Here is a 54,310-nt window from a genome sequence, read left to right as displayed (position 1 = left end):
TGCGGACGGACTCCAACGAATGCTCAACGAGTGGTACGCCAATACAGGCCAGCTGATCCAGGAGTTCCGAGATTCATATGGGGAGAGTCGACCACCGGAAATAGAATCGTAGCTTCCCCTTTTCAGGGTGCTCATAGATTATCGCTCCCGTCGACGGGCGTTGAATACCGTATCGTGAATGGTGACCTCGTTTCCGTCAGGATCTGTAGCGGAGCGTTCAAGCTTCCCTTCGATGATAATGCCCCAATCCTCAGAATCGAGTGATTCAGCCACATCAGATGCTGTGAAGTACATTTCCTTATTCGAGTTGCGCGGAATTGTGGTCTGGATGTCTGACTGATGGTGACTGACGATTAAGAGCGTGCCTCCGGGTGCGACGGCGTCAGCAAGCCGACGAAACATCGACTGACGTGACTCAACAGGGAACGGAGTGAACTGAGACGAAACGAGATCGTAGGATTGGGGTTCTGGCCCTTCCCATGTACGGAGGTCCTCGTGAATCCAATCGATTCGATTCGCTACGTCAGCACCGATTTCTGAAGCGCGTGATGCGCCACGTTCAAGCGCGACTGTGGAGATATCAACCGCTGTAACGTCCCAGCCCTGCTTAGCCAGCCAAATGGCATCCGCACCCTCACCACACCCGACATCGAGTGCTGTTCCAGGTTCGACCTTTTTAGCCTGGCTGACAAGTCTGGGGTTGGGATTGCCACTGAAAAGTTGGTCCTGAGCGCGGTATCGTTCATCCCAGAATTCTTCATCGGAATCGTCAGTCATGATTACCACCCTTCTCGAATACTCCACTGGAGAGTCCTGCACTAGCACCAGTTTCTGCTGGTCCACTATCGGCGATGAGTACATTGGATACCAGATCGCTACTGCCATCAATTGTTTGCACATTTATTGCAATGAGGATTGTATTTATAAGGCTATTGCTCTCGGAGAGGAATACCTCTATGGTGCTTTGAGACCAAAAAATAGGCTCAGAGCCGTATTTTCCTTTTGTAATGGATATTGCAGCCACACAAACGTATGCATCTAACATGCAATCATTATCAAACAGTAGTACTAAATACCGATAACAGTGCCAGACACCGTACATAAGCAACTCCGAGATGAGCGGGAGTGGAGGGTCTCCTTGACTGTATGCTTGGACTGAACAGCCTCGATAGAGGTGTACTTAGACTGTTAGCAGGAGACCCTGAGCCGCTTCCCGTAGATCAGATTGCGAAGTTCAGTGATCGGGAGCGGACGACCGCATTCCGTTCAGTCAGATGGCTCCAAGAAGCTGAGTTGCTTGCAAGAACAGGGAAACTGTCCCAAGGAGGATATCACCACATCGAGTCGCTGACCCAGACGAAATCACGGATAAACTCGACTGAATGTTCAATCAGTAGAACAAACTGATGACACAACGTGGCCGCCGATTGACCGACGCATTCGTCGCTGCCCTTGAACTCCGCAAATGCCTCCGTGGAGGCACAGACTTCTGTACTGCATTCTCCGATCTCAGATTTCAAATCGAGACGCTTGAGGACGGTTACCCAAAGTGGCATCCTGCATCGTACTCGTTTCACGGGATGCACAAACTCTTCGTTTATCTAGAAGTTACTGGAGACAGCTATCGTTCTCTCACACGGCATCCGGAACTCGCAGACGTATTCGGTCTCAGCCGAATTCCTGATGAGTCGGTTCTTTCGCGGGCATGGCGCAACCGCTTTGACGACGATGTCCGTGGGTACTTCACCGCCAGCGCACACTGCTTAGTCAAAGAAATATACAACGAGGATCTTTCTGTCCCTGAGGTTCGACCACTGGAGGAAGTAAAGCAGTCGTCCGAAGAGACTTTTGAGGTGTCTGAGAATGTTACTGAGTTCTCTGACGAAAAAATCTATCGAACGACCCGCCTCGCTCGTGAACACGGCTTCAGCCCGTTTAATTCTGGGAGAGCCCAGAACGCGATATACGAGGATACACGATTATTCGAGCTTCAGACGTTCATCGGAATGGTCGGTTGTGGCACCCCGCAAGGTGCAGCTCGATTCAAAATCTGTCGGGGAAAGGAATACGGTCCTCATGGAGACACGCACCTCCGCACAGTCAAACAGTTTGATCCCGAAAACCTGATCGAAGGATTTCAACAGGCGACGGAACGCTTGCTTTCGGTGATCCAGTCGGAGTCCTCGTTTCGCCGTCCAGTTACCGTAGCGATTGACATCACGACCATTCGCTACTTCGGTAACGTAGAGGGAATGCCGATGGTGAGCGGTACGAAAGACGGTGAAGGAAGAGCGTTTAAATTCGCTACGCTTTCAATTGTCGGATGGAATATCCCGTTGATTCTCGCTGTCGAACCAATCCGTGAGAGTTCTTCATGGGACCAGAACCCGCCGAACCAGATTCATCGTGTAGTCCGACGACTCGTTCGACGCGCTCAGGAGCACGTGTCAATTGAGATGGTACTCTGCGACCGTGATTTTGACTCGAAAGTAGTGTATCAGACGCTCTCGAACCTCGATGTGAACTATCTCATCCCGAAACGAATCCACACTGCCGAACGTGAGGCTATCGAGATGATGAATGAAGACGGGCAAGAGGTTGCCGTTGAATCAGCCACTGTTCACACCGATCATGGTTCGCACGCGATGCAGTTACTGTCCGTCCTCTCGACGAAGGGAGAGGGCACAGCGGTCTTTGCGACGAACCTCTCAGTTGATTCAGTAAAGGCGGCGACATTTTGCCGCCGATACAGCCGTCGCTGGCAGATCGAGAACGAGTACAAGTCGATGAAAAATGACTTCTTAGCGAAGACATCCTCCAAGGATTACCGAGTACGGCTGTTCTATTTCGTGTTCGCGGTATTGCTCCACAACATCTGGCGGCTCACTGATTTCCTGCTGAAAGCAAGCGTAGATAGTGAGATGGACTACGCGCCGGTCTTCACAGCTGGTGAGTGTGTCGAGTTGGTTTGCTCAGCACTGATCTCGCCGGATTAGCTCTCTACACCAACTCGGGTCGCTTTTCGTGAGTGGCGACACTCTACGAGACGACGAATTTAGAGTCATTTTCACGTACTCAATGAGATCTAACCAATAGGAGCAGTTGAGACTTCACCGTTGTAGGCCAATTGAATCACAATTAGCCCGGAGAACACGCGAAAACAGCCCATCCTCCGAAACTGTGGTGCTCATTGTCGAAGCACAGAAGTTGAGACTGACGCTCTCAATGCATAGACTTATCTACCACAACCTTGGGAGATGAACATCATGTACCGTTGAGCGCGATAGTCACACCTTCGGATCCAGTACCGTATCGAGGTCGCCGTCTTCACTTAACTGGGTGAGAGCGCGGTTTATCAATTCTCGCAGGATGAACTCTTCGTAGTGCTGGGTGTTGCAGTACTCGCAGGGCTTCATCTCAGTTGCGGCGGCTACAATCTCATCTTCATGTTCGCTATACAGATCCTCAATCAGTGGAGCCAGTGCCTCTCGGGTCGCTAGTTCTGCATCGCTCAATGTCTCTTCCGCGCTTTCAGAGAGGTCATAGGAGAACACGCGGGTATTCGATTTGTAGAACTTGGTCGTTCCGCCGCCAGCGTCTTCGAGCCGTGAGAGTTCGACCATTCCTGCGTCCTTGAGGACGTTCACGTGATGGCGGATAGTTGTCTCTGCTTTCTCTTCGCCGCGTCGCGCGAGTTCCTCGGTGATATTCTCGATAGTCATTTCTTCATCCGCGAGCATATCAAGAATCTTTGCACGAGCGGTGTTTTCGAGTGCCTTCGCTTTGTCTGGATCGGTCGTAATGACGGTCTGGATAGGTACGTCAGTTTGAAGCAGACTCATGAAAAGTACATACACCCTCTATCTGTATAACAATATCGGGATAAGATTCGCTCCTCAATGATGATATTGCCCCTGCTACAATATTTCTCGTAATGGTTAAGTCGTTCCTTCTATTATGGATGACTGAACAATGACGACGAACACGCTGAACTACACCGTCACCGGCGACCAGGAAATTCACTGCGAAGGGTGTGAACAACGAATCAGCCGAGCACTCGAACGCTTGGATGGCGTCGAAACAGTAGAAGCCAGCGCTCAGACCCAACGCATTGCCGTCGAAACCCACCCCGCTCAGATCGATCATGAGCAACTCCGAGAGAGGTTTGACCTCCTCGGGTACGAAGTCACCCAGAAAGAGACAGCATGAGCACTACCATCCAGCAAACTGGGATGCATTCGGGCGAGCGGATCGAACAACTCCAACTCACGGTTGGCGGGATGCACTGTTCGTTATGTACCGAGTCGATTACCAACGGACTGGAGCGCGTGAATGGGGTCGAAGATGCCGATGTCAGTCTCGCCCACGAGGAAGCACTCGTCCAGTATGACCCTGCTCAAGTGGATGAATCCGAGATTTGGCGCATCCTCCAAGACCTCGGCTATGAACCACGTGAGGCTGACTACGAAGAGCGGTTCGAAAAAGAACAAGAAGACCTCGCTGCTGCGCGCCGGAAAGCAGGTATCGCAGGCGGACTCCTCATCGGCGTGTCAGCACTCATGGCCGGCAACTTTTTTCTTCCTGAATTTACCTCCATTCCAGTCTACGCGTACGCCATCGGCGCACTAGCGCTTGGGACATTCTTCGGCCCGGCGCGGGCGATCATCTTTCGCAATGGCTGGCAGTCGTTGCGCCGGGGCATCCTCAACCAAGACTTACTCGTGTCCGTGGCGGCTACCGGCGGTCTCGTCGGTGGGTTCATCGGTCTCGTCAATCCAGCGTTCCCCGCAGATGGGTTCTTTGGCGCGACGGTGTTCGTGCTCGCGTTCCATCTCATCGGTGGGTACGCCGCAGTAAAAGTCCATGTCGAGGCCTCGCAGTCGGTCCGCCAACTGTTGGATCTCGAACCCCCGACCGCTCACAAGATCGCTGAGGGTGGGACTGAAACTGATGTCCTACGCGAGGAACTCACCGTCGGTGACCGCGTGCGTGTGCGTCCCGGCGAGCGTATCCCGGTTGATGGCACGGTCATCAGCGGCACCTCGGCGGTTGATGGGAGTCTCGTCACCGGCGAATCCACTCCCCAAGAAAAACTTGAAGGCGATGAGGTGGTTGGCGGGTCGATCAACCAAGAAGGAAGTCTGACTGTCGAGGTGACACAGACTGGAGAGGACACGTTCCTGCGCACTGTCGCACAGCAGGTGGCCGAAGCGCGGGCGTTGAAACCCGGTATCTTGCGGCTGGTCGATCGAATCCTCGTCTACTTCGTTCCCATTGTGTTTTCGGCCGCAGCACTGGGCTTTCTTCTCTGGAGTGCTGGAGCGTGGCTCTGGACTGGAGAGCCGAACTTCGTGCGGGCGGGGTTCGCTGCGCTGAGCGTGTTAATCATGGGCTATCCATGCGCGTTGGGCATGTCAACCCCGCTTGCCATCGTCCGAGGCAGCAGCGAGGCTGCCGAGAAGGGCATCCTGATGCGCTCGGGCGAGGCATTCCACGTCTTCAAGGATATTGATACGATGTTGCTCGACAAGACGGGCACGCTTACCCACGGCGAGCCTAAAGTGGATGAGGTTATCTCCCTCATTGGAGCGTCCACAGACGAGATCCTCCGGCTCGCAGCTGCGGCGGAGAATCCCTCAGAGCATCCACTCGCCAGAGCGATTGTCACCGCAGCAGAAGAGAACGACGTGACGATCCCAGAAGTAAGTGATTTCGACGTGACGCCCGGCAAGGGAGTTGCGGCCATAGTCGAAGATCAGACTGTGACAGTCGGCAGCCCGCGATTCGTCGAAGGAGAAGGGGCAGATTTGTCGCAGATGCGTGGGCAAATTAAGGATCTCCAACAGACCGGCAGCACTGTCGTGGTTGTGGCCGTGGACGGCTCCCTTGCTGGCCTCGTCGCGCTTGCTGATCCGCTCAAAGACGATGCTGCAGAGATGGTTGACCGCCTCAAAGCAGCCGATATCGAGCCGGTCATGCTCACCGGCGATAACGAACAGACAGCCCGGACGGTTGCCGAACAGGTCGGCATCGAAGACTACCGCGCGGAGGTGTTACCCGACGATAAATCCCAGGTAGAGCGGGAGTTTCAAGAACAAGATCGGCAGGTAGCGATGGTGGGCGACGGGATCAACGACGCGCCGGCGTTGATGCAGGCGGATGTCGGCATCGCTATCGAGGCTGGCACCGATATCGCCATTGAAGCTGCAGATATCGTGTTGACTGGCTCACAGCTCACCACACTCCTCGAAGCGCGAGGGCTTGCCCAACGGAGCTACCGTCTGACCCTCACCAACGTCGGGATAGCCTTGGTCTTCAACGGTGCAGGCGTCATAGCGGCGGTTTCAGGGCTGCTCCAGCCTGTCTGGGCGATGGTTGCAATGGGCTTGAGTGTGAGCCTCGTGCTGGCGAACTCGTTTGCCGGCCAGTTGTCACCGACAACAGAAAGTGCATAATACTCCCGCACTTGCACTGCTCGATTGAGGGGAAACCGATAGACAGCGCTGAAGTAACTCGTTCAAATCCTACTCCGTTGCTGCACTATTATCACCGGATGAATAACGGTGACTCGCTGAAGTGGTCGTCTTCGGCGGTATGAGCTGATTCCGTATCGAAGCATCATTTTATCATTGATCCAACTATCCCACTTCCTCGCGATGGATTAATCTCAATCTAGCGGTACCTCGATGGAGAGAAACACTCCTTTTGGCCATGGCAAATCATAGCACGGTTTTGAAATGAGAGACCCGTTCTTCGCCCACACAATTCACCGTTCTAATACCGCTTACTCTGCCTGTTCTCAGGGGATACTCGAATCTTCCTTAGACGGCTTGACCTATGTCTGCCCCGGACGGAGGAAGCAGATTTAATGTCATATTGACAAATAGAACGATGTCAAGCATTAAGCGCGATAGTCACAATTTCGGTGGTACTAGAATACGATCCACAAGTTGAGATCGGCGCTCTCAATGCATGGATGACTATAGAATTAGATTTGTAAATTATTATTGATTTCTGAAGAGGTCTCTATTCCCAGCTATCAAGCGTATTTACGAGGTGATGGTGGTTCCATTTTCTGTGATTATCTGCCCGCCTTTGATCACGTAGCGAGGCGCTCGGTTTTCGATGATCGCCCACTGCGGTGAAACGGCATCATGGACGACAAGATCCGCAGGTGAGCGCCTGCTGAGCGCCATCCGAAGATCCACGACGCGTTTGCTGAATTGGAAAGTGGCGAGGCGTTGACGCTGATCAACGACCACGAGCCAAAGCCACTGTTCTACGAGATGCAGGCCGAAGTCAAGGAGTTCGACGACGAGCGGTACGAAGTTGAACAACGCGGTGTAAACGAGTTCGTCGCAAATCTACCTAAGAAATAGAGACGGCGAAGTGTAGCGAGTTATTCGATGTGTGATCGCATGACGACTTCGATATCCTTGATTTCGTTAGTGTGCTCCTCCTGTCCGGAGATGTCCGACTGCGCTACAATTCGTCAGCCGGGTAGGTAACCCTCCCGTTGGACACCTCTGCGAATCGAGTCAACTCGTGTTCGTCAGCGCGGTCGGCGTCGTAGATATTGATGACCTCATAGCCGCGAGCGAGCAGCCAGTCTGCGATGATCCGGCGGTGACAGCGCCAGTAGACGGCTTCGGCACAGACGATAACCGGCACATCTGTCTCCGCGAACGTGCATAGCTCGTCGAGCGCCGTCTGGAACTCGTCGGTGAGCGCGTAGTCGGCATAGGCCTGGAACGAGTTGTTCTCCCACTCGTTGTTCGGTGAGTCCGCCCGTGGGTCTGAACGCCGACCCCCAAGTGCCTCGAGATGGCGATACTCGATTCCGTGCTCGTCGAGAGCCGCAGCCAGCGCGTCAGCACCGAACTGTGGATTGCGACGCGAGCCGGGAAATCGGCGGACATCGACCACGAGGGTGATGTCATAGCTGCGGAGTGCCGAGATGAACTCCTCAATCGAACGCGAGGAATGGCCGAAGGTATACACAGGAGCCATACGGACGATAGGGAATCGAACTGGGTAGGTGCTCTGGTGGGAAAACGGTGAATTTCGAGCAAGTATGTCAAATGGGATGACTTCAGCAGGGCCTATTATGTGAAGTTTTGTATCTCATTCTAACTGTTGAGTCGAAAGTGCACTGTTTGCCGGGCCGTCGAGCACCTCGCCGTCGCAGTCGAAACGAGAGCCGTGACACGGACAATCCCACGACTGTTCACCATCGTTCCAGTCGACAAGACAGCCTATGTGCGTACAAACCGCGGAAACCGGGTGGACGGTTCCGTCCTCATCGCGATAGATGGCTGTCGGCCCTGAATTCCAGGCAAGTATTGTGGCCTCATCCTCGGCGATCGATTAGACAGCTTCCGTCTGGGGCCGTTTTGCGTAGTCCTCCAGGTAGTGTTTCACGTCGTGCTCGTTATGCTGGCGGAAGCGATCGCCCGATGCATCCTCGTTGAATCGTTCGGATGGTACACGTCATGCCACGGGTTCTCTCGGTCAAGTATCAAATCGGTGAGCACCATCCCGGCAGCGATGCCGTTGGTCATCCCCCAACCGCCGAAGCCTGTTGCGACGTACACGTTCTCGCTCTGTGGGCCAAGACGGCCGATAAACGAGATTCGGTCGACCGAGACGATATCCTGAGTCGACCAGCGGTACTCGATGGACTCAACGTCGAGGCGGTCGTGTGCTTCCTGTTCGAGCTTCCGGTATCGGTCAATCGTACTGCCGTTGTGGCCGGTCCGGTGATTCTGGCCACCGACAAGCGCCATTGACTCCTCCCCAGCGGGGTGGGGTCGAACCGAGAAGTACGGTTCCTCTGGACGGTAATACATTCCTTCTGGAATATCGCCTTGAAGGCGCACTGCGAGTACATACGACCGCTTTGGTTACAGACGCTCGTAGTAGCGTGCACGGTCGAACACGGGGAAGTTTGTGGCGACGACGACGGCGTCCGCGGTGATCGTCCCATTCTCAGTCGAAACCGTACAGGGTTGCCCGTCCTCGACACTTGTGGCGGTCGTGTTCTCGAAAATGTAGCAGTCATCGCCGGGGATATCTTGAGCAAGGGCGAGGAGATACTTTCGGGGGTGGAAGTGTGCTTGGTCGTCGAACCGGACTGCCGCTTCCACGTCAAACGGCAGGTCGATGGATTCCGTCACCGATGCAGGAAGGCCGAGCCGCGTTGCGGCGTCTTCTTCGTCCTCGATTTGCTGCCGCCCGTCGGTTGACTCAGTGTACGTGTACGCGGACACTCGCTCGAAGTCACAGTCGATGTCTCGATCCTCGACCGTCGACTCGACGTCGTCAATCGCGGCCTCGTTGGCCTCGGCATACTGCTGTGCGTGTTCCTCGCCAAAGTGCTCAATGATGTGAGCGTAGATGAGACCATGAAGAGACGTGAGTTTCGCTGTCGTGTGGCCGGTGACGCCTGCGAGGATCCGGTCGCGCTCGATGACAGCCACGGATTGACCGGCCACCGTGAGTTTCGCTGCTGTCGCGATGCCAGCGATACCGCCGCCGATCACGGCGACGTCGACTGTGACACCGTTCTCGAGTGTCTCGTAGGACGTTCCCTGCGTCGTCTCCATCCAAATCGACGCTTCCTCTCCGTGTAGCGATCGGTCTCCGCCGTTAGTGATAGAACTCATGGTCACTTCCCCGCCAACCGAGCACGGTTGGTACCCTAGACCACAGGCGCCCTAGACCACATAGCGCATGGTTCATAAACCTAGCTCGTATCTTCCGTACGTGGTACGTATAACAGTCGAAATATATCAGATGTCATTTGATTCGGTGAAGAAAAGAGTCAAGCTCGGAATGACGATTGATGAAGAAATTCCGGTTAAGTCGATAGCCTCCATGCAGTCCGCTACATCGACGAGTGACCACGGGAGCACGCCGAATGGGTTTCTCCGAACTGCTGCACGGTATGTCCTCCGATTCGTGGGATACTCGATAATTCATATGCAATGGCCTGAGCCCTCATCTCGACACTATCCCCGAGATCGGTCGAATATACGGTCGGCTGTAGGTACGTGAAGAGAGCCTCACGGTATTGTACGTTCCACTGGCCGATACACCGCCTTCTGTACAATCCCCGATCAAAGACTCACAGACGGAGATGTATTCCTGAGAGATCGGCTTAGTCTATGGGGACCGGAAGATATCCTGTGGAGCCAGCCGCAGGCGAACCCCTAACTCGCTGCATGCCGTTAGCAGATGCGAGAGGGAATTCAACAAATGCTAGAATGCCTCCAATCACTCCTCACATCGCCAGGCGCGAACAACAGAAACGGTGGTGCAGTCGATCAACGTGAGGATTCTGACGTAAACCGCCTGACGGACGCGGAGACGCAGGCGGAGTTTGGTCACGAGTTATACATCGATAGCACGAACCTCGCCGACGCGCTCGCGGACTGTTCGCCGACGCGTTCACTGGAGGTTGGATGCGGATACGGTCGGCTCACGCCGTGGATCGCCGATCACGGTGACGAGCATTACGCGATCGATCTCGCGTGGTCGCTGCTTTCGGCCGCCCGCAGAGAGTACCCGGACGTACAGTTTCAGTGCGCCCAGGCGGAGGCACTACCGTTTCCCAATAATGCGTTCGATCTCGCCGTGACCTGGGGAGTGCTCAATCACGTGCCGTCGGACTCGATCCGCATCGCGACTCGGGAGATTGACCGAGTGGTGGCCTCCGACGGCACGCTCGTGATATCCGAAGCGACCGCCGGAACACCGGATCCGCGCTGGGAATACCGATCGATCGAGGAGTGGTGTGACCTCTTCGCGACCCGACAACTCGTTTGGCACACGCACACCGAGCGGGACAAAGAGCCGTTTCGGGATCCTGAGCGCGAGCACGTCGTCATGAAATTCAGGTAATATGATCCCAAAGATGAACGAGGAACCTCTAACCTATCGCGTATGGAAAACAGTCCTCCGGGGTCTCACGAGAACGTGGGCCGGTGGGGACCAACACGAGCGGCTGAACCGGATCGACTGGGACGTCCTCCTCATGTTCGACGCTTGCCGGCGAGACACACTCCAGCAGGCGACCGACTGGCCGATCAACGCCTGTACGTCGCCGGCCACCACGACGGATGAGTGGCTGGCGGCGGCCGCCAACTCTCGGATCCTTGAGGGGGCGACGGTCGCCTCAGCGAACTCTATCTACGCCGAGCACGACCTGGGGCTTCGCGAACTCCACCGGCTGTGGGAAACCGAGTGGGTCGATCGGCTCGGGAACGTCCCGCCGGAACCAGTGTTGGCGCGCATCGACGAGTTTGTCGCCAACGATCACACCCCTGCAGTCGGGCACATCGGTCCGCCGCACGCACCGTACATCGCCCGCGTCGGCGGCGAGTGGTTACCGATCTTTCCAGAGATAACCGAGTGGCAATGGGATCCAAGCCGCGAGGAGTTCGACCAATTGTCCCAGCAGGCGGCTATGGCGACCGGCGTGGTTGACCTTGATCGAGCGGTTTATGGCTACCAGGCGTCCGTCCGGAGCGTATGGGAGGTATCGAAGGAGTACGTCGCGCGGTGGGCTCGCCGAGGGCTGACGGTGGTCGTCACAGCCGACCACGGCGAGACGTTCGGCCGAATGCGTGACTTCTGGCTCGTCGAACACCCGTCCCGATGCTACGTCCCCCCACTCACCCGCGTCCCATTCGCGGTGTTCGCGGACGGCGAACGACGGGGAACAGCCCCGGAAACTGCAGAGGAGACACTTAAATCGCTGGGATACACTGAGTAATCTACAGAAACCCCTCGCGAACGCGATCAGGCCCGCTCTCGTCCGGTAGGCCCCAACGACGATAGGCCCTGGCGTAGTCTTCTATCGTATCTCAAGAGACAATGACGAACACACAACTGACACTCATTCAAATCGACAACTACGGTCCGTGGACGGTGAGCCCCAGCCCTCGGAGAGAAGCGGACCTCCAAACACTCCAGGCGGGGCTGTACGCCGACCTCTCACAGTTCGTGGGGAGCCGGGATGGATACGCGTTCTTCACCCGGTTCGACAACATAGGCGCGGTGACGAACGGGATGGAATTCGACGACCACGCACTCGTCCAAGAGTCGATCGGCAACCGATACCCCGTGACCGTGAGCCTCTCGGTCGCCACGGACAGTTCACCGGTTCATGCCCTCGGCGAGGCGACGGAGACCCTCCAGGAGGTGGGCAGCGCACAGGCCAGCGACCGTAGGGAGGTCCTGTACGGACGATCCCTCCCGGACGACACTCGGACAGACGACGACGTTCAGATCGCACATTTCGACATCGTTGGAGCCACCGAGCGGTACACGGACGAACTGAACGCCATCGATGCGCTTATCCGCGTCCAGCGATCGTATGTCGAACTCCTAGAACATATGCGGGAGACCAACGAAGCGCTGTCGTTTTTCATCGGTGGCGACAACTTCGTCGCCGTCTGTCCGTCGCTCGACCGAGGGCGCTACGCCGACGCAGTTCGACACGTCGAGACCACCACCGGGGTTGAATTGCAGGTCGGAATCGGCCGAGGCCCGACGGCACGAGACGCGGGAACGGCCGCGAAGCACGCCCTCGAAGAGTGTCGGCAGAACGACTCCCGGATCGAACGTTCCGCATCCATCCAGGCCGGGGATTGAGCGATGACGGCACGATCGTTGTCCTTCACGGGAGCAGGACACGTCGAAGTTCGCGAGAAACCGATTCCCGAACCGGCGGCCGACGAGGTACGCGTCCGAACCGAGGTCTCGGCGATCAGCCCCGGGACGGAGCTGCGTATCTACCGCGGAGAGGCACCGACGGAGATGGCCATCGACGAGACAATTGACGCACTCCCTGGGAGGTTTGAATTCCCGTTCACGTACGGATACGCCGCCGTCGGTCGGGTGACCGCGATCGGTTCGAATATCGCCGACGAGTGGATTGACACGGCCGTGTTCGCGTTTCACCCCCACGAGAGCCACTTTACTGTCTCGCCTGATGAACTCGTTTCCCTCCCCGAGGACTGTTCGATGGAGACGGCGGCGTTCCTGGCGAACGTCGAGTCTGCGGTGAACTTCCTAATGGACGGGCGACCCGTGGTCGGCGAATGCGTGGCAGTCTTCGGGCAGGGAGTCGTCGGACTGCTGACGACCGCGTTACTCTCCCAATACCCCCTCGAATCGCTCATCACCGTCGACCTCTACGAGCGTCGTCGCGAGCTATCCGAGCGGCTCGGTGCCGACAAGGCCCTCGATCCCGACGTGACCGACATCGTCGAACGGTTGCGGGACAATCATGAACTGGGTGGGACCGATCTTGCCTACGAGCTGACGGGCGATCCCGATGCGCTCAATCAGGCCATCGACGCAATGGCGTACGACAGCCGGCTTGTCATCGGTTCCTGGTACGGTTCCAATCGCGTTGCGCTCAATCTGGGTGGGCGCTTCCACCGGAACCGGGGACGGCTCGTAAGTAGCCAAGTCAGCACGATTTCTCCCCAGTTCTCCGGGCGCTGGTCGAAGGACCGCCGCCTCGATGTGGCGTGGGACCGGCTCGATGGGCTGGAGCCGACCGAGCTGATCACGCACCGCGTCCCGATTGAGCGGGCGTCAGAAGCGTACCGGATGCTCGACGAACGTCCACAAGAGGCGGTACAGGTACTGCTCACGTACGACTGATGGACACCGGTATCTCCGGGAGTCCCGACCCTCACGCCCGAGCAGGACCGTCTATTTGTAGCTGGGAGCCCAAGTCAGAAGTGATGTACACGGTCACCGTCTCGCGGGAGTTCGTCGCCCAACACTTCCTCACGGTACCGGAGGCTGGACCGGAAGGGGAGTGGCACTCTCACCGATACAAACTGGAACTCCAGCTTCGCGGTGAGACCCTGAACGAGTACGGATATCTCGTCGATATCGACGACGTAACGGGGGCGCTCGACCGCGCTATCGATCGATATCAGGACGAGACGCTGAACGACCTATCAGAATTCGAGGGGCTGAATCCGAGCCTGGAACACTTCGCCCGAATCCTCTGTGACCGACTGCTCGATGATGTCGAGGCACCCGAGATAGATTCGGCGACGGTCAAACTCTGGGAAGACGAGACCGCCTGGGCGGCGTACGAGCGGGCGGCATGATGCACGTCGGGCTCGTCATTTATGGCGACCTCGGAAACACCTCCGGGGGGTTCCTGTACGATCGCGAGATCGTAGAGTACTTGCGCGAACGGGGCGACGACGTTGAGGTAATCTCTCTCCCGTGGCGAACGTATCGGCACCACCTCCGGGATAATCTCTCACCTGACGTGTATCGCCAACTCCGGGGGCCGTACGACGTCCTCCTCCAGGACGAACTCTGTCATCCGTCGCTGCTCCTGCCAAACCGGCGACTCGATCAGGACTACCCGACCGTCTCGATCGTCCACTCTGCGAAGGCAGCCGAGACGCGCTCATCCTCATGGAACTGGCTTTTTCAGGAAATCGAGCGACAATACCTACGCACTGTCGACGGCATCGTCTATAACAGTCGAGCTACGGCAGAGACGGTCGGGCGTCTCGTCGACGCACCGGGAATTATCGTTCCGCCGGGCCGCGGGCACTGCTTGCCGTCCGTCACAGCTGACGAAATCGCCGCTCGGGCATACGAGACGCCCATCCGAATCGTATTCGTAGGCAACCTCATTCCTCGGAAAGGCGTCGACATCCTCGTCGACGGCCTCGCTCGCCTCCCGACCAGAGAGTGGCGGCTCACGGTCATCGGAAGTTTAGAGTCGGATCGCCGGTACGTCGCGTGGCTCCGCCAGCTGATCGAACAATTCGGCCTCGAGGAGGCGGTGACGCTAACTGGTCGGCTGCCCGACCCAGAGCTCGCCGACCACCTCCGACGACACCACCTTCTCGCCATGCCGTCGACGTACGAGGCGTTCGGCATCGTGTACCTAGAGGGAATGGGCTTCGGGCTTCCCGCACTCGCAACGACCGCCGGGGGCGCCGACGAGATCGTCTCGGACGGTGAGAACGGCTTTCTGGTGCCGCCGAACGATCCGCGGGCGATCGCGGAGCGTCTGGAACCCGTGCTTGACGATCGTGACCGCCTCCGCGAGATGAGTTTGGCTGCACGAGAGACCTACGAGATGCACCACTCTTGGACGGAAACCGGGAGCCGGATTCGCGACTTCCTCCAGCGGCTCGCGGGACAAAAGGGTGACCAGCCCTGACCATTCGAGGAGGACGCGGCGTACACAACCGGCTGCCAAGGCGGGGATCACCGGCAGTATTCGGTGTTCATGTGCAATCGCGGCACGGGACTTCTGAGCGAATATGGGTACAGGTGGGAGATCGAGAGTGGATACCGGAGCATCAAACGGTTCATGGCGGCGACGACCTCGAAGAACTTCGTACTCCGGTTCTTCTACTTCGTGTTTGCGTGTCTCCTGTACTCAATCTGGCGAGCAGTGGATCTTCTAGTCCAGGTCGAGCTGACAGGCGAGTACGAGCACGCACCGATTGTGACTGCGGACAATATGCTCACGCTGTTAAAGAAGGAGACTGGAATCGGGTAATCGACCGGTCCCAGACAGGGGTAGTGGGAGGCGGTTAGCGGCAGCGCTGGTCGGGGTTCTTTAAATATGCAATTCTGGCTACGCAGCTAACTAGAGTTGGTGTCGCAGCCCCAGTTTGAAGCGGGTCGAGTTCGCTGGTTCGGTTGAAATCGTGCATTCTGGCGATCCTATTGCCCGTGTAGTCTCAACTCCCCTAGAGTAAGACGAAAAAACCGTTGTTCGGAAGATGCAGTGTACAATACTGGTTCGTCCAGTTTCCAACAACAATTCTCCACCGCTCGGCGTCGTTCTCGCTGGCAAGTACTCATTTATATTGCGAGTGAGTACGAAAAAGTATGGTCGACGTTATTGTTGTCGGCGGTGGCCCCGCCGGCATGAGTGCTGCACTGTTTACCAGCAAAAACGGTCTCGATACGACAGTGTTCGACACCGATCAGACGTGGATGCATAAGGCTCACCTCTTCAATTTCCTCGGGATTCGAAGCATCGACGGTGACGTGTTCATGCAGCGCGCTCACGAGCAGGCCACCACGGATCACGGTGTCGACCTACACGAGGACGTGGCAGTCTCAGCCGTCGAGAAAAAGGATAACGGATTCACTGTCACTACTGACGAGGACGAGTACGAACCAAACTACGTCATCCTCGCAACCGGCGCAAACCGCGACCTCGCCGAGGAACTCGGCTGTGCATTCACTGACGAGGACGTGGTTGATGTGGACGTGACGATGGAAACGAGCGTCGACAACGCCTATGCAACTGGTGCGATGGTTCGCGCTGAAGAGTGGCAAGCCATCATCTCAGCGGGTGACGGTGCCGCAGCGGCGCTCAATATCCTCACTAAGGAGAAAGGCGAGCACTTCCACGACTTCGATACACCGGCTGACGTTGGTGAGCACTAGCCGGCACTCGCTAAGTAGAGGCGGTAAAAAAACGGACGTGTAGGAGTAACCCAGTAGCGATATGAGAGTTAGTTGGAGTGCTGGCCGACCACGTCCGCGTTTTTTGTTTTGTCGTAATGCTCGGGGACATCATCCCAGTTAACGACATCCCAGAAGTTGTCGAGGTACCTGTTGCGGCCGTCTCATACTGGAGGTAGTAGGTGTGATTGACATACTCCGAGGGTTTGAATGCAAGGTTGCGCTCGACGCCCGTGATGTCATCGTAATCGTTGTTCTCGCGCACCTGTTCGAGCATGTCAAGGGCGGTGTTCGCACCATCGACGTAGCCCTGGTGGTGTTTGTCGTGGAGAAACTCCATAACCTGATCGCCGTCTCCGATAGATTTTTCACTTTAATTGACGCTCCCGTTGGCTCTATTGACGGTCGAACTCCATTAGCAAAAATTGCTGCTATCTGTGTTATCATACTGTATATAGCCAACCGGTAGTATCCCAAATATCAGGGAATAACACATCGCTATCCGAACTCCGACAGTAGACAACTGTCATAGCTGTCGGTGAGAATGGTGTTTAGAGTGACCGATTAAAGGACGAAGTGCGTCTATCAAACTGAATGGTGTCTCAACTGCTAATCGCAGCCGTTGTCGGAATCGGCCTTGGGATCTTCCTCCAGAAAGGCCGGTTCTGCTTCGTCCACGCTTTCCGCGACCTCTTTGCGTTCAAGGACTCACGGGTGACGAAAGGCGTTCTCGCCGCCACGACGATCACGATGCTGTTTTGGAGCATCGCCTACGAACTAGGCTATTACCAGAAGTTTTGGACTCCTGGGTGGGGGCTAACTGGCCTTATCGGCGGGTTCGTCTTCGGCGTTGGGATGACCTACGCTGGCGGGTGCGCCAGTGGTACTCTGTACCGAGCCGGACAGGGCTACCTGCACTTCTGGCTCACTCTCGCCGCCATGGGAGTTGGCTACGCCGTCTTCACGGTGCTGTTTCCAACGCTTCAGACCGTGTATTTCGAGCCACTGACGTTTGGTGAGGGTGTGTCGCTGTTCACCATCTCACCGATTCCGGCACCAGTACTCGCCCTACTCATCACGATCGGCATTGTTCTTGTGTACGCGACAGTCGTTGGACGCGAGCGACAGGGTGCCACCGCTGATCAGGCCGTCGCCGCCGACGGCGGACAACGTGTGTCCGCTCCTGTCGCGGGCTTCCAATCGCTTGTCCACGGAACCAAGCAGTATGTCCATGGCTTCTCGGAAATAGACGACTGGGTCGCCGCGTCGAAGCGGCCGTGGAACCCAATCACCGCTGCACTCGGTATCAGTGTCCTTGCGCTCCTCTGGTTCACACAGGTCTTCATCGTCGGTATCACCGGCCCGGAAGCCCGCTGGGCCGGCTACCTGCTTCAGCAGGTTGGTCTCGACAGCGGTTCATACGCCTATTGGGGCTCAGTGCTGTTCAAGGGCAAAGGCGTGCGAGTCACTGCCGACATGATGATGATTACCGCGGTCATCGTCGGCGCGTTCATCGCCGCTTTCTGGAGCGGCGACTTCTCAATCCGCGTCCCCAAGCGTAAGCGCATCCCCAACGCCGTCGGCGGTGGGTTCCTGATGGGTGCTGGGTCGCGCCTTGCCCCAGGGTGTAACATTGGGAATATCTACTCCGGCCTCGCTGAACTATCGATCCACTCGTTCATCGCGACCGTCGGCATTGTTGCTGGCGTGTACGTCATGACTCACTGGATCTACCGCGATGTCGGCTGTGCTGTGTAACGTATAGCGCGACAACCAATCAGTTAAGAAACATACAAAATCATGAGTGGACCATCACTGGACGACGTGACGGATAGCCCAGATGAACTAGATGACGAAACTGCAACGCAGTTGGTCGAAGAAGCCGAGGTGGTGCAGGACATGACCGGCGAGGTCTGTCCGTATCCACAGATCGAGGCCAAGAAGGCAATTCAGCAGTTAAACGAGGGGGAGTTGCTCGTACAGGAGACCGACCACGTCCCCTCGACCGAGAACGTTCCGCGAGCGGTCGGCGATGCGGCCGAGGCAAAAGTATGGCGTAGCGGGAACGGACTCTATCGAATCTTCCTTTGGAAACAATGACTGCGACAAAAATCGACCCAGACGACGTCGACCCAGCGACCGCGGACGTGATCGACATTAGAGACGCGGACAACTTCAAAGAGGGGCATATCCCCGGAGCGGAGAACATCCCATTAGATGACCTCGAGGATGTCGTTGACGAACGAGAATGGGGCGATGAGGTCGTGGTTGCCTGTTACGTTGGCCAGACGTCCCAACAGGCGGCCCGCCTCATCGATGCGTACGCCGACGATGCGACAGTCGCAAGCATGTCGGGTGGGTACGAGCGCTGGGACGGCCCACTCCATCACCTAGGTAGTCGACCTCACTCCCTCACAGATGATGATTGAGTCTTCAAAAAAGAAGTGAGTCCTATCCCTGCAAAACGCAGTTTTAAGGTGCAGGTTGCCAACAAGATAACGTAGAGAGAACGAACATTAGCTTGCGTAAATATAGACAAGGGTGTGTTGACACTTGGCAGAAGTTATTAGGTGATTCTCCCCCAACCGTTCAGTAGAACCATGGGTGTCAAGGGCAAAGTTGAGGCCTGCGGCCGCTGTGCCATGACGTCAGTCGTCGATGCAGTTGGCGACGATGAGGGTGATGATGGCGGCGGGAGGAACCCCTTCGACGGCGACAGCATCGAAGTGTCGGAGGATCAGCTCCGCGCCGTCTCACGCCATGTTATCGTGCTTGGAACCGTCAAGGAGCGGCTCAACAAGTGGGCGACAGGCCTGACATACGATCGCTGAGCCACTCGCCAGACAATTCACTGCGTTTTAGACTTCGTTTCGAAAACAGGACGCTAGCCGGATGATTTTCTACGTTAGAGTCCATATATCTGATGTGCCTCCTTCAGCATCCGATACAAACCCGGATCCCGAACGGTTCCGAGAACTAATGCTTACGGACGAACCGGACTTTGAGGACTTGCTGGAATGTGTATTTGGTATAACCGAACCCGTTGCAGAGGTGTACCACCACCTCCTTGAACAGGAGGAATGTACGGCGAAGGAGTTAGCTCAAATGTTGGAGTGTGATCAGAGTAGCGTCAATCGGAAGCTCAATACCCTCCAAGAGCAGGGACTTGTCACTCGGCGTCGAAATCTCTTGAGCGTGGGCGGGTTTGCCTACAAGTACGAACCTATTTCGCTCCAGCAGGTGCAAGAACTCATGCACGAGACACTCGACGAGTGGGCAACATTCATGCACCGGCAAATCGATGGCGTCGAGGATACCCTGGAACCGCTGAGGTAAATTCCCCACCTACGCACTTCGCGTGTTGAGAACAGGGCTTAGTGCCTGCAATTCAGCTAACACAGGTCGCGGTGATGCAGTTAGACTTGCCTTTAGTTCAACAGGCACACCCCGTCGAGGATGGCGAGCGTTCAAATTCCATTTCGGTGCTACACACTGGACAATTAGGCGGGTCGTCACCCACTACATCCACGTCACGGGTGCGTTCATTGCAATCGTGACACCAATACGCTCCTTTCGATCCATCGCTCATTCCGCCGCTGCGGTTCGCCGATTCGGTCGAAGCCACAAATATTTCTTTCACCGTGCTAAAGACACCCATGATGGCTGTTACTTCCCAATTGGATAAAAAGGCTCGGCGTGTTTGCGATCACGTTGCATAACCACTACCAATGGACTGTGAACATGCGGGGAAAGTACTCATCTGATGTTTTTCAGAAGATCGATCAAGTAAACCATGGGATTCTTGCTTCACTCTTTATGATATAAATCGGATTCTATTTGGGTATTTGTGCTAAAATCTCTACTGTAGAAATCACACATCCTTGAATGCTCGCTCGACGACTTCGTTGAGCGCAGGATGGATATGAATCGAGTCCGTAATCTCTGACACTGTACCCGTACCGCTTGTCACCGCAGTCACGACTTCGTGAATAAGCGTTGAGGCATCTGGGCCGAGAATATGGCAGCCTAAGATTCGTTTGTCGTTTGGCTCCGCGAGTACTTTCACGAAGCCAGCTTCGTCTTTGAGTGCAATTCCCATCGCCGTATTGCTATACTCGTATGTTCCCACGACATACTCGCGACCGTTCTCGGCTAGTTCTTGCTCCGTTTGTCCCATGCTTGCGACTTGGGGAGAGGAGAACACGGCGCGCGACATCCCCGTATAATCAACCTCCTGCTGGCGGTCGTGAACTGCGTTTTTGTACACGTACTCCGCCTCGTGGAGTGCCGAGTGCCAGAACATATAGTTACCGACGATATCACCCATCGCCCAGACGTTGTCCGCAGTGGTTTCTAGATAGTCGTTCGCTTCAATGAAGCCGTCATCATCCGTCGCTATTCCGGCTTTTTCGACTTGGAGAACATCCGAATTGGGTTTTCGACCTGTAGCTACCAGTAGCTGGTCACCAGTTACCGCTAGTTGGTCACCATCATCGGTCTCGGCTTGAACCGTAAATTCGTCGTCGTCCTCGAAAACTGACGTGGCTTCGTAGCCAGTGTGGACATCGTATCGTTGCGAGAAATATTCAGTAAACGTTTGGCGGATATCGGTGTCTTCCCGTGAGAGGAGCGTCTCACTTCGACCGATAATCGTCACGTCCGACCCAAGGGTACCGTAGGCATGGCCAATCTCGGCGGCGATGTACCCACCGCCGATAATGATGAGGTGCTCGGGACGCTCGTCCAGGCGTAGCACCTCGTCGCTTGTCATGTAGTTCACATCCTCGATACCGTCAATTGAATTCGGAATAATCGGTCGTGCGCCTGCGGCGACGACAATCTTCTCGCCGGTGATTTGTTCATCGTCGACTTGCAGGGTTCGTTCATCGACGAACTGCCCCTCTGCCTTGTAGAGCATGAGGTTCTCCGCGTCTTGCATCGAATTTTCCATCTGCTCGGCCTTCTCGTCGAATGGCTTATTGCTCTCGGAGATAATCGTTGAGAAATCGATATTCGTGACTTCGGCATCAATACCGAATTGTTCTGCTTGCCGAATCTGTTCAATCACATCTGCTCGATGAATTAGAGTCTTTGATGGATCACACCCTCGAGTGAGACACGTTCCGCCGAGCGGCCCCTTCTCCACGAGTGCAACGTCTAATTCGCTTCTCGCTGCAGCCGATGCGACGTTGTTGCCGGTACCTCCACCGATTACGATGAGTTCAAAATTGGTCATGTGTCTCCCCACCTGCCTACCGCGACATGAGACATTATCAAAAAGGTATCCCGGTAATGCATTCACATTGCATACGAACCAAGCAGTTAACTCTCACCCTGTTGTGCCTGTATGGGTATGGCAAACGAACACGAATGCGATATCTGTGGCGCATCGTTCAATTCGGAAGAAGAACTTAGAGAGCACGCAGAGGAGGAACACGGACAGGAAATATAGCAGAATCAGTCGAAGTTGTTTGTGGCACGATTTTCTCAGCCGGTGAGTTCAATCAGTCTCTTTCCTACGGTTACGTAGATTCCATCGAATAGTTCACTCCTCCATCGATCGTTTGCTCGTGTTGATGTTCTCAGTGAGGGCCCGCGTTCTTCGGGGCTAGTCGGGGATTCTGCGAGCGCCGATTAAATGAATCCGTCTGATGATATGTGGTTCGATTCTCTATCGTGTGAGCGTACTGCCAAACTCTTTACTTGATTTGCACTGTTAGCTGTTACCATGAGCGAGTCCGAAAGCCAGCTCACCGTCGACGTCGAGGCCTACCGCAAAAGTCCGACACGGACGACCGTTGAGGCGCGCGATTTCGAACGGACCGTTGACGAACCAGAGGAGATGGGTGGCGCGAACGAAGGGCCGAATCCTCTCGAATATCTACTAATGGCACAGGCAGGCTGTCTAAACGTCACGGGTCAACAGATCGCCAGTGAGATGGACATCGACATCACTGATCTCGAGATCACCATCGAGGGTGATTTCAACCAAGCGGCGTTCGCAGGAAAGGACGATGATCGAACTGGGCTTCAGGACATCAGTGTGTCGATGGAGGTCGACGCAGACGCTGACGAGGACACCGTCGAGACGTGGGCGAAACGCGTTGAGGAGCGCTGTCCGGTTTCCGATAACATCAAAAACGAAACGGCGGTCGAGTTATCGATTGACCATGCTTGAAGAACCGTCCAGCTCTGGAAGAGGCCTGTAGACCCCGCGAAAAATCGATTCTGTTTTGAAGATTAGGGTATATGTCGGATACCAGTAGAGTTAACGGTTTCGGCGTACAGTGGAAGCGCAGGAATCACGGTCGCGACGGCACCTCGATTAAACTCGTGGAATAACCCTTGCACATCCTCGATGGTCGGTTCATCGAATCCGACTTGGCTGAGCGCTTCGGGGGTCAGCTGTGGCCAGTACGGAAGGGTCTCCACGTACCCCTGGATTCGTTCATTCGCCTCACCACAAGCCCGCTCGAAGGTATCCGATTCAAGTACTGGTTCGATGTCAGACCACATCGATTTGAGTAGCGCTGGCCACTGGGCAAGACACCGGTAGATACTCGGTAGCCCATCGTCGAACCCATGAAACGCCTGAATCCGCGAAATCTCGTCGTCCAACTCGGAGGGGATATCGTCCAATCCGACCATCGTCGGCGAGAGCCCCCGGTCAGCATCCAGCCAATCTGGAAATGGCGCTGTCGCATGCCGACTCGTATTTGGATTCTCGCCGATGGTATTGTTGTGGAGTGCGCGATCCATCACTTCGAATAGAACGGCGAGTCTCGGGGCGACGATATCGAACGTTGCGAGTTGTCCCATAAGTTCACGGTATTCTGACGGCACGACATCTAGCTCCTCGCAACGGTAGGTGGGTAATTCGGCTGATTCTTCGACTGTGGAGAGAATTTCGTCGCGATATTCGACGGAAAATCGGGCGAATCCGCGCGTATCGAAAACGGGTTTCAACTGCCCCCATGCATAACGGAGAAACGTGGGGTAGTTGGCCATTGTTGTTCGGAAAATCCAGTTGATGAATGGTGCCCGGAAAGTTCGTTTGATATCGTCGTAGACCCCACGCTGCCAGTCAGTTGCTTCGATTTCGTGGAGTTGGTCAGTCGTGTCCATGGGTCACCATTGCACGACATGGGACATTAGCGTTAGCCACTATCAGACTCCCTTCTACATCATGTTGGAAATTAAAATCGAATACTGGTCTTTTTGGTGGTACTTAGGAGGGAACAAATTGGCATAGAAATAGAGAAGAATCGTATTTCACTACAGTAGAGTTGGGTCGACTTTCCGTCCGACGAACAGCAGACTCCCTACCAACAACACAACAGCGAGTGGAACGAGAGCTGAGAAGACAGTGAGTAAGACACCGGACGCCTGGATTCCGAGCACGATAAGTAGGACAGGGCCACAGCATGCTGCGCCCGAGAGCAACGCTGGGAACGCAGCGACGATTCCCGATGAAGTGGTTTTGAGTCCGCACGCTTTCGGTTGCGTCCATGCGAGATACGTGACGGACAGATTCAGACCGACGAGAAGTGCTAACCCAAGGCCGAGGAAAACATTCAGTGGTGAGATGAGCAGCGTGATGATCCAGAAATCCAGTCGAGCCACGGGTTCCCATGTGAGAGTTCCGACTGGCTGGTTTGCACGCGCAATTGGATCTTCTACGATGAGCAAGCTAGTCTGTCCATTCCCAGATGCGAGATGCCCGATGGCAAAGAGATATACTGCCAGGTAGCCCATCGTAACAACAGCAAACACCAGTTGACCATCGTGACGGCGTAACGTTGCGTGAACCGCTAATACTGTTCGAGAGATAATTTCTCTAATCGCTTCTTGACGCAACGCAGTCGTCATTCGAACTCCCTCGTCTCCGGATAGAATCCTGCCCACGCAAACCACATCGCATCGAAGGCGTACTCTCGCTCAAGTGGGAGATCATCCGGGGTGTATCTCTGTCCCCTCGAGTCGGTCACTGTACCATCGCGGAGTGTGAATTGTGCGTCATCGGGATTCCAGTAGACGTAGGCTGTATCCAGTGATGGGTTGTGAATTGCGACGAGCGGTGTACCAGCGAGTTCTCCCTCGATGACTCCGCGATCGCGTAGTGACGCCTTGGAAAGTGCGGCTGCACCAGTCGAAGCTCTGGTGCCGATCACGACCGATTTGGAGCCATACCGGTCGTCAGTTCGGAGTGGTGGGAACAGTGGTGACCCTCCTTCGTAGTAGCCGCTCAGTGGAGTGTAGCTCCCATACGGATCGCGATCGTACTCACGGATATACCCGGTGTCTTCGGAAAGTACTTGCGTATTGGGATATGCATCGCGCCAGGAACCCCAGGTTGTCCAGATCAGGCGAAATTCGCGGAGCGATTTGCCCTCGAGTTCGCCAGATATGGCAGTCCCGAGCATCTGTGGCCACCTACTGTCAGTCGCACGATCGTACATCACAAGGTTATCGTTGAGGAGGCGACCGGAAACACCAAACGTCGTCTCCCCGCGTTCGAAGCCCATCGCCGTACCGGTCAGCGGACAGTACGTGACGCTAACGGGAGTCCTATCGAGCGTGTCGTTCGCAATTTCATGCCAGACGAGTATCTTTTGGGGATACGCTTTGACGTCAGCACCCCGAACGACACCGAATACGATATCATCGGCACGGAGCGTTTGGTTGGCTTCCGTTGCTCCAACAAAGGTTGGTTCGTCGACGGAGGGGATGCCGTCTTTTGGTGGGCCGCCGGAGACAATTTCACTGCGGAGCTTTTTGAACGGGTACTGAATTGATAACTGCTTCACTGCGAGTGGGAGACCGTGCTTGCTCGTACTGCCCTCGTTTATCGTGGAAGCCCTCCCCGGTGGTGATTCTGGCGACTGGGGTTTACCGAGGCATCCCCCAAGCGACAGTCCTACCCCTACTCCCACCGCACTGAAAAATTGTCGTCGAGAAAGAGATCTCATAACACCGAGTTGGGCATGCGAATACTTAACACTACCACGGTTGTGCACACAGCCTGCACAGCCTGTCTCAGCCTGTTCATTTGAGCAGTTTGTGGAGAATGTCTTTATCTTGCATTCCAACGACCCGTTCTTTTATCTACCCATCGGGGAAGCTGATGAACGTGGGAATCGACATAACGCCATAGCGCATCGCGATCTGCGGCAGTGCTTCGACATCGGCTTTCGCAACTGTCGTATCACATCCAGCAGCGAGGTCGCTCACTGTCGGTTTCATCATTTTGCATGGTTCACACCAGTCGGCATAGAAGTCGACTATAATCCGCTTGTTGGCTTCGATGAGTTCGTCAAACTGCTGTTCGGTCTTGATGAATTCGAGATGCTGCTCTGGTTCGGGTGCCGTTGAAGACGACTGTTCTGACATCTATTCGGCGATATGCCGTCTGGTGTGTTAACATTTAGCGAACTATTCGGTAAGGGAGTTACGAATTACACACTACAATAGACCTCCACGACTCTCTATCCAGCAAGATCATCGACTATCTCTAAAATCCCAAGAACTCGGTTAAAGTGGTACGATCCGACGTCGATAGTCAAATGGTAACTGGGGAACCGGGATTGATGTGTTGCGCACCGACCGATACTCCGTAGTTACCAGTCCGTAACCCCACTACCATCTAGTTAGCTAATTGTTAACTATTAACACAGCGTAGAAGGACCGGAGGTGTGACCTCAAATGGCCACTGAATACGAAACAAGTGAACGACAATCAGAAGAGAGAGTCAAACGTCGCCCTGCTTGGATTGGCGGTGTAATCGGAGGGCTTGCCGGGGGGGCCGTCATGGGGCTAATGCTCTCAATGATGATGACGCCCGTCATCCAGCAAGCTATCCCCGCGCTTTGGGGACTTGAGGGCATGGGTGCTGGCTGGGTTATCCATCTCATTAACAGTGTAATCTTCGGAGTCATCTTTGCAATGCTGGTAACTCGAACAGGACTTCGTCGGTACGAGCGTAGCGTTGGAAGAAGCACAGTACTCGGACTTGTATATGGTACCGTCATCTGGATCGTCGCGGCCGGATTCGTCATGCCGATCTGGTTGCAAGCCGTTGGATTCCCGATGGTTCCACCTCTGCCAAACTTTGATCCGATGAGTCTCGTCGGCCACTTAGTATTCGGAGGAATACTCGGTATCGTTTATCCCTACGTGAGTGGTTTCTCGGAATAAGGTAGTGACGAACCACAGTACCGTTGTTTTCGGTCGAACCCCCCACGCATTGCGCTAACGAAAGAATTGACCGTCTCGTTCCGACGGTAATGCAATAGTTTGTTCACCTTCGATGAATTCGCTTTTCCTCTTCCTGCGTCGAGAGTAGGCGATCAGCCACTCACGAAAGTTCGTCACTCTACGATACCGGCGCGCACCGCTGCATTCAGCAATGATAATGCTCTTACTGGCAAGGTGCTAGCTATGGCAAAGGCAGCCATTATCATCCTCGCCGGCACGGAATCGCACGCTGATCTCGGGCGCATCACGAATGCACTCCAGACAGCCAAAGAATTCGTCGATGAAGGGGACGATGTAGAGGTGATTTTCGATGGTGCTGGAACGCAATGGGTTGCAGAACTTGAAGACGAAGATCACAAACTGCATAGTCTCTATTCGTCCTTGGATGAGTACGCCAGCGTTTGTGAGTACTGCGCAGGTGCATTTGAGGTAACTGACGCGGCCAAGTCGAGTGACGCTGTCCTACTTGATGAATACGAAGGTCATCCAAGCCTTCACAGCTTGGTTACAGAAGGCTATGAAATCATCACCTTCTAAATGATCAATCCGCCGTAAATCTGTCTCTGTAGTCAACGAGACTATCCAGTAACTAGGTGGTTTTTCCTCGTCCCTCGATTTTGCCGTCCCGCCCACGACATTAAAACGTATCAGTTTTGGTCTGTGTCTTTCCCCTTCGCTCACATAGTCCCTTTAGATTTTCAAGTTACTATGCAGTACCAGATTACAAAAGGTAACTATATGGTGTTTGAGTCTCAATTGGCATGCTAGCAATGACCGAACCTCTGAATCAGCTCGAAGTGTGGTGCGAAGGGAAAGAGTGGTGCCCGATTACTTCGACGACCTCGCTAATCGGCAAGAAATGGCATCCAGTAATCATCCACCGATTGCTTAAACACGGCCCCAGTGGCTTTAATGAACTCAAGGAAGCCGTCGACGGTATCTCAAGTAAGGTACTTTCTGACAGCCTTGAAGATTTAGAGAACAAGCAACTGGTCTCGAGAGAGATTGTCAATGAGAAACCGGTTCGAGTACAATATTCCCTCACTCAATACGGCGAGTCACTTCAGCCAGTGATCTTTGAGATGCGTGATTGGGGAATGGAGTACCTTGCACCGGCAGAGGACGCTGAATCGTCCACGGTGTAATTAGATTACGTGGTCGTAACCAATGAACACCCTCTTCAACACTGGTTATTTCGGTCACGGCAGCAAGAGTTTGGACATTATCTAATCATAGGTAACCAGTACGTTACTCCCTAACAGACCAGTACCTAAACCTTCAAGGAAATTAGTTTGGAAAAAGTCGATATGGTAAAGCATAGGTGGTCATGCCGACAAAATCGGCGTGATTTTCTAATAACTTCTGCCTCGATCATCGGAGGTGCAGGGTTAGCAGGGTGTCTTGGAAATCAAGCAGAATCTTCGCCCAAAACAACGAGTACAAAGGCAAAGTCATCACTACAGGAAACATCAACCAAAGTGACTCCAACGTCACAATCGAATACCATCGGAACCAAGGACATCACAATCAGATCAACAGAAGGATTCACAATCAAGGGGACGTTGTATGGTGATGGGAAATGTGGAATCATTTTGGTTCCGCAAATAAACATGGATCGAGAAAGTTGGGAGAAAGAGGCAACCCGTTTAGCGAAGCAAGGCCATCTCATCCTTGCCATCGATGAAAATCCCGAGGAATGTGCCGCATCCGTCTTAGATGCCATTCGCTATTTACGTCAGGAACAGGAGGTTGAGCGGGTAATTTTGATTGGCGCCAGTAGCGGCGGTGAAGCAGTCCTCGACGCGAACGCAAAAGCAACCGCTGGCACGATTGATGTAACAATTACCCTTTCTGCTGCTGGTGGGCCACAGTATGCTGAGCAGCTCCAAGGACGACTGCTGTTCGTAGTAAGTAAGGGTGACGAGAAGCAGTTCGTTACTGTGGCACGAACACTTCACCAGAACGCCACCAATCCAAAACAGTTGAAATTGTTTTCAGGCGATTCTCATGGACAACGACTCTTCAATTCCTCCCACGCCAACGCTCTGCGGAAGCAAATAACGCAATTTACTTCGTCAGTATGTACGAAATGAGTAATTCACCATGAACGTCAAACAAGTGATTCCCCGAGACGCGATACCAAGCATCAACGACCCACGATTCGACGATGAGTATATCGGCGATGAGAATGACGACGTAATCGTCGTAGAGGGAGAACCAACACGTGCGTATCCAGTGCGAATCCTCAACTACCACGAAATAGTCAACGACGTTGCGGATGGCGATGCGATTGCTGTAACGTGGTGTCCACTCTGTGGGAGTGCAGTGGTCTACGAACGAGATCTCGGAGACCGTACCCTTACGTTCGGCGTTTCCGGTAAACTCGCCGATGATGATCTCGTGATGTATGATCGTGAGACAGAGTCTGAATGGAAGCAATCCCTTGGGGAATGTATCGTGGGTAATCTCCGCGGGACGACACTTGATGTCCGACCGGCGGCAGTGATGCCCTGGTCTCGATTTCGCGAAAACTATCCTGATGGGATTGTTCTCCAGCCGACGAGCATGGAAAGTGAAGCGGCGAGCGAGACTGACAGCCCGGATTCGATCGACTACTCGATGGAACCGTACGAGGCCTACTTTGAGACCGAAGGGTTCGGACTTGCAGCACATCGAGGGACGAGCAATGGTCGGAGTTGGGAACGAGACGATTTAGATCCGAAGGCAGTCGTCCTCGGTGTGGAGCTTGACGGAGAAGCAGTCGGATTTCCGCTTTCGCGAATCGAGGCAGCAGGTGGTGTCGTGACAGCTACTGTGGGAGACATGGATATCGTTGTGTTCGCCGGTGAAGAAGGGATTCACGCGTTCGAGAACCCTGGCTTCGAGTTTCGAGTGAGTGAGAATGAAATCATTGCCGATGCAACGACATGGGACGGCGCAACTGGGGAGAGTGTCGATGGCCGTCAACTCACGCGGGTTCCGGCGCGACGATTGTTCGCTTTCGCATGGCAAGATGACCGTGGTTCTGAGGCATTCTATCAACCTCAGTCGTGAACCAGGTGTTTCATCCGAAAAGCTTCGATGATTATACTAGTCACGGTCTTCGGCGGTAATGATCCCGTCCCCCAAATCGAGCGCCATGGGAGTGAACCCTTTGCTCTCTCGCCCGGACACGCGTCCGATATAGAGCGCAGAATTGATGAGCCCAATATGACTGAACGCTTGCGGGTAGTTCCCGAGTTGGAGTCGCTCTTTGTAACCGATCTCCTCACCGAGTAACCCGAGGGGGCTCACATAGTCGAGCACGTTGAGAAACGTCTCCGTCGCTTCCTCCACGTGCCCTGTGAGCGCTAACGCGTCGACGAGCCAAAATGTGCATAAGACGAACGCACCCTCCTTGCCGGGAAGGCCATCTCCTCCGTTATACCGATAGACGAGTCCATCGTCGGTCGTCAACTGCTCTTGAATGGCATCGATTGTATCGAGGACGCGTTCATCGTCGAAGGGCAGAAAACCGACGAACGGAATCAAAAGTGCGGTCGCGTCGAGCGTATCCGTGTCGCCAAATGCTTGCACGAAGGCACCGAGTTCGTCATCGTATCCTCTCTCAAGAACCGTCGCTTTGATTTCGTCACGAACATCTTGCCAGTGGTCGAATGATGCATCGAAGTCGTGTTCGTTCGCGATGGCAATGCCACGGTCGAGCGCGACCCAACACATCACTTTCGAGAACACGAAGTGCCGAGGCTCACCCCTCACCTCCCAGATACCTTCGTCCTTCGTTTCCCAAACTTCGCACACATAGTCGATAATATCCCGAATAGCACTCCAATCGTCCGCGCTCAAATAACCGTCTTGGGTTGTCTCGTAGACGGCGAGGATGAGTTCACCGTACGTGTCCAGCTGACGTTGCGTAATCGCACCGTTCCCGAGGCGGACTGGTGAGGAATTTCTGTACCCGGCAAGATGGTCGAGTTCCTTCTCTTCGAGGTCGGGACTCCCGTGCAGTCCGTACAGCGGCTGGATCTGCTCGGGAGCGTCGGTTCGACAGAGGTCGAGAACCCAGTCGAAGTAGTCGATTGCCTCCCTCGAATGGTGGAGATTTGAAAGCGCTTGGATCGTGAACGCCGCGTCACGGATCCAATTGTATCGATAGTCCCAATTGCGGACACCGCCGACGTCCTCAGGAAGCGACGTAGTCGGTGCCGCTGCGATGGCACCCGTCTCACCGTGAGTGAGCAGTTTGAGGGTTAGTCCAGAACGGACGACGAGGTCGTGCCACGGCCCGCCAAACACGCACTCCGACTCATTGCAGGTGTGCGCCCACCCACGCCAGTACGAGGCTGTTTCGTCGAGCAGCCGCTTTCCGGTCGCCGCATCTATCGGTTCGTCATCACCGTAACAGAAGATGAACCATTCAGTATCATCAGCTTCGACCGTTGCAGTGGCCGTCGCCTCACTGTTGATCACATCGAACGAGAGATCAGTAGAGAGAAATGCAGCTTCATCGTCACTCTCAGCGAGGAGGCCACCATTCTGAGCACTAATAGTGGTCGACGCACGAGCGTAGTCGAATCGCGGTTCCAAGGAGATGTCGATATCGACCGTGCCACGATGACACTCGACCTTTCGGTACAGCGCTCGCTTTCGGGTTTGACCATCTTCATCCTCGGTAACTGGCATAAAATCGGTCACTGAAAGTGCTCCCATCTCTGTCTGAAACTCGGTTCGAAGAACGTTCGTGTTATCGAGATAGCGCTGTGTGGAATCGTATGCGGCATCCGGCCGAATGCTAAAGTGACCGCCATCTTCGGCATCCAAAAGACGTGCGAAAACGCTGGGTGATTCGAGGTGCGGAAACGGACACCAATCGATCGATCCGTCAGCGTTCGCGAGAGCACACGTTTCCAGATTACCAATAAGGCCGTACTCTTCGAGGGGCACATAATCGTGCATAATTCATCTTGTTCAGTACGGCGGCCTCACACTTCAAGTTCGAGGGCGTGTGCGAACCACCCACCATAGCGGTTCAAAGTACCGAGGAGTGCCAGAGGCTGTTTGTGAGTTCGAATCGAGTACGATGCATGGAGAAAGCACTATTCGAAACCGAAACTGGAACTGCGATAGCTGCTGTGACTGCCGACGAGATGCGAAAAATCGACAAGGTTGCCGTCGAAGAAGTCGACCTCGACCTCTTACAAATGATGGAAAACGCAGGGCGGACGCTTGCCGAGTTTGTTCAGGAAATCGATGGTGACGAGGTCACTGTCTTCGCTGGAAACGGCGGAAACGGTGGGGGAGGGCTCGTTGCAGCACGACATCTCGCTAACCGGGACGTATCCGTTAGCGTCGTTCTCAATCGTCCACCGGCTGACCTTAGTGGTGCTGTGGCACACCAGTACCGCATTCTCGATGCGATGGACGTCTCGAGCAGCGTCGGGACAGAAGACTTCTCCATCAACGATATTGTAATTGATGCACTCATCGGCTACGGTCTCACGAGAGAACTCCATGGGAAGGCGCGAGATCTCGTGGAAGTCTGCAATAACTCTGGTTCGACGATCATCTCCTTGGATGTTCCCTCCGGTCTTAACGCAACGACGGGAGAACGACTCGGGCCAGCAATCGAGCCCGACTCGATAGTCACGCTTGCGCTTCCGAAGACCGGCCTTCGTGACCAACCAGGGGCGATCTTCCTCGCAGATATTAGCATTCCAGTTGTGGTGTACCAGCGGATGGGGATCGAATATCAAAATCCATTTGCTGAAGGTTATCTGCTCGAAATCACTGCTCAGTAGTCGATCGGTAACTGGGTAGTCCATCTCTCAAGGCGATTTCTCGCGACACAAGCCCTATGGAAATCGCTGGTGATGAACTAGCCATGACACAGCACGCTGAGTGGACAGACCAGCAGCAAACGACGACGGTAACGGTTGACAGTCACGAGCTCACAGTCGCCTATTACGACGAGGGGTCGGGCGATCCCGTCGTCTTCCTCCACGGAATTCCGACATGGTCGTTCCTCTGGCGAGATATCGTCCCGACAATCACAGACGACCATCGCGCCATCATCCCTGACATGGTCGGATACGGAAACTCGTCAATGGACGATAGCTTCGATCGGTCGATCCGAGCCCAAGAGGAGATGATCGACGGGCTACTCGACACGCTTGGGCTTGACACTGTTTCGTTCGTCGGGCACGACCTCGGCGGTGGTGTGGGACTCCGATACGCTGTTCATCAACCTGACGCCGTCGACAAACTCGTGCTTTCGAACACGGTGGCCTACGACTCCTGGCCGATCGAACTCATCGTCGATCTCGGATTACCGGCGATGATCAATGAGATGAGCGTCGATAACCTCCAGCAGATGCTTGATGGTGTGTTTACCGATACGCTCACCAGTGACGATCCGAACGAGGAGTTCGTTGAAGGGATGAAAACGCAGTGGGACTCAGACGAGGGGCGGATTTCACTGAGCAGGAATGCGGTTGCGACGAACACCAACCACACAACTGAAATCGATCCCTCTACCATCACCACTGAAACATTGCTTTTGTGGGGTGCCGATGATGAGTTTCAACCGATTGCGTACGCTGAACGGCTCGAAGAAGACATTCCAAATGCCGAGCTCGTCGGACTTGATATGGCAAATCACTGGGTCATGGAGGATCGCCCGGACGACTACCGTGAGGAACTGCATTCGTTCCTTCAGAACCCGACGTGACCGATTTGGAGTATGACCTTATCCTGTGTCTGATTCCTCTTTTCCTTGTTATCGTGACCACTGGCGGCAAAGCGCTTACCTGTCTCTTGCTCCAACCATGAGCTGAACCAGCCATGACCGACTCGACCGGCACCGACGACCCGCCAGTCACATTGTACCGATTGCAGGCCTGTCCATTCTGCGAGCGCGTCGTTCGCAGGCTTAACGAGCACGACCTCGACTACCAGTCGCGCTTCGTCGAAGCAATGCACTCCGAGCGCGACATCGTCAAGCGCATCAGCGGCAAGCGTACCGTGCCGGCCATCGTCGACGAGAACACCGGCGTGACGATGTCTGAGAGCGCCAATATCGTGGAGTATCTCGAAAACACCTATGGGAACGGAGCGTAAAAGAATGGATCTGGATTTCGATGTCGTCGAACTTGGGGAAGCGAACCATCCGAGAGAAGGCGAGCAAGCTCCTGATTTCGTCCACCCGCTCGTAAACGTCGAGTACTGGGAGGATGTCACACTCTCAGAACTCGCCGACGACGGGCCGGTGCTCCTCGTCTTCTACCCGATGGACGGAGACTTTCCCGCGACGTACATCTGGAACGAGCTTCGCGACAGAGCCTGGGACGACGACTACGACGTGACGATCGTCGGCCTCTCGATCTCGACTCCGTATGAACATAAGACGTTCATCGAAGAGAGTGGGATGGACTACCGACTGTTCAGTGATCCACAGAATAGCGTCGCCGAAGAATACGGCATCGTGAACGATCTCGATGGGATGGCCGGAATCAGCGAACCCCGACCCGCCGTCTTTCTTCTGCGCGAGGATCTGTTGATTCAATATGCCTGAGTTGCACAGAAGTGGCCGGACTTCCCTGACTATGACGAGGTTGAGGAGGAACTAGCAGTACTGTAGCTGATCAAATGACGGCAAGCGACCGCCGAGATGTCCCTCTCTACGTTACAGTTCGATCTCTCGAAGTGAGTCTGATTAACTACAGTACGGGCACCGGAAATCGGCGACTGCAACATCGTCGGGCATTTCGTATGTAGAATGGAGTTCGGTCATATCAAGTTCACAATCGTCGTTCTCGCACTTGATCTCGAGTGTGGCGGGCATGTAATCACGTTTTGGTGCGAGTCGGATAAATCAGTGGGCCGCGGCAGTTCCCGTGTCTCTCCAAACCGGCGTAGTTCGAGGAATCCGACTCCAAGAGTATCCACTGGTCATTTCCCTCTGATCTATCACTGGTAACATTCGAGCTAACACGTAGAAAAACTCTGGCTCCGGCCATGGTTCTTGGGGGTTTCTACTCCCGATTGAAGGAGTCACTGAGGATACCAACCATCACACACCTACTATTGTAATGGTAACCGGATTACGTCAAACTCACTGGATTACCTTCGACTCACCCACTGGTGAAAATATACCGCAGATTATAATAAAAATAGACTCTCGAGTTAAACAGGGCTGACCGACGGCAATCCGCCTTCTGTACAGTGATTGCCCGATCTAACCGGCACATTGGTCGAAGTCACAGAAAGCCTTCGAACAGGGCGAAACATACGAATGACTCTGCGTGCAACTTATAAATTCGATTCGAAAGGCAGCGGTTCGAAGGAGGATAACTGATGGAGTTAAGGGTTGGGCGTTTTTGCTGCAACGCCGTTATCACGCAATATGTGACTTCTATCTCCAACCGTCGGATTGTCTACTCAATCACGTGGAGGTGAGTAGGCGCTGGTGCTCGGGTTTCATGCACCGATCTTGGACAACCTGGAACCCCGCCGCTTCAGCCCGAGAAACTGCTTCATCATCGTGAATCCCAAGTTGGAGCCAGATAACATCGACGTCGTCACGTGCGAACACCTCGTCGACGATACCGGCTACTTCATCACTCGGGCGAAACACGTCCACGATATCGACCTCTTCCTCCACGTCGCCAAGCGAGTCGTAGGCTGGCCGTCCGAGTACCTCGTCAGCGTAGGGATTCACCGGGATGATCTCGTACCCTTGTTGCTGGAGATACTTCGGAATCTCGTGGGCGTCTTTGCCCGGTGTTGATGAACAACCGATGACAGCAACTACGTTCTTCTCGAGAATTCTTCGCACTTCGGCATCGGTTTCGACTGGCATACCACAATTTGGTGTTCGAAAGATAAAAGTTCACTGTCGCTGGTTGACCCGATTCGGAGTATCCTAGCAGAGCTTGAAGTCTATCGCGGGTACAATTAACGACGAACGAGACTTACTCCATGACGGTGACTACTCGCCGTCCCACTTCCCACCGACGCGATCGATGCCCATCATCTCGTTGCCGCGATGTTCTGTAAAGATGACTTTTAAATTCGTTTCGGGAACCTCGAACTGATCGGCTGCGTATTCCATCACAGCGAGTGCGAATGCACGTTTGTATTCGAACGGTCTTCCTTGTCGAATTTCGGCGTCGAGAAACAGGAGCGGGCCGTCCACAGCGCGACCGAGATATACGTCGGCGGAATCCCGCTTGCGAAGAGTAATTGCTACATGATCCTCCGTCATCTCTTCAGCGTACCGTTCCATGACTAACATTGCAAACGATTCCTTCTCCTGGTCGGACAGTGACAGGGTCGTATCGAACTGTAAGAGTGGCATACGTGCGGTTATGAACCGTGCGATGATGTATCGACGGGATATTCGCCTCTCCCAAAATGAGCCGTCAAAGTTCGTTACAATCGATCGAAATCTTCCCTCGCATGCCGTTCTCGGGGGCGGAATGTGAGCCACAGGAGCCCGAGATAGAATACTGCGACGACTCCCAACACAACACTCCCCGGTACGATACCCATCGCAGCATTGTTTATCCATGTCTTATCTGGTGCGATGGTCGTGAGGCGAAAGAGCCAAGTAACGAGAAGAAGGAGTAAGAGCCAGAGGTAGATTCGGCGCAGTCGGCGGGCGACCGCCTCTGGAAATGGAATTCTGAGCGTTGGGTCACGGAAATCCTCGCTGAGTTGCCGGCGCCAGTCACGCTGCTCAACGCCTTCAGACGGATTGAGTGCGTTCGCAAAAAGATTCTCCTGTAAAATACGAACTCGGGAGCGGAAGACATCGTAGTCCTGGTAGCGACGCGCCTCGATCACGAGGAATATTGTCGCGACCACAATCCCGGCGAGGAGAATCGCCGGCGTCCCACTTGTCGAAAAGCCATACGCAAGTAAGGCTGCGATGACCGTCACAGCCCACGTCGTCGTCTCGTCGAGCCGTTGGCGCCACGTCGTGACTCGATCCATTTCACCTCGGTAAAAGTGTGCCATGACCGACCCGAGGCCGGTGCTCTGGTCGACCATTTCGCGTCCGATTTCACGCTCTTCCGGCGCTTCTGGATCGAATCTGCGTGCGTCATCGGTACTCATGCGTGTGAATACGCGGTATGGCGTATTAAGCTAGTTCTTGATCAACATTTTATGATTGAATCAGTGGTGAACGGTGTGGTAGAATGTCCCGGATCAAAAGGTAGCGCAGGGGTGTTGATTTTCGCGCTGATCGATCTCAAGTTAGTTTCATCACTACTCCATTAGATATCGTTCTGGGTATTCTTTCTGATTGGGTACTACTTACTGGTACAATTCTACGCTGAGTTGGATACTCAGTCGAACCGTCTTCAATATCTGAAATAAATATTGGGTAGTGCCGTCGAAGAATATAACGAGTGGTAGCCAGAGACCGACGAAGAGCATAACGAAGTGGTCGAGAAAACGGCAACCCACGCAAGCGTTGCAGAAGGCGCCGGTGAACAAGCCAGTCACTCACCTACCGACGCCATACGAACGGCCAAAGAAGACTGAAGCAGGCGACGAGTTCACGGATAACAATCGTGAGACAGCCGTCGATGAAGACACAGACGTTGTCGAGAAGACAGTTTGAGGACTTGATTCAGCAACGCGGAAGACGGTGCACTCAGTCGAAGGAACCGTGCGTGCTGGGAGTAGGGTTTTATCGGCGAGTTCAGCCTGCGTGAGTGTATCGTCGTTGTATTCGAGTACTTTCGCAACCAGCTTTGCACCTGGTGGGAGTTCGGACAGCACGTCAGTCGGTGGGTTTGTTTCTGGATCGTCTGTGTCTTCTATAGTTGGAGCACGTTGTTGCATTGGTCACTACATGTGATTAGCAAGTGAAGACACCGTTAATCTGGCAGAGATATCTGTTGGGTTGAAACTGATTGCCTACGGATCTGATTCCGATTGAGTGTTAATGGGAGAATGCGAGGATGGGATTCGAACCCATGGACGCCTACGCGAGCGGGTCTTAAGCCCACCGCCGTTGGCCTGGCTTGGCAACCCTCGCTCATTGGCCGATTACTTCGGTCAGAATTGATGTCCAGTGATATCAGAATTATTACAATATCGATATTGTTTATCTGTCAATTTGTGACCTTGTGGTGGAGAGGGAAACGTTATCCGTAGACGGGATGTCCCAGACGGTCAAAAACCGTAGTTAACGATGTCCAGTGAATAAATTGCCCAGACAATAGAAGCAATATGAGACAGGTAATTACTAAGTAGCCAAGTCCCTCTGTCTACGTTGGAGATATAAATATACGACTGCATAAGAGAGTCCTATGAAGGCACCCGTAAGTACTGCAATCATGAGAGTACCAGTTAAGAGAATGACTTGAATGAAAATCGAGAATAACACTGAAATCAGGATCACCACTATCGTAAAAATTACTGGATTTTCAATTTCAGTCCTGGACATATGTGGTGATCTCCGTATGTTCACTAATCAATACTGGTACCTATGAAATTCGAATAAGCCGGTGCTAATAGGATATACTAACGAAGTCGCCTTGTGAGTGTTTGCTGGTTCATGACAGCTGAGAGCGTCAATTGCCGTGTCACGGACACAAAAAACGGAAACGTGGCTTAGTTCGGTAGTTCCTTCCATCCCGTTCGCATACATGGCCAGCACGGGAAGCCATTAAGTCCGTCACAATCGCAGTCTGCTGGTTCGGCACCGTCTTCGCCATTGTTTGAGGAGAAGATGTCGAGTGTTCCGTCGTCGGTTGCGTTGTCGACCGCAGCCATGTGCTTACAAAATGCGGTGCGGTGGAGGTGATGCGGACACGTGCAGGCCATCAGTTCATTCGTGACGTCATCGATGGAGACGGTGTACTGGTGCTCTGCAGGGTTCTCGTGGCTCTCGTTGGTGACGTCGACCATTCCGGGGGCTTCGACGTCGAAGGTAAATTGTTCCCACTGTGCGCGTTTCTGTGCCGTCTCGTCACCTTCAAGTTCCGCAGGCGATTTCGTACTCATGGTCTTACACTCAGGTTAGGAAGACCGGTGCCGGGTGTTGCAAGCACCCGGCGCGTTTCTACACGCCCGAGGGTACCGTTCTTCCTACCAAATACTATGTAGTTCATGGCGTTAAAACTATCGATGTACTGCGTAGTATATGGGTTTAAGATGGTGGAAAAAGAACTAACGGCTACGATAACAGACGAGAGAACGTGATACTAGTGGTCAATTTGTAGAGGGAACGATTGACGACGATATTCTTGCGGCGATACACGAGTCGGAGTTTCCGGCGGTGACCGCTCAGTGGGTGGCGGATACGCTTGGGATTGAGCGGCCGTCCGCGCATCGACGGCTTGAGGAGTTGCATAAGGATGGTGTGGTGGAGCGTGGAAATTGAGTCAGCAGGTTGTTATCTGGTGACTCCGCGAGGAATAGGTACAATAGGTGCCTAGCTTAGTGATCATCGACTCTTCATCTAACTGTTTTCAGTTTAGATGTGATTTCATTATCGACCGGCTTCTTACTCAGTTGACTGAGGGTGGCGCCGTGGGGCTGTCAGCCATAGCTTCAAGACAGCACCTGTGATTGGGGGAACTGGTGACGGGTCTTATGACCGCTGGTGAGTTTCCGATCAGTGTGTTCGCCGTCGGTTTCGAATCGTTCGATACAGCAATCCCACTCGGCAACACGCAAAGTAGAGTAAATTGGAAATACGGAGGTGACACGAGTCAATAACATCGAACAGAAGAGTAAAAGAATTAATATTTGCTAGATAGAGCTTACCTTAGCCATTCGTACACGCATTGAATGAGTGGTCGAACCATAGGTACTGGCCAGCTATTGGTCGGATTCTTTGTGTTATCAGGTTTCTCTACTAATTTCTGATAGGCTTGATTTTTCTCTGCAATTATTTGTTCGTATTCGTTGATTACTTGTTGATGCCGAGCGTTTTTGGTCTGAATAATGGTTTCAAGCGATGCAATCACCTCTTCGAGATTCTCAACATCGGCTTTGAGATTGGCGACCTGGTCGTTCAGTGTATCACACTCCGATTCAAGGAGCTCTACTTCTGCTTGGAGTGTGGCGATTCGGACGTGATCTCTAAGATGTTGTGATGAATCGATATGATTCGGACACTGCGAGTGAGGGTTCTCATGATCATCGATTTGGGTAGCTGTAGAATCGTTCGATGCCAGTTTATTGGTGTTGCTGCAACTTCTTGTATCGGGACGACTGGATCGAGAGTGCATCTGTCAGTATGATATGTGAGTACGTGTACCACATAGAAAAAAGTCAGTCAGTCGGTAGTCGGACAATAATCACATTATATACTATTTTATATTTATATTAATGTCTAACGATATACAATAAGAGAGGGTCAACGGCTCAGTTTCCCCATCTATGAAGAAACGATCGACAAATTACCGAGATGGTAGTCGAATCCGCCGGAGTTTTCAGATTCGACTCAGTTGCGAAGCTCTCCGAATGTAAGCGGTTGATCGCCAGCGTTCATGACTTTGAGGATGGCTACCCGTGTTTCATGGGCAACTAATTCGAAGACATTTTCTGTCGAAAATTGTTCGACAACTATTTCGTTAGAATCAGCCATAATTGTCTGATGGTGCTTGCTGCACTATAGGTTCGTGGCTTCATTAAAAGACGATTTGCGGAGAAAGTGAGTAGTGGAGATATTCTCGCGGCGATACGTGAGTCGGAGTTTCCGGCGGTGACTGCTCAGTGGGTGGCGGACACGCTTGGGATTGAGCGGCCATCTGCTCATCGACGGCTCAGGACTCAATAAGGTATGGAGGGAATGTGGTGAAAACAATCATGATTACTGGGTGGAGTCAAGACTGTATGCGCCCGGATGATCAGGATCTTTCCAGCCCTCTTTGCCACTCCAAGATTTGACGTCAAGACGGTAGACGGCCGTCCGATCGATGGACTCCTGTGCTATCCGCTTATAGTCCTCGCCTTCGGTCAGTTGCGGTGCAAATTTCTCCATGAACTGCTCAAGAACCCCTCGTTTCTCCTCTTTATCAGCGAGCAAATCAATGGTTCCGTAGGCGACCACACTTGAGTATTCGACGGTGAAGTTTACCGGTTCGTCAGCCGGGATACACCGCCCTTTCTCACTCGTTGTGAAGGAAGCGCACGGTTGGTCACCACTCTCCACGAGATCGTGGGCACGTCCCGCCTGTGCACCGTGTAGGTAAATTACACCCTTATCTTGATTGTAGACGAAGAGTTGTGTCACAAGATGAGGGATGTCGTCATCGATGAGACCGAGTACACCTGTTTCCTGGTCGGCGAGAAATTCAGGTATCCATGCCGGATCATCAATCGCCTTTCCTTGATAACGGATAGAATTAGTGACGTTCTTGGGCGTGTTTTCCTTTCCAGACGATTCGAACTAGCGTTTAATCCCGATGTGTTAGATGATGGCGTTCTTGAACTCTGTAGTGCGTATGCTGCTCAAGATAAAGGCAATGCTCGACAAGCACTTGATCTCTTACTTGAAGCAGGAGATTTCGCTCGCCGCCAAAGCGATGCTTCAGTCAGCGAGTCACACGTCCGTGAGGCCCGAAAACTCCTCGAAAAACAGCGAATCGAAGAAAGTATGCAGAATCTTACTTCACATGGCCATCTCGTTCTCTTTGTGGTTGTCTCGATGACGATTAATAACCCAAAGATGATTCTTGCGACGAAACAGCCGCTCTTTGAGCGTTATTCTGCGCTTGCAGATATCGCTGGTGGTGATTCTCTTGGTGGCCGTGCATTCCATAACCATCTGGCTGAACTCTCAATGCTCGGTATTCTTCACCGTAATAAGCGGAACGAAGGACGAGGTGGCGGCATTTACTATGAATATCGACTTGATGTTCCTCTTGAAGCAGCGTTGAACACGCTTGAGAATCTATTCGTCACCCAAGATCTCGATCTCTCGGCACTCCGTAATCGGGCCCTCCAGCAGGGTCTGATCGACGAAGCGTGACCATGACCCTTTGCACTGTAATTGAGTGGTAACGATGCTAAGCCGATCTCTTCCACCGGATGACTAATATGCCTATCCAGTTAGCCTAACCAGCTAACCTAACTCTATTTCCTGAGTGAATTATGGCGTACAAGGTTTTATGACCATGATTTGAGCTCTTGATCTGTTTTGATGCCTTGTTGATGTTTGTTATCTTGGTAGAGGCCGCCGCTTATCTGTTTTTCAGATGTTAGGCGTCTATCGACTAATTTCAGGGAACGCCATTTCAGACGAACAGGAGAATGATCGAGAACACGCGATTGCCGTACTACGTGCCCGTTACGATAATGTTGCTGAACTCCTTGGCGACGAAGACTGGAGTGAGTGGTGCCGCCAGGCAGGTTCACTCGATGCACTCTCAGCCGAATTCAGAAGGAGCGACTACTCACTCTGATGATTCAACTGCACACACTGAGCCAGATGAGCACGAAGCCGACACGGACTCTTCGTCATCTATAGCATCATCGCTGAATGGATCACACGGTGATGCAGCAGCGGCGTTCTTTGACCGTGCCCGAGACTGTCTTGATGAGGCCATTGAGGCGCTCTATCACTTCGGATCCGTCGCTCGACATACCAAAAAGAGGACTAGTGATGTCGATATCCTTGCTGTGATTGCAGATGATGCCGACTACGCTGCTATTGACGACCAACTTCTGGACATCGCCTACGACATCCAGCTCGACTATGGTGTTCCTACCGAAGTGCATTCCATCCACGCGAGCGAGTTTACTGCTCGAAAGAATCGAGGTGAACCGTTCATTCGGACGGTAATCGAGGAGGGAATGCTCGATGCCTAACGACGATTCTGTCGACATCTCGCAGGAAGATATCGATCAGGAGTTTTCACAGGCAGAACAAATGCTTGCCGACGCGACGAGAGCTTTTGAAGTAGATATCTCGAAAGCTACGATTGTAAACTGTCTTTACTATGCGTGTTTCCACGCAGCTCAAGCTGCTCTTTACTCGCATGGCTTCAATCCGCAGTCATACGGTCACGTCCAAATGCTTCTTGGTCGGGAACTAATTCAAAACGGCGTTATTCCTCGGAAATTTGGTCGGTTTCTAAACGATAGGGAGACGTATCGTCGCTGTGTTGATTATGGTTCAGGCGGCGTCGAACGTGACACAGATGACCTTATTCAACAAACGACTTCATTCCTTGAAACTATGCAGCAGGTTGCAGATACCAACGTAAGTGATTGACCTTCTTGAGTGGGTTTTCTTCTAGTTCAATTAGATTGACTAACAAATTGGTCTTCCTCTATAGCCTAACCATCTAGCCTAACCGATTGGGTCAGATAGTTGGCCTTGTTTGGTTGCCAATCCTTCATAACCTTGGTGTAGCTTGTTAACAAGCTACCGTCAATGGTGCGTTCTTCAATCCAAAATCCAGGAGCGTCAATATATAGCACATCGATTTTATCGATTTAATAGCAACCTACATTATTAGCCTAACCAAATAGCCTAACTACCATTTACGGACAAACGATTTCCTTACTTTGTCCTAATCTGTTTCATAGGGTTGTGCGAGAAACCGAACGCGTTGGATCCGAACTTAATTCAAGAGCATCGACACCACCTTGGTTATTTCCCTGTAGACGAGATAGCATGCAGAGCATTGCGGCAAATTTTTCAAGCTTAACTCGGTAGCCTAACTAACTAGCCTAACTAGTTAGTTCAGCTAAACGAACTCCCTTGTTTGTCTGACGAACCTTTACAACAAGCCTGTGCGAGTAGGCAAACATGCTTACCTATACGACGTATTCAGAAGCCGGTGGCGTCGGGAAGACTACGCTGTCAGCAAATCTCGCACGAGCACACGTCGATAATGGACTTGACGTGCTCGTCATCGATTTCGATCCGCAAGACGGCAGCCTCTCGTATCTTCTTGGCGTCGAAGATGGGCGGGATGATGAGAAGGCGGACACGCTCGTTCATCACTTGATTGATCGACCGAAGGGCGAATTTGAGGATCTGATTCGAACCACCGAAGGAATTGACGTTCTCCCGTCTCATAACATACTTGAACGCCTTGGTGACTTGCTGAGCGATGCAGCGAGTATTGCTGAACAGACTGGTGAATCCTTTTCGAAATACGGGCGCCTGCGCCACGTTCTCGCGAAAAATAACGTTCCGGATCAGTATGATGTGTTAATTGTCGATCCGCCCGCCACGTCAGGACCACACTTGTACAATGCAATTGATACAACACGCTCGCTCGTTATTCCGGTGGAACTCTCTGGGAAAGGCGATCAATCGATCTCTGGCTTAGAATCTGTTTCAGCTGGTATTGAAGACACACTCGGAATTACCGTCGGTGTTCTTGCGGTTGTCCCTAATCGCTATGAGGGACTGAATGACCAAGATGCAGTATTGAACGAGGTCTCTGATCTAGGGTATGATGTCCCTGTGACGCTCCGTAAGCGCTCGTCGCTGTTTGAAGGATGCTGGAGAAAACAATGTACTGCATATCGCTATATCGATGAACATAGAGAGCGAAAGCGTGATCACGAACTCGAAACGTTGGTGAAAATTGACGAACTGGCCGATCATTTGGAGGACAGAGCATGAAGCGCGGATCAGGTGATGACCCATTTGGGGAGGAACTAGACGACGTCGAAGATGAGACAATCAATGACGAGAGTTTAGAAGACTCGCCGTCAGTGCCATGGGCGGTCGAACGAAATAGTGTTAAGAGTGAGCGTGAGATGGTACAGTTCTATTTACAGGAGAGCACGCAAAAACGAGAAGACGATTTCAAACGAGACGTTGAAGACGAGGCCGGCTATGGTGTTTATACCACGGATTTGAGAGAGGCGGCGTATTTAGTGGCGATGGAACATGCAGACGAAGTGGCGGAGTTGTTGGACGAGTGGGGATGCCAGTATAGCTGATCAACACTTTCACAGAGATTCGAGGAGAATGCCTGACCCTAAAGGGTCAGGATGAATCCGACACTCTACTACACAAGACTCTCGATGAGCGGGAAGCGTACGGTGTCGCTCAGTCCGAGTGATCGGGCCTATAGGTCCACGAGGGTGCGGGACCGTAGAGCCGCTCGTCGGTGACGTCAGCGTACGGCATTTTCTCGAGCGCTTCGAGAAGGTCGAGATATAGCCCCCACTCGACGCGACAATACACGTAGGTCAAGCCCTCTGTCTGCCCGCCCTCATTCGTCTGTGGGCCGTCAAGCATCGTGACGTCAGCCCGCATGTGGCTGATCACCACGAGATCTACGATCCAAATACGCAGGGACTTATCAAGTCTGATGAAACTGACCTCAAAGAAATCAGCGTTGACCCAGATCATCGGAGTTAAACTGAGGAGATGACATTTCCGTCTGACCAAGCAAAGCGATTATTCATAACGTGCCTGACTTCAGTATTCGTGAAGATGAATCAGTTCCGGGGAGCGTAAATCCTGCTGGCTTCCTTTCAGTTTTCTCGTGGACGTGTGGCGTCTTGTCCTGATGTACAAACAGCATGGCTACTCTGCTGGATACACCTCGTAGTGCGTCACCGTGGGCTCGAACTCTAGAAGGAAGCCTTCGTCCTCAGGATAATATTTCGCTCTTTCGATGTCTGGGCCAGCGAACGTCTTGATTGCTTCTTCTGACTCCCAGAACGTAAGCGTGAGGAAATGCGCCTCGTCACCTTCGATCCGACGAAGGATATAGACGTCACGATTCCCGTCAACCGACGTGTAATCAGGGATTGCCCGTTGCGTGGTGAAGTCGAGGTACTCGTCTGCCTTCGACGCAGGTGTTTTCCCGTGCCAGAGGCGCGCAATCATCGGACTCATGGCTCGCATTCCTGATTCCGCTCACCCGTCAGCATTTGTCCCTGAATGTCACTGACGATGACGATCGCCTCGCAGCGCGAACACTGATAGAAGGCATTCGTGCCCTGGTGGCCGAGGTATTCGCGCTGACCGCTCGGGTGTAAACAATTACTCGCCCCGCCGATGATGTATTCTCGACGGTCCGTCTGGCGAGGGGTCAGCTGTTCATGCGATTGCAGGTTCGACATTATAGATATCTATACGAGTGCCGCATCGATAGCCCTACTTTTGCACTATTGCAAAGAGAGAGCAGGCATCTGACTGCACGTTGCAGAAGCAGATCACCACCTACACGCTTGTCGGAGCTGTCTACCGATCCACGCGGACCGTACGCGAATGGGGAGATTGGCAGCCGAATAGCGAATGATCGACTGGACTGGAATCCTCCGCTCAGTCTTCATTGAACCCAGCGACTATTTCACCAGCTTCGGCTCGTTCGCCGCCGATCGCATCCGTAGGGTGTGTGGCCTGCTGAGCGATCGCCCAGGCTTCGGCGCGGCGGAGACGATAGCGGAGTGTGGTGAGCGGCAGCTTGAGTTCAGCGGCGAGATCCTCGAGCGTCGCCTCGCGAGGGTACTCGTAATAGCCGCGGCGTATGGCAGTTTCGAGTGCCTCACGTTGTTCGTAGGGAATGTCTATGCCGAGCCCACGGCGAATCCGCTGCCACTGTTCAGGCGATCCAACACGCCGCACATCCAGAGTCACGCCGGTCGGAAGGTCACTTCGGAGCGCGTCGCATAACGCGCCGAGGTCGCGGCGGGCACGAGGATGCGCCACTCGTAGTATGGTCCGCGCTGGATAGCGTCAAGACGAGACCGGATCCGAGCGTCTCGACGGCGAGCGATGAGATAGAGTAGCAGAAGCTCTCCTCCGTAGTGGAACGATAAATGATCCAGGCGGTCGATTCGTGTTCGAGGGATTCATACTCAACCTGGATGTCGTATCGTCTTCTGAAAGACCACATGACGAACTCCTAGAACATTTCCTCAATGACCAGCTTCACTTATAGCTGTCGCTCATTTAGACAATCACCGTTATTCGTAGCGTAGGCGATGTTGCACACGAGTGTGTCGAGCCTTAAATCAGGCACTTCGATATGAACCAGTAATCCTGCAGAATCTATACCACTGCTTGGAAGCCCCAGAGGGCGACCATCCCGACGCTGATGGTTGCGAGAATATTCTCGGTTCGCCATGCAACGGCTGCAGCGAGTGCCAACGCAAACAGCTTCTCAGGCTTGACCGTCAGTCCGAGTGACGGTTCCAGCGAGAGTGACAACACGGCTGGAACGATGAGTGCTGCAAGCACTGCTGGCGGAACAAACCGCAAAACGCCTTCGACCCACGTGGGTACATCCTTCAGACGGCCGATGAAGAAAATGAACGACGATCGGAGTGCGAACGCTCCTAATCCAATAAAGAGAAATATCACCCAAATCATCGTCGAACCGTACTCCGTTGTCATGCGGTCTCCTCCTCATTGACATAGTCAGTCTCACTAGCCAGCTCAGCCTCCCGCTCGCTCGTGGTCGGGAACACACCCCGACGGTGCTCAACGAGGGTGCCAGCGGCAATACCAGCTAGTGCGGCGATCACTAACCCGAGATTGAACGGAATCACCCCAGTAACGACTCCAATGCTTCCCGCGACGATCGCCGTGAGTTCGGTCGGCTGATCTTCCAGTAGTGGAAACAATAACGCCATGAACGTGAGCGGAATCACGAACTCTAGCGAGAGACTGTCTGGAATCTGTGCGCCAACCACGACACCGACGACTGTGCCAACTTGCCATGTGGCCCAGAGTGTGGCTGAGCCTCCGAGATAGAACCACTTCCGATCGCGCTCTTGGGAACTCGTTGCTCGATATTCCGAGAGTGAAATCGCATATCCTGCGTCAGAGAGGACGTATGCGCAGATCCCCTTCCAGAGAGGGTTGAACCGTCGAAAGTAAGGTGCGATCGACGCACTATACATTGGATATCGGAGGAGAACGACAATCGCCGTCACAACAATCACGGCAACCGGTGCCGTCCGTCCGATCAAGTCGATAGCGACGAGCTGCGCAGTCCCTGAGAAAAGAATGGCCGACATGGCGACTGCTTGGATGGGTGAGAGTCCCGCGTTCACCGCCGCCACACCAGTGATGAGTGCCCACGGGACGGTACCCAGAAGAATAGGGATCATGGCACGTGCACCGGCGAGGGCGTCCTTTTGAGCCGTCATGGCGTCTCTCCGTATATCGGTCTCAGTATATTCGGTTGTGGTGTCACAGGATAGTATACGAGCGTGATGTCCATAGCCCCATGTTTGTAATAATGCAAACCCCGGTCAATTCGGTGCTGACGAACTGGAGGTATGAACGAACTTATGCATTCAGTACTGGGCCGGTATACATCCTATCAAAAGTATTCATAAATTTTCTGCTGTTTCTCGCCCCGATTTGGAGGATTGCGTATACCGCTGTCAGCCTCCCGATCTCTACCCACTAAGATGTGAACTGATTGGGTCATTGTTGGCAATAGCGTCGAGTTGAACCTCCCCAAAGGCGGTTGTGGTCGCCCACGCTTCGGCCCGACGAAGCCGGTACCGGAACGTCGTCAGCGGGAGGTCGAGTTCGGTGGCAATATCTTCGAGAGTAGCCTTGCGCGGGTAATCGTAGTAACCCATACGAATGGCCATCTCCAGTGCTTCTCGTTGTTCATAGGGAAGATCCGTTCTGTGCTGTGGCCGTCGAGCTTGTAGCCAGCGTTCCGGTGTACTGATCCGACGAACTTCGAGCGAGATGCCATCCGGGAGATCCTTACGGAGTGTCTTGTGGAAAGCGTCAATATCTTTCTCAGTGGGAACGAGCAACCGCCACTCGTAGTAAGGTCCACGCTGGATTGCATCAAAGACCAGCCCGTTACCAAGCGTCTTAAGCGCGAGATAGGAGATTGCGTGACAATAACTCTCGTCAGTCACGTATCGGTAAATTGTCCGAGCGGTTGGTTCGTGTTCGAGAACTTGATACTTGAACGTAGCGTCACAAGCAGGTGTGGGATAGATACAATCGTTGCACTGGTCATTGAAGTAGGCGGACTCGATTGCGTCGAGGGCGTGTTCGGGACCAGTGAGGCGCTCGATCCGCCAGCCGCCGTCGAGAGCTGACGAAATATCGAGTGCCGTCGCCACCACCTCCGGATGATCGATGAATGCGTCTCGAACCGGATGGACACCGCGATCGTATTCAAGCAGGAAAACATATTCACGCATGTCTGTATATCGGACGTAGACGGTCTTAATGATTGAGTACCAATTGAGACGATTTCAGATCGGAACTCTGCTTTCCCCAAATTGTGGAGCTTACCCTAGATCGGTTTTGAGATCAACAAATCATCGGCAGGCAGGTTGCTCCGTCGCGCTGAAAGCCGAATTATCAAGCAATTCGTTACAAAGGCAACTCAGTAATCAGGACGGACTATCGAGCCACTTGATCAGGCGGCCTCGTTACCATCTGGGAACCGACCGAAGTTGCGACTGTTGTTCCCAATCCCGAGATTCGGATCCGGGGTCGCTCGATAGGGTTCACAGAAATCAATTCACTATCATACTTATTTGATAAATATCAAACCCCGCTGATCCAAGCGATTATTCTTGACCTAGTTGCCTACAGACGTTGCTCAGAAGTTGAGACTTGCCCTCTTAATAGATACGATGTGATCTATGTTAAACTTTTGCTCAGGAAAATTCTGTCTGAGGTGGATTGGCTGAAATAGTGTATTCTGGGGTTGCTATTGCCTGTGTAGTCTCATCTTCAGGGATTTCGCAGAAGTTGAGGCTGCTGTTTTTAATGCATATGGGAATTACTTGTCAACGGCAACGCGTCTGAGCTGTATCGTTGGACATAACTATAACGATTGAATACCGACGTTACTTGATGAACGTCATTGAACAGGAACTGAACCAGTTAGTTGACGCTGGGTTACCAGCTGCCAGCGTGTACATCGAAGATGCCGATGGTCAGTCACTATTCTTCACTGCCGGATACGCGGACTGTGCCACACAGCAACCGATGACGCCTGATATGTATTACCGCGTTGGGAGCACCACAAAGACATTCACTGCCGTTGTTATCCTCCAACTGGTAGCCGAAGGGGAATTGGCTCTGGATGACACCCTCCAGGAATTGTTGCCCGAGGAGTCCATCCTTCTGGCCGATGCACTGACCGTTGAGCATCTCCTACGGATGCGTAGTGGGTTATTCGATTTTGAAGATGACTTCAGTTTGAAGGGCAATTTCGAGGCACACCTCCGCCCGTACAGTCTCCAGCACGTTCTTGAACTTGCACTCCAACATCCAGCTGAATTTCTGCCCAATTCACAGTTCGCATACTGCAATACGAACTTTTGTCTCCTTGAACTGCTCGTCGAGCGGATCACCGGGAACACCCTTGGCGAAGAATTGACCAATCGGATCATCGAACCATTGTCACTCAGTGATACTCGCTATCCAGATGAGGACGATCTGAGTCTACCAGAGCCATACATCCGTGGATATACTCAGACGGCTTCCGACTGGACAGAATGCAGTCACGTGTTCTTCGGACGTGGAGACGGCGCGCTGATATCAACAGCGCATGACATGGCACGGTTTTTCCATGCGTTGCTGACTGAACGAGTCCTCTTACCTGAGAATTTTCTCGACCGAATGATGCAAATCGTTTCCGATGATCCACCCGCTGAAATGGCATATGGAATGGGTTTGATAAAGGAGTCACTTCCTGGCGGTGAAGTCTGGGGACACAGTGGACGTGGATATGGATATCATCATTTTCCGTTTTTGCATGTCGAGAGCGGACGGTTCGTTGTATGCATACTCAACGGAACGTACGGATTCAAGGAGGCGGAATTAAACGACGAACCACACCCTAGCTTCACACCGGAATTCAGAAACGAAGTATACGATCTGCCTCTCGATGAGGGCGCATAGGACATTATCGTCAGTATTCGGTGTTTATGACGAACAGAGGAGCCTGGGTTGTTACAAGAGTACGGCTATCGGTGGGAGATTGAAAGCGGGTACAGAAGCATCAAGCGATTCATGGCTGCGACGACATCGAAGAGCTTCGTGCTTCGGTTCTTCTACTTCGCTTTCGCGTGTCTGCTGTACTCGATCTGGCGGGCAGTCAATTTACTCGTCCAAGTCGAGCTGACTAGCGAGTACGGGCGGCCGATTGTAACGGCGAACACGGTGCTCACGCTACTGAAACGGACTGGTATCGGCTAGGAACCGTGTTTCGAGCCAGTGAACGCAAGTTGATGAGCGGCAGCTCTGACTCGAACAATGCTTATGCCAGGAAAAGTTAGAGTATTAACTAAAAATCGGCTTTCTAATCGAATGTGGAACGTTTGTAGATTGTTAGATCAGTCGAAATCATACATTTTGGCCCTCTATATCGACTGTAGTCTCATCTTCACAGTCTCGGAGGATGGGTTTGATGCGTGACTTATATTCAGCATCTAATGAACTGATTAGAATTTTTGGTAGGTATCCGCTACAGTCTTTGTGGAAATCGAGTCATCTTCTGGCTAGTTGGCTGTCAATCCATTCGCAAGTGAGTCGATGAGGAGTTCCATTACTTCGTTATAATAACCTTCCTCGTATTTGTAGTATCTATCCTTGTGTGGCACTTGGAGAGCGATAGTGCCTAATACACCGAGAATTGTCCTTGGATAATACTCGGAAAATTGGTCATTACTTTGTTCCTGAAGAGATTGAACCAGAGGCATAATATCCGGCTACACCTTCCTGCTGTATTTCTCCCAGCACTTCTGGAGAATAGACTTTAAAAATAGCGATGCTGCAGGGGAAATAGACGAGGAAATCCGATTCATTATAATTGAAAGTATGAGTCCTATCAAGAACTGTGATCGTGTATTCCTTCGATTGTAATGAGATCCGCCGCAACATCCTCAGTCGCTGCATTGGTTCCTCCAATAGTGACCGCGTCTCTGTTAGTTTGAAGGATGAGAGTGGCTTGACCAGCCAATTGAACCGGCGAGATACTTTCGTCACTTTTACTGTCTACATATTGTATGTCTGTTATTGTTCCTGTGAGTTCGCGCTGCCGTCCAGTAGACACCTCATATCCTTTGATTTGTGCTTTGACCATAGTATGTTCACGAAGCAAGGGCTCGACTTCTCGGATACAGTCGCGGATTTCAACAAAAGACATCGGTAGGGATTCAGTTGGACTAGTATAGAGTTTCTCGGAAATATCCCAAAGACTCGTAAAGTAGAACCAGAAAATGAATTGTTGACCTGGATCGTCAACGATTACGCCATATTCGTTTGGTAAGTCGTGGTACCAGGCAAAGAAGACTTTCTGACCATCAACAAGCGCCTCGAATGATTCATCCCAGCAAGGAGCACGACGGCGAGCTTCGCTACACACACCATCGAAATCCGTGAGGTCTAAGTGTATTTCATCATCTGAAGGGGTATAGAGGAGAAGTTGAATCAAGACACCCCGTTCGTGGGCTTCACGAAGTATCGGTTGAAGATCTTGAAAGTATGCAGGTGTCACCGATAATTGCACCTGATAAGTTGCATTCTGAATTGCCTTTTCTGCTTGGGTGAAAACAGTCTGAAACCGGCGAACCAAACTCACTTCATAGTCGTGTTCTTCAGGTTCGTGCCAGCGGCTCTCGATTTCCTCAATCGCTGTCTCAACGCGCCCAACCTGAGTCCGAAGTTCTCCTAGCGCTTCTGCAGGATTATTTGCCCGAGCATATAACTGATCTTGCTCGTACGTTGCAACATACCCTTTATCTTCCAAGTCTCGAAGTACATCGTAGATCCGTGGGCTTGGAACGCCGCTCGCATCCGCAATGTCTCGTGCTGACGCCGATCCCAGGTCAAGGAGCGCAACGTACGTATCGGCCTGGTACGGAGAGAGGCCAGCGTCTTTTAGAACGGAGGCGAGTTCTCCAGTATCCATGAACTAGAGTAGTCGCTTCTCTATCTAAGCCTTTGGTCAGACTTCTCAGTCAATCAAAGACCGTTATGTTCCCCGAAAATACCCCGGATGAGCTGCTTTCTCAATTCTCCTTGCTAGCCTAAAGCAGGATGGAAAGAAGATCTGAGATGTACTTTGCTCTAATTGTTTGGCGAACGTATCACGGTATTTGTTGGGAGCTTTCTCAGAAGATAGAGGAAGAAAAGAATGGAGAGGATGATTCCAAGACCGACTCCGAATAGTTGAAACACTGAATCGTATGTGTACCCCTGGTCAATCAGTAGCCCAACAGCTGCACTCCCGCTTGCTTCGCCAAACATCGCAATTCCACTGTGGAGTGAGTACGCACTCGCGCGGTTCTCGTCTGGAAGTGATTTTAGTATATATGAATCAAGGACAGGAAAGATACTACTGACCACGTACCCCAGAACCGCGGTCACTATAACAAGGCTAGCAATTTCCTGTACATGAGTCAGCGAGAACAAGCAAACGATAAGGCCACTCCAAATAGCGAGAATAAATGGGATGTGTGGAAGGCGATCAGCGAGGCGACCGCTAATCCAAAATGCTGGAATACCCATCACGAATGCGACAGACAACATATTCCGAGCTAACTGCGGTGGACAGCCCTTTTCACGAATAAGATACGAGGGATAGAAACTGAATAATCCATTCCAAATGAATCCTGTTGTAGCAAGGATAATAATACCTGTAAAGATAAGTGGCCAATGTCGTTGAAGTGCAAGGTGTATATGTTGATCAGCAGTTCCTGCTGTTGGGAGGTTAGTCCGCTTCGATGTTAGGTAGAATAAAACCGTTGCTCCTACTGTAACACCGGCTATGAGCAGAAATACAAGTCGCCAATGAGAGGTCAAAAGAACCGCACTGACGAAAAGAGGTGTAAGAACTACCCCGATCTGAGTTGCCGTTCCGTGGATTCCAAGCACCCATCCGACGCGCTCGGGGTAGAGTTCACTCACGAGCGGGCTCGCCGAGATGAGATAAGCACCGCTTGCAGCACCCATTAGAAATCCTCCAGCAGCGAGTACAATAATCGACGGAGCGAGTGCGGTCACTGCGGCAGCGGACGTTAACAGGATTCCTGACCCGAGAACCATATGATGGCGGGGGAAATGGGTGAGAATGTATCCTGCTGGGATTTTACTGAGTGCACTTCCTACCCAGACGGTTGTCACAATCAGGCCAGCGGTGCCAGGCCCAATAGCGAAAGCATCCATAAGTGATTCTAGCAACGGTGCAAACACTACCAAGGGAAGATCAAGGAAAATTACCATCAGGCAGAGTGATGTTAGTAGTTGTTTTCGAGAACCAGTAATTAACGACATAGTTATCAAATCGTTCCCTGAGAGATGAGCAACTGGCTTGTTCGCTGAGAGCGGAGTACCCAAAGCGGGCGAGCGTTGCAGTATCTGAGTAATCGATGGATCCAGTGCATCTCTGAAGAGCTATCTTGGCTATGGAGATAAAAATTATCAATTTTGTTAACTATAGCTGTTGTACTTCAGTTTTCCTCTTGAGTATGGTGTTTAGTCACCCGACCTTTTCTGAAAATAGTTCGCCAAGCAAGCGTCATATTTACGAGAAGGGCAAAGAAAGAACCATCACCAATAGTGATTATCTATTGGTAAGACAATCCGATGGAACAGCGTGGCCGCCGATTGGCCGACGCATTTGTCGCT

64 protein-coding genes, 1 tRNA gene and 5 pseudogenes (1 of these 70 running past the window's edge) are annotated in these 54,310 nt (G+C 53.0%); 39 read left to right on the top strand and 31 right to left on the bottom strand.

What is annotated here, in order from left to right:
• On the top strand, window positions 1-112 hold the end of the coding sequence (locus LIW51_RS19080) for a helix-turn-helix domain-containing protein (protein WP_227378032.1). Its footprint begins 287 nt before the window's first position; 112 of the gene's 399 nt are visible here — the last part of the coding sequence; its start codon lies beyond the left edge, outside the window; it ends in the stop codon at window positions 110-112.
• A gap of 26 nt (window positions 113-138) precedes the next feature.
• On the opposite strand, the gene LIW51_RS19075 is transcribed toward LIW51_RS19080, so the two are convergent.
• Both LIW51_RS19075 and LIW51_RS19070 read right to left on the bottom strand, forming a co-directional pair.
• A complete protein-coding gene (locus tag LIW51_RS19075; RefSeq protein WP_227378031.1) occupies window positions 139-777 on the bottom strand; it encodes a class I SAM-dependent methyltransferase in 639 nt (212 codons plus the stop codon).
• A complete protein-coding gene (locus LIW51_RS19070) occupies window positions 770-1,045 on the bottom strand; it encodes a hypothetical protein (RefSeq protein ID WP_227378030.1) in 276 nt (91 codons plus the stop codon). The genes LIW51_RS19075 and LIW51_RS19070 overlap by 8 nt, the downstream gene beginning before the upstream one ends.
• A 101-nt stretch (window positions 1,046-1,146) precedes the next feature.
• Between LIW51_RS19070 and LIW51_RS39260 the strand changes: the two genes are divergently transcribed.
• Entirely contained in the window at window positions 1,147-1,407 is a 261-nt protein-coding gene (locus tag LIW51_RS39260) for a helix-turn-helix domain-containing protein (protein WP_368411825.1), read from the top strand.
• A complete protein-coding gene (locus LIW51_RS19065) occupies window positions 1,407-2,996 on the top strand; it encodes a transposase (protein WP_227378029.1) in 1,590 nt (529 codons plus the stop codon). Before LIW51_RS39260 ends, LIW51_RS19065 begins: the two co-directional genes overlap by 1 nt.
• A gap of 291 nt (window positions 2,997-3,287) precedes the next feature.
• Here the strand turns inward: LIW51_RS19065 and LIW51_RS19060 are convergent, their stop codons facing one another.
• A complete protein-coding gene (locus tag LIW51_RS19060) occupies window positions 3,288-3,842 on the bottom strand; it encodes a winged helix-turn-helix domain-containing protein (RefSeq protein ID WP_227378028.1) in 555 nt (184 codons plus the stop codon).
• Between the two features lie 130 nt (window positions 3,843-3,972).
• Between LIW51_RS19060 and LIW51_RS19055 the strand changes: the two genes are divergently transcribed.
• The 3 genes from LIW51_RS19055 (at window position 3,973) to LIW51_RS19045 (ending at window position 7,379) form a co-directional block, all read left to right on the top strand.
• Window positions 3,973-4,209: a heavy-metal-associated domain-containing protein gene (locus LIW51_RS19055; RefSeq protein ID WP_227378027.1), complete on the top strand. Its 237-nt coding sequence runs from the start codon at window positions 3,973-3,975 to the stop codon at window positions 4,207-4,209.
• Window positions 4,206-6,455, top strand: coding sequence for a heavy metal translocating P-type ATPase (locus tag LIW51_RS19050; RefSeq protein ID WP_227378026.1), 2,250 nt, complete (start codon window positions 4,206-4,208; stop codon window positions 6,453-6,455). Before LIW51_RS19055 ends, LIW51_RS19050 begins: the two co-directional genes overlap by 4 nt.
• A 747-nt stretch (window positions 6,456-7,202) precedes the next feature.
• On the top strand, window positions 7,203-7,379 hold the full coding sequence (locus LIW51_RS19045) for a DUF2249 domain-containing protein (protein ID WP_227378279.1): 177 nt from the start codon (window positions 7,203-7,205) through the stop codon (window positions 7,377-7,379).
• Window positions 7,380-7,482: 103 nt separating this feature from the next.
• Here the strand turns inward: LIW51_RS19045 and LIW51_RS19040 are convergent, their stop codons facing one another.
• From LIW51_RS19040 to LIW51_RS19030, 3 genes and pseudogenes are all read right to left on the bottom strand, one after another.
• Window positions 7,483-8,010, bottom strand: coding sequence for a DUF488 domain-containing protein (locus LIW51_RS19040; protein WP_227378025.1), 528 nt, complete (start codon window positions 8,008-8,010; stop codon window positions 7,483-7,485).
• 114 nt (window positions 8,011-8,124) lie between these two features.
• Window positions 8,125-8,313, bottom strand: coding sequence for a Rieske 2Fe-2S domain-containing protein (locus LIW51_RS39980; protein ID WP_255767553.1), 189 nt, complete (start codon window positions 8,311-8,313; stop codon window positions 8,125-8,127).
• 104 nt (window positions 8,314-8,417) lie between these two features.
• Window positions 8,418-9,605 (bottom strand): annotated as a pseudogene (locus LIW51_RS19030) (NAD(P)/FAD-dependent oxidoreductase).
• 631 nt (window positions 9,606-10,236) lie between these two features.
• Between LIW51_RS19030 and LIW51_RS19025 the strand changes: the two are divergent.
• The 8 genes and pseudogenes from LIW51_RS19025 to LIW51_RS18990 all read left to right on the top strand — a co-directional run bounded on the left by LIW51_RS19025 (window position 10,237) and on the right by LIW51_RS18990 (window position 16,464).
• Window positions 10,237-10,902: a class I SAM-dependent methyltransferase gene (locus LIW51_RS19025; RefSeq protein ID WP_227378024.1), complete on the top strand. Its 666-nt coding sequence runs from the start codon at window positions 10,237-10,239 to the stop codon at window positions 10,900-10,902.
• 13 nt (window positions 10,903-10,915) lie between these two features.
• A complete protein-coding gene (locus LIW51_RS19020) occupies window positions 10,916-11,776 on the top strand; it encodes a hypothetical protein (RefSeq protein WP_227378023.1) in 861 nt (286 codons plus the stop codon).
• Window positions 11,777-11,877: 101 nt separating this feature from the next.
• The gene (locus LIW51_RS19015; RefSeq protein ID WP_227378022.1) at window positions 11,878-12,657 is read left to right on the top strand and encodes a GTP cyclohydrolase III; all 780 of its coding nucleotides are present in this window, start codon (window positions 11,878-11,880) and stop codon (window positions 12,655-12,657) included.
• A 3-nt stretch (window positions 12,658-12,660) separates the two neighbouring features.
• Complete coding sequence (locus LIW51_RS19010; protein ID WP_227378021.1) at window positions 12,661-13,677, top strand: zinc-dependent alcohol dehydrogenase; 1,017 nt, start codon at window positions 12,661-12,663, stop codon at window positions 13,675-13,677.
• Between the two features lie 83 nt (window positions 13,678-13,760).
• The gene (locus tag LIW51_RS19005; RefSeq protein WP_227378277.1) at window positions 13,761-14,138 is read left to right on the top strand and encodes a 6-pyruvoyl trahydropterin synthase family protein; all 378 of its coding nucleotides are present in this window, start codon (window positions 13,761-13,763) and stop codon (window positions 14,136-14,138) included.
• On the top strand, window positions 14,135-15,217 hold the full coding sequence (locus tag LIW51_RS19000; RefSeq protein WP_227378020.1) for a glycosyltransferase family 4 protein: 1,083 nt from the start codon (window positions 14,135-14,137) through the stop codon (window positions 15,215-15,217). The genes LIW51_RS19005 and LIW51_RS19000 overlap by 4 nt, the downstream gene beginning before the upstream one ends.
• A 45-nt stretch (window positions 15,218-15,262) precedes the next feature.
• Window positions 15,263-15,562 (top strand): annotated as a pseudogene (locus LIW51_RS18995) (transposase); the annotation flags it as partial.
• A gap of 335 nt (window positions 15,563-15,897) precedes the next feature.
• A complete protein-coding gene (locus LIW51_RS18990; RefSeq protein ID WP_227378019.1) occupies window positions 15,898-16,464 on the top strand; it encodes an FAD-dependent oxidoreductase in 567 nt (188 codons plus the stop codon).
• Between the two features lie 10 nt (window positions 16,465-16,474).
• Here LIW51_RS18990 and LIW51_RS18985 read toward each other — a convergent pair whose 3' ends face one another.
• Window positions 16,475-16,822 (bottom strand): hypothetical protein, encoded by a 348-nt coding sequence (locus LIW51_RS18985; RefSeq protein WP_227378018.1) that lies wholly within the window; start codon window positions 16,820-16,822, stop codon window positions 16,475-16,477.
• A 254-nt stretch (window positions 16,823-17,076) separates the two neighbouring features.
• Between LIW51_RS18985 and LIW51_RS18980 the strand changes: the two genes are divergently transcribed.
• The 5 genes from LIW51_RS18980 (at window position 17,077) to LIW51_RS18960 (ending at window position 19,818) form a co-directional block, all read left to right on the top strand.
• Window positions 17,077-18,240 (top strand): YeeE/YedE family protein, encoded by a 1,164-nt coding sequence (locus tag LIW51_RS18980; protein ID WP_227378017.1) that lies wholly within the window; start codon window positions 17,077-17,079, stop codon window positions 18,238-18,240.
• A 42-nt stretch (window positions 18,241-18,282) separates the two neighbouring features.
• Window positions 18,283-18,582: a sulfurtransferase TusA family protein gene (locus LIW51_RS18975; RefSeq protein ID WP_227378016.1), complete on the top strand. Its 300-nt coding sequence runs from the start codon at window positions 18,283-18,285 to the stop codon at window positions 18,580-18,582.
• On the top strand, window positions 18,579-18,911 hold the full coding sequence (locus LIW51_RS18970) for a rhodanese-like domain-containing protein (RefSeq protein WP_227378015.1): 333 nt from the start codon (window positions 18,579-18,581) through the stop codon (window positions 18,909-18,911). Before LIW51_RS18975 ends, LIW51_RS18970 begins: the two co-directional genes overlap by 4 nt.
• Window positions 18,912-19,082: 171 nt before the next feature.
• Window positions 19,083-19,313, top strand: a complete 231-nt coding sequence (locus LIW51_RS18965; RefSeq protein ID WP_497007400.1) for a DUF8007 family protein — start codon at window positions 19,083-19,085, stop codon at window positions 19,311-19,313.
• A gap of 148 nt (window positions 19,314-19,461) precedes the next feature.
• Window positions 19,462-19,818 carry a helix-turn-helix domain-containing protein gene (locus LIW51_RS18960; RefSeq protein ID WP_227378013.1) on the top strand — a complete coding sequence of 119 codons (357 nt, stop codon included), beginning with the start codon at window positions 19,462-19,464 and terminating at the stop codon, window positions 19,816-19,818.
• 535 nt (window positions 19,819-20,353) lie between these two features.
• Here LIW51_RS18960 and LIW51_RS18955 read toward each other — a convergent pair.
• A complete protein-coding gene (locus tag LIW51_RS18955; RefSeq protein WP_227378012.1) occupies window positions 20,354-21,718 on the bottom strand; it encodes a dihydrolipoyl dehydrogenase in 1,365 nt (454 codons plus the stop codon).
• Between the two features lie 117 nt (window positions 21,719-21,835).
• On the opposite strand from LIW51_RS18955, the gene LIW51_RS18950 reads away from it, so the two are divergent.
• Together LIW51_RS18950 and LIW51_RS18945 are read left to right on the top strand one after the other, a co-directional pair.
• Window positions 21,836-21,934 carry a C2H2-type zinc finger protein gene (locus tag LIW51_RS18950; RefSeq protein WP_227378011.1) on the top strand — a complete coding sequence of 33 codons (99 nt, stop codon included), beginning with the start codon at window positions 21,836-21,838 and terminating at the stop codon, window positions 21,932-21,934.
• Between the two features lie 276 nt (window positions 21,935-22,210).
• On the top strand, window positions 22,211-22,660 hold the full coding sequence (locus LIW51_RS18945) for an OsmC family protein (RefSeq protein WP_227378010.1): 450 nt from the start codon (window positions 22,211-22,213) through the stop codon (window positions 22,658-22,660).
• A gap of 62 nt (window positions 22,661-22,722) precedes the next feature.
• On the opposite strand, the gene LIW51_RS18940 is transcribed toward LIW51_RS18945, so the two are convergent.
• The 4 genes from LIW51_RS18940 to LIW51_RS18925 all read right to left on the bottom strand — a co-directional run bounded on the left by LIW51_RS18940 (window position 22,723) and on the right by LIW51_RS18925 (window position 25,872).
• A complete protein-coding gene (locus tag LIW51_RS18940) occupies window positions 22,723-23,607 on the bottom strand; it encodes a halocarboxylic acid dehydrogenase DehI family protein (RefSeq protein WP_227378009.1) in 885 nt (294 codons plus the stop codon).
• Between the two features lie 150 nt (window positions 23,608-23,757).
• Window positions 23,758-24,351: a hypothetical protein gene (locus LIW51_RS18935; RefSeq protein ID WP_227378008.1), complete on the bottom strand. Its 594-nt coding sequence runs from the start codon at window positions 24,349-24,351 to the stop codon at window positions 23,758-23,760.
• On the bottom strand, window positions 24,348-25,289 hold the full coding sequence (locus LIW51_RS18930) for a DUF3179 domain-containing protein (RefSeq protein WP_227378007.1): 942 nt from the start codon (window positions 25,287-25,289) through the stop codon (window positions 24,348-24,350). The genes LIW51_RS18935 and LIW51_RS18930 overlap by 4 nt, the downstream gene beginning before the upstream one ends.
• A 298-nt stretch (window positions 25,290-25,587) precedes the next feature.
• Window positions 25,588-25,872, bottom strand: a complete 285-nt coding sequence (locus LIW51_RS18925; protein WP_227378006.1) for a thioredoxin family protein — start codon at window positions 25,870-25,872, stop codon at window positions 25,588-25,590.
• A 312-nt stretch (window positions 25,873-26,184) separates the two neighbouring features.
• Between LIW51_RS18925 and LIW51_RS18920 the strand changes: the two genes are divergently transcribed.
• The 5 genes from LIW51_RS18920 (at window position 26,185) to LIW51_RS18900 (ending at window position 29,790) form a co-directional block, all read left to right on the top strand.
• Window positions 26,185-26,676 (top strand): histidine kinase, encoded by a 492-nt coding sequence (locus LIW51_RS18920; protein ID WP_227378005.1) that lies wholly within the window; start codon window positions 26,185-26,187, stop codon window positions 26,674-26,676.
• Window positions 26,677-26,919: 243 nt separating this feature from the next.
• Window positions 26,920-27,273, top strand: coding sequence for a DsrE family protein (locus LIW51_RS18915; protein ID WP_227378004.1), 354 nt, complete (start codon window positions 26,920-26,922; stop codon window positions 27,271-27,273).
• A 233-nt stretch (window positions 27,274-27,506) separates the two neighbouring features.
• A complete protein-coding gene (locus LIW51_RS18910; RefSeq protein WP_227378003.1) occupies window positions 27,507-27,881 on the top strand; it encodes a winged helix-turn-helix transcriptional regulator in 375 nt (124 codons plus the stop codon).
• A 147-nt stretch (window positions 27,882-28,028) separates the two neighbouring features.
• The gene (locus tag LIW51_RS18905; RefSeq protein ID WP_227378002.1) at window positions 28,029-28,829 is read left to right on the top strand and encodes a dienelactone hydrolase family protein; all 801 of its coding nucleotides are present in this window, start codon (window positions 28,029-28,031) and stop codon (window positions 28,827-28,829) included.
• Between the two features lie 10 nt (window positions 28,830-28,839).
• Complete coding sequence (locus LIW51_RS18900) at window positions 28,840-29,790, top strand: DUF3179 domain-containing protein (RefSeq protein WP_227378001.1); 951 nt, start codon at window positions 28,840-28,842, stop codon at window positions 29,788-29,790.
• Window positions 29,791-29,826: 36 nt separating this feature from the next.
• Here LIW51_RS18900 and LIW51_RS18895 read toward each other — a convergent pair whose 3' ends face one another.
• Window positions 29,827-31,692: a glycoside hydrolase family 15 protein gene (locus tag LIW51_RS18895; protein ID WP_227378000.1), complete on the bottom strand. Its 1,866-nt coding sequence runs from the start codon at window positions 31,690-31,692 to the stop codon at window positions 29,827-29,829.
• A gap of 128 nt (window positions 31,693-31,820) precedes the next feature.
• Here LIW51_RS18895 and LIW51_RS18890 point away from each other — a divergent pair, with 128 nt between their 5' ends.
• The 4 genes from LIW51_RS18890 (at window position 31,821) to LIW51_RS18875 (ending at window position 34,306) form a co-directional block, all read left to right on the top strand.
• Window positions 31,821-32,534: an NAD(P)H-hydrate epimerase gene (locus LIW51_RS18890; protein WP_227377999.1), complete on the top strand. Its 714-nt coding sequence runs from the start codon at window positions 31,821-31,823 to the stop codon at window positions 32,532-32,534.
• 83 nt (window positions 32,535-32,617) lie between these two features.
• Entirely contained in the window at window positions 32,618-33,463 is an 846-nt protein-coding gene (locus tag LIW51_RS18885; protein WP_227377998.1) for an alpha/beta fold hydrolase, read from the top strand.
• Between the two features lie 113 nt (window positions 33,464-33,576).
• Window positions 33,577-33,852 (top strand): glutathione S-transferase N-terminal domain-containing protein, encoded by a 276-nt coding sequence (locus LIW51_RS18880; RefSeq protein ID WP_227377997.1) that lies wholly within the window; start codon window positions 33,577-33,579, stop codon window positions 33,850-33,852.
• Between the two features lie 4 nt (window positions 33,853-33,856).
• Complete coding sequence (locus LIW51_RS18875) at window positions 33,857-34,306, top strand: peroxiredoxin family protein (RefSeq protein WP_227377996.1); 450 nt, start codon at window positions 33,857-33,859, stop codon at window positions 34,304-34,306.
• Window positions 34,307-34,447: 141 nt separating this feature from the next.
• Here LIW51_RS18875 and LIW51_RS38620 read toward each other — a convergent pair whose 3' ends face one another.
• From LIW51_RS38620 to LIW51_RS18860, 4 genes are all read right to left on the bottom strand, one after another.
• On the bottom strand, window positions 34,448-34,576 hold the full coding sequence (locus LIW51_RS38620; protein ID WP_255767542.1) for a DUF7559 family protein: 129 nt from the start codon (window positions 34,574-34,576) through the stop codon (window positions 34,448-34,450).
• A gap of 600 nt (window positions 34,577-35,176) precedes the next feature.
• Entirely contained in the window at window positions 35,177-35,593 is a 417-nt protein-coding gene (locus LIW51_RS18870; RefSeq protein WP_227377995.1) for a CoA-binding protein, read from the bottom strand.
• A gap of 129 nt (window positions 35,594-35,722) precedes the next feature.
• The gene (locus tag LIW51_RS18865; protein ID WP_227377994.1) at window positions 35,723-36,091 is read right to left on the bottom strand and encodes a tautomerase; all 369 of its coding nucleotides are present in this window, start codon (window positions 36,089-36,091) and stop codon (window positions 35,723-35,725) included.
• Between the two features lie 74 nt (window positions 36,092-36,165).
• The gene (locus tag LIW51_RS18860) at window positions 36,166-36,852 is read right to left on the bottom strand and encodes a DUF2270 domain-containing protein (protein ID WP_227377993.1); all 687 of its coding nucleotides are present in this window, start codon (window positions 36,850-36,852) and stop codon (window positions 36,166-36,168) included.
• Window positions 36,853-37,173: 321 nt separating this feature from the next.
• Between LIW51_RS18860 and LIW51_RS39255 the strand changes: the two are divergent.
• A pseudogene (locus LIW51_RS39255) lies at window positions 37,174-37,284 on the top strand (DUF5828 family protein); the annotation flags it as partial.
• A gap of 123 nt (window positions 37,285-37,407) precedes the next feature.
• Here the strand turns inward: LIW51_RS39255 and LIW51_RS18850 are convergent.
• The 3 genes and pseudogenes from LIW51_RS18850 to LIW51_RS18840 form a co-directional block, all read right to left on the bottom strand.
• Window positions 37,408-37,587 (bottom strand): annotated as a pseudogene (locus LIW51_RS18850) (ArsR family transcriptional regulator); the annotation flags it as partial.
• Window positions 37,588-37,699: 112 nt separating this feature from the next.
• Window positions 37,700-37,783 (bottom strand) — tRNA-Leu (locus tag LIW51_RS18845).
• Window positions 37,784-38,361: 578 nt separating this feature from the next.
• Window positions 38,362-38,754 (bottom strand): SWIM zinc finger family protein, encoded by a 393-nt coding sequence (locus LIW51_RS18840; protein WP_227377991.1) that lies wholly within the window; start codon window positions 38,752-38,754, stop codon window positions 38,362-38,364.
• A 226-nt stretch (window positions 38,755-38,980) separates the two neighbouring features.
• Here LIW51_RS18840 and LIW51_RS39250 point away from each other — a divergent pair, with 226 nt between their 5' ends.
• The gene (locus LIW51_RS39250; protein ID WP_227378276.1) at window positions 38,981-39,133 is read left to right on the top strand and encodes a MarR family transcriptional regulator; all 153 of its coding nucleotides are present in this window, start codon (window positions 38,981-38,983) and stop codon (window positions 39,131-39,133) included.
• 1,437 nt (window positions 39,134-40,570) lie between these two features.
• Here LIW51_RS39250 and LIW51_RS18830 read toward each other — a convergent pair.
• A complete protein-coding gene (locus LIW51_RS18830) occupies window positions 40,571-41,017 on the bottom strand; it encodes a pyridoxamine 5'-phosphate oxidase family protein (RefSeq protein WP_368411845.1) in 447 nt (148 codons plus the stop codon).
• Between LIW51_RS18830 and LIW51_RS18825 the strand changes: the two genes are divergently transcribed.
• The 5 genes from LIW51_RS18825 (at window position 40,997) to LIW51_RS18805 (ending at window position 44,667) form a co-directional block, all read left to right on the top strand.
• Window positions 40,997-41,731, top strand: a complete 735-nt coding sequence (locus LIW51_RS18825; protein ID WP_227377990.1) for a Cdc6/Cdc18 family protein — start codon at window positions 40,997-40,999, stop codon at window positions 41,729-41,731. The genes LIW51_RS18830 and LIW51_RS18825 overlap by 21 nt on opposite strands.
• Before the next feature lie 299 nt (window positions 41,732-42,030).
• Window positions 42,031-42,570 (top strand): nucleotidyltransferase domain-containing protein, encoded by a 540-nt coding sequence (locus LIW51_RS18820; RefSeq protein ID WP_227377989.1) that lies wholly within the window; start codon window positions 42,031-42,033, stop codon window positions 42,568-42,570.
• Window positions 42,563-42,976, top strand: a complete 414-nt coding sequence (locus tag LIW51_RS18815; RefSeq protein WP_227377988.1) for a HEPN domain-containing protein — start codon at window positions 42,563-42,565, stop codon at window positions 42,974-42,976. The genes LIW51_RS18820 and LIW51_RS18815 overlap by 8 nt, the downstream gene beginning before the upstream one ends.
• A 540-nt stretch (window positions 42,977-43,516) precedes the next feature.
• Window positions 43,517-44,344: a ParA family protein gene (locus tag LIW51_RS18810; RefSeq protein ID WP_227377987.1), complete on the top strand. Its 828-nt coding sequence runs from the start codon at window positions 43,517-43,519 to the stop codon at window positions 44,342-44,344.
• Window positions 44,341-44,667, top strand: a complete 327-nt coding sequence (locus tag LIW51_RS18805; RefSeq protein ID WP_227377986.1) for a DUF7970 domain-containing protein — start codon at window positions 44,341-44,343, stop codon at window positions 44,665-44,667. Before LIW51_RS18810 ends, LIW51_RS18805 begins: the two co-directional genes overlap by 4 nt.
• 109 nt (window positions 44,668-44,776) lie before the next feature.
• Here the strand turns inward: LIW51_RS18805 and LIW51_RS18800 are convergent, their stop codons facing one another.
• The 8 genes from LIW51_RS18800 to LIW51_RS18770 form a co-directional block, all read right to left on the bottom strand.
• Window positions 44,777-45,082, bottom strand: a complete 306-nt coding sequence (locus LIW51_RS18800; RefSeq protein ID WP_227377985.1) for a hypothetical protein — start codon at window positions 45,080-45,082, stop codon at window positions 44,777-44,779.
• Window positions 45,083-45,259: 177 nt separating this feature from the next.
• Window positions 45,260-45,574: an antibiotic biosynthesis monooxygenase family protein gene (locus tag LIW51_RS18795; protein ID WP_227377984.1), complete on the bottom strand. Its 315-nt coding sequence runs from the start codon at window positions 45,572-45,574 to the stop codon at window positions 45,260-45,262.
• Window positions 45,571-45,801: a hypothetical protein gene (locus LIW51_RS18790; RefSeq protein ID WP_227377983.1), complete on the bottom strand. Its 231-nt coding sequence runs from the start codon at window positions 45,799-45,801 to the stop codon at window positions 45,571-45,573. Before LIW51_RS18790 ends, LIW51_RS18795 begins: the two co-directional genes overlap by 4 nt.
• A 202-nt stretch (window positions 45,802-46,003) precedes the next feature.
• Window positions 46,004-46,390 carry a helix-turn-helix domain-containing protein gene (locus LIW51_RS18785; RefSeq protein ID WP_227377982.1) on the bottom strand — a complete coding sequence of 129 codons (387 nt, stop codon included), beginning with the start codon at window positions 46,388-46,390 and terminating at the stop codon, window positions 46,004-46,006.
• The gene (locus LIW51_RS39975) at window positions 46,332-46,577 is read right to left on the bottom strand and encodes a hypothetical protein (protein ID WP_438267392.1); all 246 of its coding nucleotides are present in this window, start codon (window positions 46,575-46,577) and stop codon (window positions 46,332-46,334) included. The genes LIW51_RS18785 and LIW51_RS39975 overlap by 59 nt, the downstream gene beginning before the upstream one ends.
• Window positions 46,578-46,732: 155 nt before the next feature.
• Window positions 46,733-47,077: an AzlD domain-containing protein gene (locus LIW51_RS18780; protein ID WP_227377981.1), complete on the bottom strand. Its 345-nt coding sequence runs from the start codon at window positions 47,075-47,077 to the stop codon at window positions 46,733-46,735.
• Window positions 47,074-47,835 carry an AzlC family ABC transporter permease gene (locus LIW51_RS18775; protein ID WP_227377980.1) on the bottom strand — a complete coding sequence of 254 codons (762 nt, stop codon included), beginning with the start codon at window positions 47,833-47,835 and terminating at the stop codon, window positions 47,074-47,076. The genes LIW51_RS18780 and LIW51_RS18775 overlap by 4 nt, the downstream gene beginning before the upstream one ends.
• A gap of 255 nt (window positions 47,836-48,090) precedes the next feature.
• On the bottom strand, window positions 48,091-48,864 hold the full coding sequence (locus tag LIW51_RS18770; protein WP_227377979.1) for a helix-turn-helix domain-containing protein: 774 nt from the start codon (window positions 48,862-48,864) through the stop codon (window positions 48,091-48,093).
• Between the two features lie 664 nt (window positions 48,865-49,528).
• On the opposite strand from LIW51_RS18770, the gene LIW51_RS18765 reads away from it, so the two are divergent.
• Window positions 49,529-50,581 carry a serine hydrolase domain-containing protein gene (locus LIW51_RS18765; protein WP_227377978.1) on the top strand — a complete coding sequence of 351 codons (1,053 nt, stop codon included), beginning with the start codon at window positions 49,529-49,531 and terminating at the stop codon, window positions 50,579-50,581.
• A 5-nt stretch (window positions 50,582-50,586) separates the two neighbouring features.
• Window positions 50,587-50,878: pseudogene (locus LIW51_RS18760) on the top strand (transposase); the annotation flags it as partial.
• A 631-nt stretch (window positions 50,879-51,509) separates the two neighbouring features.
• Here LIW51_RS18760 and LIW51_RS18755 read toward each other — a convergent pair.
• Window positions 51,510-52,592: a TrmB family transcriptional regulator gene (locus tag LIW51_RS18755; RefSeq protein WP_227377977.1), complete on the bottom strand. Its 1,083-nt coding sequence runs from the start codon at window positions 52,590-52,592 to the stop codon at window positions 51,510-51,512.
• A 158-nt stretch (window positions 52,593-52,750) separates the two neighbouring features.
• Window positions 52,751-54,019, bottom strand: a complete 1,269-nt coding sequence (locus LIW51_RS18750) for an MFS transporter (RefSeq protein WP_227377976.1) — start codon at window positions 54,017-54,019, stop codon at window positions 52,751-52,753.
• Window positions 54,020-54,310 lie beyond the last annotated feature (291 nt).

This window comes from Haladaptatus halobius (assembly GCF_020618475.1).
GTDB classification, from domain to species: Archaea; Halobacteriota; Halobacteria; order Halobacteriales; family Haladaptataceae; genus Haladaptatus; species Haladaptatus halobius.
This window is presented reverse-complemented; position numbering and strand designations above follow the sequence as displayed.

What these genes read in the sequence shown, in the direction of transcription:
- LIW51_RS18950 (WP_227378011.1), top strand. Translation starts at nt 21,836, where the DNA reads ATGGCAAACGAACACGAATGCGATATCTGTGGCGCATCGTTCAATTCG.
- LIW51_RS18915 (WP_227378004.1), top strand. Translation starts at nt 26,920, where the DNA reads ATGGCAAAGGCAGCCATTATCATCCTCGCCGGCACGGAATCGCACGCT.
- LIW51_RS18775 (WP_227377980.1), bottom strand. Translation starts at nt 47,835, where the DNA reads ATGACGGCTCAAAAGGACGCCCTCGCCGGTGCACGTGCCATGATCCCT.
- LIW51_RS18865 (WP_227377994.1), bottom strand. Translation starts at nt 36,091, where the DNA reads ATGCCACTCTTACAGTTCGATACGACCCTGTCACTGTCCGACCAGGAG.
- LIW51_RS18890 (WP_227377999.1), top strand. Translation starts at nt 31,821, where the DNA reads ATGGAGAAAGCACTATTCGAAACCGAAACTGGAACTGCGATAGCTGCT.
- LIW51_RS18840 (WP_227377991.1), bottom strand. Translation starts at nt 38,754, where the DNA reads ATGAGTACGAAATCGCCTGCGGAACTTGAAGGTGACGAGACGGCACAG.
- LIW51_RS19025 (WP_227378024.1), top strand. Translation starts at nt 10,237, where the DNA reads ATGCGAGAGGGAATTCAACAAATGCTAGAATGCCTCCAATCACTCCTC.
- LIW51_RS18765 (WP_227377978.1), top strand. Translation starts at nt 49,529, where the DNA reads ATGAACGTCATTGAACAGGAACTGAACCAGTTAGTTGACGCTGGGTTA.
- LIW51_RS19050 (WP_227378026.1), top strand. Translation starts at nt 4,206, where the DNA reads ATGAGCACTACCATCCAGCAAACTGGGATGCATTCGGGCGAGCGGATC.
- LIW51_RS19010 (WP_227378021.1), top strand. Translation starts at nt 12,661, where the DNA reads ATGACGGCACGATCGTTGTCCTTCACGGGAGCAGGACACGTCGAAGTT.
- LIW51_RS18805 (WP_227377986.1), top strand. Translation starts at nt 44,341, where the DNA reads ATGAAGCGCGGATCAGGTGATGACCCATTTGGGGAGGAACTAGACGAC.
- LIW51_RS18970 (WP_227378015.1), top strand. Translation starts at nt 18,579, where the DNA reads ATGACTGCGACAAAAATCGACCCAGACGACGTCGACCCAGCGACCGCG.
- LIW51_RS19000 (WP_227378020.1), top strand. Translation starts at nt 14,135, where the DNA reads ATGATGCACGTCGGGCTCGTCATTTATGGCGACCTCGGAAACACCTCC.
- LIW51_RS18770 (WP_227377979.1), bottom strand. Translation starts at nt 48,864, where the DNA reads ATGCGTGAATATGTTTTCCTGCTTGAATACGATCGCGGTGTCCATCCG.
- LIW51_RS19005 (WP_227378277.1), top strand. Translation starts at nt 13,761, where the DNA reads ATGTACACGGTCACCGTCTCGCGGGAGTTCGTCGCCCAACACTTCCTC.
- LIW51_RS18980 (WP_227378017.1), top strand. Translation starts at nt 17,077, where the DNA reads ATGGTGTCTCAACTGCTAATCGCAGCCGTTGTCGGAATCGGCCTTGGG.
- LIW51_RS18990 (WP_227378019.1), top strand. Translation starts at nt 15,898, where the DNA reads ATGGTCGACGTTATTGTTGTCGGCGGTGGCCCCGCCGGCATGAGTGCT.
- LIW51_RS18875 (WP_227377996.1), top strand. Translation starts at nt 33,857, where the DNA reads ATGGATCTGGATTTCGATGTCGTCGAACTTGGGGAAGCGAACCATCCG.
- LIW51_RS18880 (WP_227377997.1), top strand. Translation starts at nt 33,577, where the DNA reads ATGACCGACTCGACCGGCACCGACGACCCGCCAGTCACATTGTACCGA.
- LIW51_RS18895 (WP_227378000.1), bottom strand. Translation starts at nt 31,692, where the DNA reads ATGCACGATTATGTGCCCCTCGAAGAGTACGGCCTTATTGGTAATCTG.
- LIW51_RS18800 (WP_227377985.1), bottom strand. Translation starts at nt 45,082, where the DNA reads ATGATCTGGGTCAACGCTGATTTCTTTGAGGTCAGTTTCATCAGACTT.
- LIW51_RS19065 (WP_227378029.1), top strand. Translation starts at nt 1,407, where the DNA reads ATGACACAACGTGGCCGCCGATTGACCGACGCATTCGTCGCTGCCCTT.
- LIW51_RS19020 (WP_227378023.1), top strand. Translation starts at nt 10,916, where the DNA reads ATGAACGAGGAACCTCTAACCTATCGCGTATGGAAAACAGTCCTCCGG.
- LIW51_RS18810 (WP_227377987.1), top strand. Translation starts at nt 43,517, where the DNA reads ATGCTTACCTATACGACGTATTCAGAAGCCGGTGGCGTCGGGAAGACT.
- LIW51_RS18790 (WP_227377983.1), bottom strand. Translation starts at nt 45,801, where the DNA reads ATGTCGAACCTGCAATCGCATGAACAGCTGACCCCTCGCCAGACGGAC.
- LIW51_RS18960 (WP_227378013.1), top strand. Translation starts at nt 19,462, where the DNA reads ATGCTTACGGACGAACCGGACTTTGAGGACTTGCTGGAATGTGTATTT.
- LIW51_RS18795 (WP_227377984.1), bottom strand. Translation starts at nt 45,574, where the DNA reads ATGAGTCCGATGATTGCGCGCCTCTGGCACGGGAAAACACCTGCGTCG.
- LIW51_RS19075 (WP_227378031.1), bottom strand. Translation starts at nt 777, where the DNA reads ATGACTGACGATTCCGATGAAGAATTCTGGGATGAACGATACCGCGCT.
- LIW51_RS18755 (WP_227377977.1), bottom strand. Translation starts at nt 52,592, where the DNA reads ATGGATACTGGAGAACTCGCCTCCGTTCTAAAAGACGCTGGCCTCTCT.
- LIW51_RS18860 (WP_227377993.1), bottom strand. Translation starts at nt 36,852, where the DNA reads ATGAGTACCGATGACGCACGCAGATTCGATCCAGAAGCGCCGGAAGAG.
- LIW51_RS39975 (WP_438267392.1), bottom strand. Translation starts at nt 46,577, where the DNA reads ATGTGGTCTTTCAGAAGACGATACGACATCCAGGTTGAGTATGAATCC.
- LIW51_RS18920 (WP_227378005.1), top strand. Translation starts at nt 26,185, where the DNA reads ATGGCCACTGAATACGAAACAAGTGAACGACAATCAGAAGAGAGAGTC.
- LIW51_RS19070 (WP_227378030.1), bottom strand. Translation starts at nt 1,045, where the DNA reads ATGTTAGATGCATACGTTTGTGTGGCTGCAATATCCATTACAAAAGGA.
- LIW51_RS18910 (WP_227378003.1), top strand. Translation starts at nt 27,507, where the DNA reads ATGACCGAACCTCTGAATCAGCTCGAAGTGTGGTGCGAAGGGAAAGAG.
- LIW51_RS18900 (WP_227378001.1), top strand. Translation starts at nt 28,840, where the DNA reads ATGAACGTCAAACAAGTGATTCCCCGAGACGCGATACCAAGCATCAAC.
- LIW51_RS18955 (WP_227378012.1), bottom strand. Translation starts at nt 21,718, where the DNA reads ATGACCAATTTTGAACTCATCGTAATCGGTGGAGGTACCGGCAACAAC.
- LIW51_RS19015 (WP_227378022.1), top strand. Translation starts at nt 11,878, where the DNA reads ATGACGAACACACAACTGACACTCATTCAAATCGACAACTACGGTCCG.
- LIW51_RS38620 (WP_255767542.1), bottom strand. Translation starts at nt 34,576, where the DNA reads ATGCCCGCCACACTCGAGATCAAGTGCGAGAACGACGATTGTGAACTT.
- LIW51_RS18925 (WP_227378006.1), bottom strand. Translation starts at nt 25,872, where the DNA reads ATGTCAGAACAGTCGTCTTCAACGGCACCCGAACCAGAGCAGCATCTC.
- LIW51_RS18965 (WP_497007400.1), top strand. Translation starts at nt 19,083, where the DNA reads ATGGGTGTCAAGGGCAAAGTTGAGGCCTGCGGCCGCTGTGCCATGACG.
- LIW51_RS18870 (WP_227377995.1), bottom strand. Translation starts at nt 35,593, where the DNA reads ATGCCAGTCGAAACCGATGCCGAAGTGCGAAGAATTCTCGAGAAGAAC.
- LIW51_RS18940 (WP_227378009.1), bottom strand. Translation starts at nt 23,607, where the DNA reads ATGGACACGACTGACCAACTCCACGAAATCGAAGCAACTGACTGGCAG.
- LIW51_RS19055 (WP_227378027.1), top strand. Translation starts at nt 3,973, where the DNA reads ATGACGACGAACACGCTGAACTACACCGTCACCGGCGACCAGGAAATT.
- LIW51_RS18985 (WP_227378018.1), bottom strand. Translation starts at nt 16,822, where the DNA reads ATGGAGTTTCTCCACGACAAACACCACCAGGGCTACGTCGATGGTGCG.
- LIW51_RS18935 (WP_227378008.1), bottom strand. Translation starts at nt 24,351, where the DNA reads ATGACGACTGCGTTGCGTCAAGAAGCGATTAGAGAAATTATCTCTCGA.
- LIW51_RS18885 (WP_227377998.1), top strand. Translation starts at nt 32,618, where the DNA reads ATGACACAGCACGCTGAGTGGACAGACCAGCAGCAAACGACGACGGTA.
- LIW51_RS18815 (WP_227377988.1), top strand. Translation starts at nt 42,563, where the DNA reads ATGCCTAACGACGATTCTGTCGACATCTCGCAGGAAGATATCGATCAG.
- LIW51_RS18825 (WP_227377990.1), top strand. Translation starts at nt 40,997, where the DNA reads ATGAGGGATGTCGTCATCGATGAGACCGAGTACACCTGTTTCCTGGTC.
- LIW51_RS18975 (WP_227378016.1), top strand. Translation starts at nt 18,283, where the DNA reads ATGAGTGGACCATCACTGGACGACGTGACGGATAGCCCAGATGAACTA.
- LIW51_RS18780 (WP_227377981.1), bottom strand. Translation starts at nt 47,077, where the DNA reads ATGACAACGGAGTACGGTTCGACGATGATTTGGGTGATATTTCTCTTT.
- LIW51_RS19060 (WP_227378028.1), bottom strand. Translation starts at nt 3,842, where the DNA reads ATGAGTCTGCTTCAAACTGACGTACCTATCCAGACCGTCATTACGACC.
- LIW51_RS19040 (WP_227378025.1), bottom strand. Translation starts at nt 8,010, where the DNA reads ATGGCTCCTGTGTATACCTTCGGCCATTCCTCGCGTTCGATTGAGGAG.
- LIW51_RS39260 (WP_368411825.1), top strand. Translation starts at nt 1,147, where the DNA reads ATGCTTGGACTGAACAGCCTCGATAGAGGTGTACTTAGACTGTTAGCA.
- LIW51_RS18945 (WP_227378010.1), top strand. Translation starts at nt 22,211, where the DNA reads ATGAGCGAGTCCGAAAGCCAGCTCACCGTCGACGTCGAGGCCTACCGC.